Annotated in this window: 63 protein-coding genes and 1 tRNA gene (1 of these 64 cut by a window edge); 48 read left to right on the top strand and 16 right to left on the bottom strand. The window is 67.8% G+C overall.

The annotated features are described in order from the left end of the window. The 30 genes from rplP to LOKHON_RS02095 all read left to right on the top strand — a co-directional run. Positions 1-26, top strand: partial view of a 50S ribosomal protein L16 gene (gene rplP, locus LOKHON_RS02235; RefSeq protein WP_017928021.1) — the end only. Its footprint begins 388 nt before the window's first position; 26 of the gene's 414 nt are visible here — the last part of the coding sequence; its start codon lies off the left edge, out of view; it ends in the stop codon at positions 24-26. Between the two features lie 149 nt (positions 27-175). Next, entirely contained in the window at positions 176-1102 is a 927-nt protein-coding gene (locus LOKHON_RS15585; protein ID WP_081610561.1) for an HNH endonuclease, read from the top strand. A 190-nt stretch (positions 1103-1292) separates the two neighbouring features. Beyond that, positions 1293-1502 (top strand): 50S ribosomal protein L29, encoded by a 210-nt coding sequence (rpmC, locus tag LOKHON_RS02230; RefSeq protein ID WP_026147425.1) that lies wholly within the window; start codon positions 1293-1295, stop codon positions 1500-1502. Positions 1503-1506: 4 nt separating this feature from the next. After that, the gene (gene rpsQ, locus LOKHON_RS02225) at positions 1507-1737 is read left to right on the top strand and encodes a 30S ribosomal protein S17 (protein ID WP_017928024.1); all 231 of its coding nucleotides are present in this window, start codon (positions 1507-1509) and stop codon (positions 1735-1737) included. Positions 1738-1812: 75 nt separating this feature from the next. Then, a complete protein-coding gene (gene rplN, locus LOKHON_RS02220; RefSeq protein WP_017928025.1) occupies positions 1813-2181 on the top strand; it encodes a 50S ribosomal protein L14 in 369 nt (122 codons plus the stop codon). Then, positions 2181-2486: a 50S ribosomal protein L24 gene (gene rplX, locus LOKHON_RS02215; RefSeq protein ID WP_017928026.1), complete on the top strand. Its 306-nt coding sequence runs from the start codon at positions 2181-2183 to the stop codon at positions 2484-2486. Before rplN ends, rplX begins: the two co-directional genes overlap by 1 nt. Continuing rightward, positions 2486-3049, top strand: a complete 564-nt coding sequence (gene rplE, locus LOKHON_RS02210; protein WP_017928027.1) for a 50S ribosomal protein L5 — start codon at positions 2486-2488, stop codon at positions 3047-3049. The genes rplX and rplE overlap by 1 nt, the downstream gene beginning before the upstream one ends. Before the next feature lie 22 nt (positions 3050-3071). Beyond that, positions 3072-3377: a 30S ribosomal protein S14 gene (gene rpsN, locus LOKHON_RS02205; RefSeq protein WP_017928028.1), complete on the top strand. Its 306-nt coding sequence runs from the start codon at positions 3072-3074 to the stop codon at positions 3375-3377. A gap of 13 nt (positions 3378-3390) precedes the next feature. Then, on the top strand, positions 3391-3783 hold the full coding sequence (gene rpsH / locus LOKHON_RS02200; protein ID WP_017928029.1) for a 30S ribosomal protein S8: 393 nt from the start codon (positions 3391-3393) through the stop codon (positions 3781-3783). A gap of 12 nt (positions 3784-3795) precedes the next feature. Next, positions 3796-4329 carry a 50S ribosomal protein L6 gene (gene rplF, locus LOKHON_RS02195; RefSeq protein WP_017928030.1) on the top strand — a complete coding sequence of 178 codons (534 nt, stop codon included), beginning with the start codon at positions 3796-3798 and terminating at the stop codon, positions 4327-4329. Between the two features lie 12 nt (positions 4330-4341). Continuing rightward, positions 4342-4701 (top strand): 50S ribosomal protein L18, encoded by a 360-nt coding sequence (gene rplR / locus LOKHON_RS02190; RefSeq protein ID WP_017928031.1) that lies wholly within the window; start codon positions 4342-4344, stop codon positions 4699-4701. Positions 4702-4712: 11 nt separating this feature from the next. Then, complete coding sequence (rpsE, locus tag LOKHON_RS02185) at positions 4713-5270, top strand: 30S ribosomal protein S5 (RefSeq protein ID WP_017928032.1); 558 nt, start codon at positions 4713-4715, stop codon at positions 5268-5270. An 11-nt stretch (positions 5271-5281) separates the two neighbouring features. Continuing rightward, entirely contained in the window at positions 5282-5467 is a 186-nt protein-coding gene (gene rpmD / locus LOKHON_RS02180; RefSeq protein ID WP_017928033.1) for a 50S ribosomal protein L30, read from the top strand. Between the two features lie 291 nt (positions 5468-5758). Beyond that, positions 5759-6235 (top strand): 50S ribosomal protein L15, encoded by a 477-nt coding sequence (gene rplO / locus LOKHON_RS02175; RefSeq protein ID WP_017928034.1) that lies wholly within the window; start codon positions 5759-5761, stop codon positions 6233-6235. 106 nt (positions 6236-6341) lie between these two features. Continuing rightward, positions 6342-7715 (top strand): preprotein translocase subunit SecY, encoded by a 1374-nt coding sequence (gene secY / locus LOKHON_RS02170; protein ID WP_026147426.1) that lies wholly within the window; start codon positions 6342-6344, stop codon positions 7713-7715. A gap of 2 nt (positions 7716-7717) precedes the next feature. Beyond that, entirely contained in the window at positions 7718-8380 is a 663-nt protein-coding gene (locus LOKHON_RS02165) for an adenylate kinase (RefSeq protein WP_026147427.1), read from the top strand. Positions 8381-8591: 211 nt separating this feature from the next. Further along, entirely contained in the window at positions 8592-8960 is a 369-nt protein-coding gene (gene rpsM / locus LOKHON_RS02160) for a 30S ribosomal protein S13 (protein ID WP_026147428.1), read from the top strand. Positions 8961-8972: 12 nt separating this feature from the next. Then, positions 8973-9365 (top strand): 30S ribosomal protein S11, encoded by a 393-nt coding sequence (gene rpsK / locus LOKHON_RS02155; protein ID WP_017928038.1) that lies wholly within the window; start codon positions 8973-8975, stop codon positions 9363-9365. A 115-nt stretch (positions 9366-9480) separates the two neighbouring features. Then, on the top strand, positions 9481-10497 hold the full coding sequence (locus LOKHON_RS02150) for a DNA-directed RNA polymerase subunit alpha (RefSeq protein ID WP_017928039.1): 1017 nt from the start codon (positions 9481-9483) through the stop codon (positions 10495-10497). Between the two features lie 108 nt (positions 10498-10605). Next, positions 10606-11025 carry a 50S ribosomal protein L17 gene (gene rplQ / locus LOKHON_RS02145; protein WP_017928040.1) on the top strand — a complete coding sequence of 140 codons (420 nt, stop codon included), beginning with the start codon at positions 10606-10608 and terminating at the stop codon, positions 11023-11025. Between the two features lie 153 nt (positions 11026-11178). After that, on the top strand, positions 11179-11790 hold the full coding sequence (locus LOKHON_RS02140) for an autoinducer binding domain-containing protein (RefSeq protein WP_017928041.1): 612 nt from the start codon (positions 11179-11181) through the stop codon (positions 11788-11790). A gap of 86 nt (positions 11791-11876) precedes the next feature. Further along, the gene (locus LOKHON_RS02135; protein WP_017928042.1) at positions 11877-13229 is read left to right on the top strand and encodes a replication-associated recombination protein A; all 1353 of its coding nucleotides are present in this window, start codon (positions 11877-11879) and stop codon (positions 13227-13229) included. Between the two features lie 108 nt (positions 13230-13337). Further along, the gene (locus LOKHON_RS02130; protein WP_026147429.1) at positions 13338-13691 is read left to right on the top strand and encodes a fluoride efflux transporter FluC; all 354 of its coding nucleotides are present in this window, start codon (positions 13338-13340) and stop codon (positions 13689-13691) included. Then, complete coding sequence (locus LOKHON_RS02125) at positions 13688-14746, top strand: RluA family pseudouridine synthase (protein ID WP_017928044.1); 1059 nt, start codon at positions 13688-13690, stop codon at positions 14744-14746. Before LOKHON_RS02130 ends, LOKHON_RS02125 begins: the two co-directional genes overlap by 4 nt. Further along, positions 14743-15417 (top strand): HAD-IA family hydrolase, encoded by a 675-nt coding sequence (locus tag LOKHON_RS02120; RefSeq protein WP_017928045.1) that lies wholly within the window; start codon positions 14743-14745, stop codon positions 15415-15417. Before LOKHON_RS02125 ends, LOKHON_RS02120 begins: the two co-directional genes overlap by 4 nt. Next, positions 15414-16121 carry an ATP12 family chaperone protein gene (locus LOKHON_RS02115; RefSeq protein WP_017928046.1) on the top strand — a complete coding sequence of 236 codons (708 nt, stop codon included), beginning with the start codon at positions 15414-15416 and terminating at the stop codon, positions 16119-16121. The genes LOKHON_RS02120 and LOKHON_RS02115 overlap by 4 nt, the downstream gene beginning before the upstream one ends. 270 nt (positions 16122-16391) lie before the next feature. Further along, positions 16392-17411 carry an amino acid ABC transporter substrate-binding protein gene (locus LOKHON_RS02110; RefSeq protein WP_017928047.1) on the top strand — a complete coding sequence of 340 codons (1020 nt, stop codon included), beginning with the start codon at positions 16392-16394 and terminating at the stop codon, positions 17409-17411. A gap of 136 nt (positions 17412-17547) precedes the next feature. Continuing rightward, entirely contained in the window at positions 17548-19080 is a 1533-nt protein-coding gene (locus LOKHON_RS02105) for an amino acid ABC transporter permease (protein ID WP_017928048.1), read from the top strand. 1 nt (position 19081) lies between these two features. Further along, positions 19082-20398 carry an amino acid ABC transporter permease gene (locus LOKHON_RS02100; protein WP_017928049.1) on the top strand — a complete coding sequence of 439 codons (1317 nt, stop codon included), beginning with the start codon at positions 19082-19084 and terminating at the stop codon, positions 20396-20398. Positions 20399-20408: 10 nt separating this feature from the next. Beyond that, a complete protein-coding gene (locus tag LOKHON_RS02095; RefSeq protein ID WP_017928050.1) occupies positions 20409-21200 on the top strand; it encodes an amino acid ABC transporter ATP-binding protein in 792 nt (263 codons plus the stop codon). Positions 21201-21269: 69 nt separating this feature from the next. Here the strand turns inward: LOKHON_RS02095 and LOKHON_RS02090 are convergent, their stop codons facing one another. The 7 genes from LOKHON_RS02090 to ttcA form a co-directional block, all read right to left on the bottom strand. Beyond that, the gene (locus LOKHON_RS02090) at positions 21270-21764 is read right to left on the bottom strand and encodes a SixA phosphatase family protein (protein WP_017928051.1); all 495 of its coding nucleotides are present in this window, start codon (positions 21762-21764) and stop codon (positions 21270-21272) included. Beyond that, positions 21761-22657, bottom strand: coding sequence for an acetylglutamate kinase (gene argB, locus LOKHON_RS02085; protein WP_081610562.1), 897 nt, complete (start codon positions 22655-22657; stop codon positions 21761-21763). Before argB ends, LOKHON_RS02090 begins: the two co-directional genes overlap by 4 nt. A 21-nt stretch (positions 22658-22678) precedes the next feature. Continuing rightward, positions 22679-23329 carry a ribosome biogenesis GTP-binding protein YihA/YsxC gene (gene yihA, locus LOKHON_RS02080; protein WP_017928053.1) on the bottom strand — a complete coding sequence of 217 codons (651 nt, stop codon included), beginning with the start codon at positions 23327-23329 and terminating at the stop codon, positions 22679-22681. A 5-nt stretch (positions 23330-23334) separates the two neighbouring features. After that, on the bottom strand, positions 23335-25176 hold the full coding sequence (yidC, locus tag LOKHON_RS02075; protein WP_017928054.1) for a membrane protein insertase YidC: 1842 nt from the start codon (positions 25174-25176) through the stop codon (positions 23335-23337). Positions 25177-25312: 136 nt separating this feature from the next. Further along, positions 25313-26578, bottom strand: coding sequence for a putative bifunctional diguanylate cyclase/phosphodiesterase (locus tag LOKHON_RS02070; protein WP_051585567.1), 1266 nt, complete (start codon positions 26576-26578; stop codon positions 25313-25315). Positions 26579-26607: 29 nt separating this feature from the next. Further along, a complete protein-coding gene (locus tag LOKHON_RS02065; RefSeq protein ID WP_051585564.1) occupies positions 26608-26838 on the bottom strand; it encodes a hypothetical protein in 231 nt (76 codons plus the stop codon). A gap of 117 nt (positions 26839-26955) precedes the next feature. Continuing rightward, the gene (gene ttcA / locus LOKHON_RS02060) at positions 26956-27804 is read right to left on the bottom strand and encodes a tRNA 2-thiocytidine(32) synthetase TtcA (RefSeq protein WP_017928056.1); all 849 of its coding nucleotides are present in this window, start codon (positions 27802-27804) and stop codon (positions 26956-26958) included. A 152-nt stretch (positions 27805-27956) separates the two neighbouring features. Between ttcA and LOKHON_RS02055 the strand changes: the two genes are divergently transcribed. Then, entirely contained in the window at positions 27957-28472 is a 516-nt protein-coding gene (locus LOKHON_RS02055; RefSeq protein WP_017928057.1) for a superoxide dismutase family protein, read from the top strand. On the opposite strand, the gene yidD is transcribed toward LOKHON_RS02055, so the two are convergent. The 3 genes from yidD to rpmH are packed head-to-tail and all read right to left on the bottom strand — an operon-like array spanning position 28473 to position 29238. Continuing rightward, positions 28473-28694, bottom strand: coding sequence for a membrane protein insertion efficiency factor YidD (yidD, locus tag LOKHON_RS02050; protein WP_017928058.1), 222 nt, complete (start codon positions 28692-28694; stop codon positions 28473-28475). After that, positions 28691-29071, bottom strand: coding sequence for a ribonuclease P protein component (gene rnpA, locus LOKHON_RS02045; RefSeq protein WP_017928059.1), 381 nt, complete (start codon positions 29069-29071; stop codon positions 28691-28693). Before rnpA ends, yidD begins: the two co-directional genes overlap by 4 nt. A gap of 32 nt (positions 29072-29103) precedes the next feature. Then, positions 29104-29238, bottom strand: a complete 135-nt coding sequence (rpmH, locus tag LOKHON_RS02040; protein WP_017928060.1) for a 50S ribosomal protein L34 — start codon at positions 29236-29238, stop codon at positions 29104-29106. A gap of 239 nt (positions 29239-29477) precedes the next feature. Here rpmH and LOKHON_RS02035 point away from each other — a divergent pair, with 239 nt between their 5' ends. From LOKHON_RS02035 to LOKHON_RS02015, 5 genes are all read left to right on the top strand, one after another. Next, positions 29478-30224 (top strand): TVP38/TMEM64 family protein, encoded by a 747-nt coding sequence (locus tag LOKHON_RS02035; protein ID WP_017928061.1) that lies wholly within the window; start codon positions 29478-29480, stop codon positions 30222-30224. Beyond that, positions 30221-31639, top strand: coding sequence for a dihydrolipoyl dehydrogenase family protein (locus LOKHON_RS02030; protein ID WP_017928062.1), 1419 nt, complete (start codon positions 30221-30223; stop codon positions 31637-31639). The genes LOKHON_RS02035 and LOKHON_RS02030 overlap by 4 nt, the downstream gene beginning before the upstream one ends. Positions 31640-31672: 33 nt before the next feature. After that, positions 31673-33070, top strand: coding sequence for a sensor histidine kinase (locus LOKHON_RS02025; protein ID WP_017928063.1), 1398 nt, complete (start codon positions 31673-31675; stop codon positions 33068-33070). Positions 33071-33177: 107 nt separating this feature from the next. Next, positions 33178-33254, top strand: a tRNA-Arg gene (locus LOKHON_RS02020). A 152-nt stretch (positions 33255-33406) separates the two neighbouring features. Next, entirely contained in the window at positions 33407-33934 is a 528-nt protein-coding gene (locus LOKHON_RS02015; RefSeq protein WP_017928064.1) for a DUF2934 domain-containing protein, read from the top strand. A gap of 84 nt (positions 33935-34018) precedes the next feature. Here the strand turns inward: LOKHON_RS02015 and LOKHON_RS02010 are convergent, their stop codons facing one another. Further along, on the bottom strand, positions 34019-34693 hold the full coding sequence (locus LOKHON_RS02010) for a tellurite resistance TerB family protein (RefSeq protein ID WP_017928065.1): 675 nt from the start codon (positions 34691-34693) through the stop codon (positions 34019-34021). A gap of 258 nt (positions 34694-34951) precedes the next feature. Here LOKHON_RS02010 and LOKHON_RS16035 point away from each other — a divergent pair, with 258 nt between their 5' ends. The 3 genes from LOKHON_RS16035 (at position 34952) to LOKHON_RS01995 (ending at position 38459) form a co-directional block, all read left to right on the top strand. After that, positions 34952-36559, top strand: a complete 1608-nt coding sequence (locus tag LOKHON_RS16035) for a coiled-coil domain-containing protein (protein WP_017928066.1) — start codon at positions 34952-34954, stop codon at positions 36557-36559. A 92-nt stretch (positions 36560-36651) separates the two neighbouring features. Then, a complete protein-coding gene (locus tag LOKHON_RS02000) occupies positions 36652-36873 on the top strand; it encodes a hypothetical protein (protein ID WP_026147430.1) in 222 nt (73 codons plus the stop codon). Positions 36874-37022: 149 nt separating this feature from the next. Next, positions 37023-38459, top strand: a complete 1437-nt coding sequence (locus tag LOKHON_RS01995) for an alanine/glycine:cation symporter family protein (RefSeq protein ID WP_017928067.1) — start codon at positions 37023-37025, stop codon at positions 38457-38459. 60 nt (positions 38460-38519) lie between these two features. Here the strand turns inward: LOKHON_RS01995 and LOKHON_RS01990 are convergent, their stop codons facing one another. The 5 genes from LOKHON_RS01990 to LOKHON_RS01970 form a co-directional block, all read right to left on the bottom strand. Continuing rightward, positions 38520-39170: a trimeric intracellular cation channel family protein gene (locus LOKHON_RS01990; RefSeq protein ID WP_017928068.1), complete on the bottom strand. Its 651-nt coding sequence runs from the start codon at positions 39168-39170 to the stop codon at positions 38520-38522. 72 nt (positions 39171-39242) lie between these two features. Next, entirely contained in the window at positions 39243-39638 is a 396-nt protein-coding gene (locus LOKHON_RS01985; RefSeq protein ID WP_017928069.1) for a DUF2384 domain-containing protein, read from the bottom strand. A 107-nt stretch (positions 39639-39745) separates the two neighbouring features. Beyond that, positions 39746-40675 carry a LysR family transcriptional regulator gene (locus LOKHON_RS01980; protein ID WP_017928070.1) on the bottom strand — a complete coding sequence of 310 codons (930 nt, stop codon included), beginning with the start codon at positions 40673-40675 and terminating at the stop codon, positions 39746-39748. A gap of 74 nt (positions 40676-40749) precedes the next feature. Beyond that, positions 40750-41403: a hypothetical protein gene (locus tag LOKHON_RS01975; protein ID WP_017928071.1), complete on the bottom strand. Its 654-nt coding sequence runs from the start codon at positions 41401-41403 to the stop codon at positions 40750-40752. A 65-nt stretch (positions 41404-41468) separates the two neighbouring features. Beyond that, entirely contained in the window at positions 41469-42236 is a 768-nt protein-coding gene (locus LOKHON_RS01970) for a DeoR/GlpR family DNA-binding transcription regulator (RefSeq protein ID WP_017928072.1), read from the bottom strand. A gap of 331 nt (positions 42237-42567) precedes the next feature. Here LOKHON_RS01970 and glpD point away from each other — a divergent pair, with 331 nt between their 5' ends. From glpD to LOKHON_RS01925, 9 genes are all read left to right on the top strand, one after another. After that, on the top strand, positions 42568-44133 hold the full coding sequence (gene glpD, locus LOKHON_RS01965) for a glycerol-3-phosphate dehydrogenase (RefSeq protein ID WP_245631418.1): 1566 nt from the start codon (positions 42568-42570) through the stop codon (positions 44131-44133). 27 nt (positions 44134-44160) lie between these two features. Further along, positions 44161-45249, top strand: a complete 1089-nt coding sequence (locus LOKHON_RS01960; protein ID WP_017928074.1) for an ABC transporter ATP-binding protein — start codon at positions 44161-44163, stop codon at positions 45247-45249. Position 45250: 1 nt separating this feature from the next. Beyond that, positions 45251-46444 carry an ABC transporter ATP-binding protein gene (locus tag LOKHON_RS01955; RefSeq protein ID WP_017928075.1) on the top strand — a complete coding sequence of 398 codons (1194 nt, stop codon included), beginning with the start codon at positions 45251-45253 and terminating at the stop codon, positions 46442-46444. Further along, a complete protein-coding gene (locus tag LOKHON_RS01950; RefSeq protein ID WP_017928076.1) occupies positions 46444-47316 on the top strand; it encodes a carbohydrate ABC transporter permease in 873 nt (290 codons plus the stop codon). Before LOKHON_RS01955 ends, LOKHON_RS01950 begins: the two co-directional genes overlap by 1 nt. Further along, entirely contained in the window at positions 47316-48209 is an 894-nt protein-coding gene (locus LOKHON_RS01945) for a carbohydrate ABC transporter permease (RefSeq protein ID WP_017928077.1), read from the top strand. Before LOKHON_RS01950 ends, LOKHON_RS01945 begins: the two co-directional genes overlap by 1 nt. A 16-nt stretch (positions 48210-48225) precedes the next feature. Next, a complete protein-coding gene (locus LOKHON_RS01940) occupies positions 48226-48498 on the top strand; it encodes a DUF2160 domain-containing protein (RefSeq protein ID WP_017928078.1) in 273 nt (90 codons plus the stop codon). A gap of 68 nt (positions 48499-48566) precedes the next feature. Continuing rightward, complete coding sequence (locus tag LOKHON_RS01935; RefSeq protein WP_017928079.1) at positions 48567-50273, top strand: ABC transporter substrate-binding protein; 1707 nt, start codon at positions 48567-48569, stop codon at positions 50271-50273. 99 nt (positions 50274-50372) lie between these two features. Further along, entirely contained in the window at positions 50373-51860 is a 1488-nt protein-coding gene (gene glpK / locus LOKHON_RS01930) for a glycerol kinase GlpK (protein WP_017928080.1), read from the top strand. After that, complete coding sequence (locus LOKHON_RS01925) at positions 51857-52996, top strand: iron-containing alcohol dehydrogenase (RefSeq protein WP_017928081.1); 1140 nt, start codon at positions 51857-51859, stop codon at positions 52994-52996. Before glpK ends, LOKHON_RS01925 begins: the two co-directional genes overlap by 4 nt. Positions 52997-53440 lie beyond the last annotated feature (444 nt).

Below are 53440 nucleotides of genomic sequence, written 5' to 3'. Positions count from 1 at the left end.
GCACCGTGGTCCGCGAGGACTGGTAAGGGCAGGGGGCTTCGGCCCCCGCGCACGACACGAAGGCCCCCGCCGAGCGATCGGCGGGGGCTTTTGCTTTGCCGGCAGCTTGTCTTTAGTGGGTTCGGGTTGCGTGCAACCTCTTGCCACAACCTGCGGCTATCTATTCGGTGGGCCTATGACCAAACTTGTTCTCCTGCATCGAGCTGACTCCATCTATGAGGACGAGCTGGATACCCGGTATGATTTTCCGAAAGCCTACTTGAAGGCTATGCGCGAAGGCGTCGGCGATTGGGTTGTGTATTATGAACCGGTGAAAGCCGGTCCGCGCGCCTATTTTGCGGTCGCCAAGATTGCGGCGATCATTCCCAAGCCGGGAGTCGCCGATCGCTATTTGGCGTTGATCGAACCCGGCAGCTTCCTGCCATTCGATGAAAATGTCGCTCGTTTAATTGAGGGCCGCCCGCTCGAAACATTGCTCTCACATCCGGATGGAACCCCTAAAAAGGGAGGCGCTCAGCAACAGGCTGTCCGCAAGTTGCCTGAGGCTGATTTTGCTAGGATCGTGAACATAGGACTGCCGCAGCATCTCGAGGAAATGGAAGCCAGGAGATATGGAAGTCCCTCTTCGGCCATGGCGGAGGAGGCACTTGCATTCGAGCGCCCCATTCTCGAACGATTGACCAAACGTGCCTACCGAGATGTCGCGTTTAGGCGCCGGGTCAGGGAAGCTTACGACTATCGCTGTGCGATTTCAGGACTTCGGCTCAGAAATGGCGGCGGCCGTCCGGAAGTGCAAGCAGCGCATATTCGCCCGGTTGATAAACAGGGAAGCGACTCGGTCCGTAACGGCCTGGCATTGTCAGGAACGTTGCATTGGATGTTCGATCGCGGTCTCATCTCCGTTGCTGAGGACTGGACGATCTTGGTGTCGCGGAACAAAGTCCCCGGTGAGGTCGTGGACCGACTCATCGTCCCGGATGGACGCCTCCGTAAGCCGAATGACCGGCATGACTGGCCCCACCCAGAAAACCTGCGCTGGCATAGAGAGAACGTGTTCGGGCAAGTATCAATGACCCCGGATGAAGCTCTACCTTGGAGCTGAGCGAGCCGAAGCGCTTCGATGGTAGCTCGACCCTACAGGCACGACACGGTGCCCCGTCCGAGAAAGGGTTTGCATCCCCGGCCCATTCCGTCTAGGGACAGCGCTCATTCACCTATCCACCGGAATCAGGGTGACCCTCTCGATGATGAAAGGGGCCTTCCGGTGATGTCGAAAGGAAAGCCCCATGGCGCTGCATGCCAAGGAACTCCGCGACAAGTCCGCGGACCAGCTCCGCGAGACTCTCGTCGACCTGAAGAAAGAAGCGTTCAACCTGCGCTTCCAGCAGGCCACCGGCCAGCTCGAGAACACCGCGCGGATGCGCGTCGTCAAGCGCGACGTCGCCCGCATCCACACCATCCTGAACCAGAAGGCGGCCGAAGCCGCCGGCACGGAGGCCTGAGCCCATGCCCAAACGCATCCTGCAAGGCGTCGTGACCTCGAACCAGAACGCGCAGACCGTCACCGTGTCGATCGAGCGCCGGTTCACGCACCCGGTTCTGAAGAAGACCATCCGTAAGTCCAAGAAGTACCGGGCTCACGACGAGGCGAACACCTACAATGTGGGCGACATCGTCCGCATCCAGGAATGCGCCCCGAAATCCAAGACCAAGCGCTGGGAAGTGATCGCCGAGTAAGGCGCCCACGTTCCAGCTTGAACGAAACCCTGGGGAGAAGGCCATAGCGAGCCCCCCAAAGGTCGGGAGAAACCCATGATCCAGATGCAGACCAATCTGGATGTCGCTGACAACTCCGGCGCACGCCGGGTGCAGTGCATCAAGGTCCTCGGCGGTTCGCACCGCCGGTATGCGTCGGTCGGCGACATCATCGTGGTGTCCGTCAAGGAAGCGATCCCCCGTGGCCGCGTGAAGAAAGGTGACGTCCGCAAGGCCGTCGTCGTGCGCACCGCCAAGGAAGTTCGCCGCGAAGACGGCACTTCGATCCGCTTCGACCGCAACGCGGCCGTCATTCTCAACAACAACAACGAGCCGGTCGGCACCCGTATCTTCGGGCCGGTGGTTCGTGAGCTGCGCGCGAAGAACTTCATGAAGATCATCTCGCTCGCTCCGGAGGTGCTGTAATGGCTGCCAAACTCCGCAAAGGTGACAAGGTCGTCGTCCTGACCGGCAAGGACAAGGGCAAGACCGGCGAGATCCAGTCCGTCGATCCCAAGGCCGGCAAGGCCGTGGTCGAGGGGATCAACGTCGCGATCCGCCACGTCAAGCAAAGCCAGACCGACCAGGGTGGCCGTCAGCCCAAGGCGATGCCGATCCAGCTGTCGAACCTGGCCATCGTCGATGCCAACGGCAAAGCGGCCCGCGTCGGCTTCCGCGAGGAAGACGGCAAGAAGGTGCGTTTCGCCAAGACCACCGGGGACGTGATCTGATGCTCGATACCGCGAACTACACCCCGCGTCTCAAGGCGACCTTCGCCGACGAGATCAAGGCCAAGCTCCGCGAAGAGTTCGGCTACAAGAACGACATGCAGATCCCGCGCCTGGACAAGATCGTCCTGAACATCGGCGCCGGGGCCGAGGCCGTCCGCGATTCCAAGAAAGCCAAGTCCGCCCAGGACGATCTTTCGACCATCGCCGGTCAGCGCGCCGTCGTCACCAAGGCCAAGAAGTCGATCGCCGGCTTCCGCGTCCGCGAGGACATGCCGCTCGGTGCGAAGGTGACCCTGCGTGGCGACCGGATGTACGAATTCCTCGACCGCCTGATCACCGTGGCGATGCCGCGCATCCGCGACTTCCGCGGCGTGCCGGGCAAGAGCTTCGACGGCAACGGCAACTACGCCGTCGGCCTGAAGGAGCACATCGTGTTCCCGGAGATCAACTTCGACAAGGTCGACGAGGTCTGGGGCATGGATATCGTCATCTGCACCACCGCGAAGACCGACGCGGAAGCGAAGGCGCTGTTGAAGCATTTCAACATGCCGTTCAACAGCTGATCCGCGGGAGGAAAAGAGAGATATGGCCAAGAAATCCATGATCGAACGCGAGAAGAAGCGCGAGCGTCTGGTGGCTCAGTATGCCGCCAAGCGCGCCGAGCTCAAGGCGATCGCGAACGACAAAGACAAGCCCGTGGAAGAGCGCTTCAAGGCGAACCTGAAGCTCGCGCAACTGCCGCGCAACAGCTCGCCCACCCGTCTTCACAACCGCTGCCAGCTGACGGGGCGTCCGCACGCCTACTATCGTAAGCTGAAACTCAGCCGGATCATGCTGCGCGAGCTCGGCTCGAACGGGGAAATCCCCGGCATGGTCAAGTCGAGCTGGTAAGGAGGGTCCACAGATGAACGATCCCATCGGTGATATGCTGACCCGCATCCGCAACGCGCAGATGCGTCACAAGTCCACCGTCATCACCCCCGCCTCCAAGCTGCGCGGCTGGGTGCTCGACGTCCTGGCCGACGAAGGCTACATCCGCGGCTACGAGCCGACCACGGGCAAGGACGGGCACCCCGCTCTCGAGATCAGCCTGCGCTACTACGAAGGCGCGCCGGTGATCCGTGAGCTGAAGCGGGTCTCCAAGCCCGGTCGCCGCGTCTACATGAGCGTCTCCGACCTGCCGGCTCCGCGCCAGGGTCTGGGCGTCTCCATCGTCTCCACGCCCCGCGGCGTGATGTCGGATGCAAACGCACGCGCAGCCAATGTCGGCGGCGAAGTGCTTTGCACCGTATTCTAAGGAGGGTCCGGAATGTCTCGTATCGGTAAACGCCCGGTCGCTCTGCCCAGCGGCGTCACCGCCAATGTCAGCGGCCAGACGGTCGAAGTGAAGGGCCCCAAGGGCACCCGCAGCTTCACCGCCACCGACGACGTCACCCTCGCCGTCGAAGACGGCGCGGTGTCGATCACCCCGCGCGGCCTGTCCAAGCGGTCCCGTCAGCAGTGGGGCATGTCCCGCTCGATGGTCCAGAACCTCGTCACCGGGGTCTCCGAGGGCTTCAAGAAAGAGCTCGAGATCCAGGGCGTCGGCTACCGCGCGCAGATGCAGGGCAACACCCTGAAGCTGGCGCTCGGCTACAGCCACGACGTGAACTTCGAGGTGCCGGAAGGCGTGACCGTCACGGCCCCGAAGCAGACCGAGGTGGTGGTCGAAGGCATCGACCAGCAGCTCGTGGGTCAGGTTGCGGCGAACATTCGCGAGTGGCGCGCCCCGGAGCCCTACAAGGGCAAGGGCATCCGCTACAAAGGCGAGTTCATCTTCCGCAAGGAAGGCAAGAAGAAGTAAGGACGCGAAAAAATGGCAAACAGCAAACGGGATCTGTTCCTGAAGCGCCGTCAGCGCGTCCGGAGCAAGCTGCGCAAGGTGAACGCGGATCGTCCGCGTCTCTCCGTGCACCGCAGCAACAAGAACATCAGCGTGCAGCTGATCGACGACGTGAACGGCGTCACTCTCGCCTCGGCCTCCTCGCTCGAGAAGGATCTGGGCATCGTCGGGAAGAACAACGTCGAGGCGGCCGCCAAGGTCGGTGCGGCGATCGCGGAGCGTGCGAAGAAGGCCGGCGTGTCCGAAGCCTATTTCGACCGCGGCGGCTTCCTGTTCCACGGCAAGGTCAAGGCGCTCGCTGACGCGGCGCGTGACGCCGGCCTGAAGATCTGAGGAGACGTAACATGGCAGAACGTGACAACCGTCGCCGCGACCGCGACGAGAACCCGGAATTCGCCGATCGTCTCGTGGCGATCAACCGGGTGTCGAAGACGGTCAAGGGCGGCAAGCGCTTCGGCTTCGCGGCGCTCGTCGTCGTCGGCGACCAGAAGGGCCGCGTCGGTTTCGGCAAGGGCAAGGCCAAGGAGGTCCCCGAGGCCATCCGCAAGGCCACCGAGCAGGCGCGCCGCAACCTGATCCGCGTGCCGCTGCGCGAGGGTCGGACCCTGCACCACGACATGGAAGGCCGCCACGGCGCCGGCCGTGTCGTCATGCGGGCGGCGCCCGCGGGTACCGGCATCATCGCCGGCGGCCCGATGCGTGCGGTGTTCGAGATGCTCGGCCTCCAGGACGTCGTGTCCAAGTCGCTGGGCTCGCAGAACCCCTACAACATGATCCGCGCCACGCTGGACGGCCTGAAGGCCGAGCAGTCGCCGCGTGCGGTCGCCCAGCGTCGCGGCAAGAAGGTCGCCGACATTCTGCGCAAGCCCGAAGAGGCCAGCGCCGAAGTCGCCGAAGCCTGAGGAGAGCGGACATGGCAACCATCGTCGTCAAGCAGATCGGCTCGCCGATCCGTCGCCCCGCCTCGCAGCGTGCCACGCTGAAGGGCCTGGGTCTCAACAAGATGCACCGCACCCGCGAGCTCGAGGACACCCCCTCGGTGCGCGGCATGGTGAACTCGATCCCGCACCTCGTGCAGATCGTCGAAGAAAAGGCCTGAGCCACCGGCTCAGCGCGAACGGAAGGGGCGCCGCGGGGAACCGCGGCGCCCTTTTCGCATATGCGCCCGTCATGCCGTCACGCCGGGGGCGCATGTTTCGCGCGCGAAACGGTCAGCAGCCGTGCCCTTTGTGGCGTGCGGCGCGCGGGCGTCATGGCGCGCGGCTTGCATGGTGGCGCCATCGGGCGTATACGCCGCCGGTGGCCTTTCCGAAGGCCCCGAATCCATTCAACGAAGCCGCGTTTGCCCGTTCCGTCGCTGGGGGGCAGTTCCGGCACAAGGAGAAGCGACATGAAACTCAACGAACTGCGCGACAACCCGGGTGCGGCCAAGAAAGCCAAGCGCGTCGGCCGTGGTCCGGGCTCCGGCACCGGCAAGATGGGCGGCCGTGGTATCAAGGGTCAGAAATCCCGTTCGGGCGTGGCCATCAAGGGCTACGAGGGCGGCCAGATGCCGCTCTACCAGCGTCTGCCCAAGCGTGGCTTCAACAAGCCGAACCGCCGCGAATACGCCGTCGTCAACCTGGGCCTGATCCAGAAGTTCATCGACGCCGGCAAGATCGACGCCGCCCAGGACATCACCGAGGACGCGCTGGTCGCGTCGGGCGTGATCCGTCGCAAGCGTGACGGCGTGCGCGTCCTGTCGAAGGGCGAGTTCACCTCCAAGGCCAACATCGCCGTCACCGGCGCCTCCAAGGGCGCGGTCGAGGCGGTCGAGAAGGCGGGCGGCAAGCTCACCCTCACCGCGCCGGCGGCCGCCGCCGAATAATCGGTGGCCGGGGGGCCTTGCGCTCCCCGCCTCCGTCACCGACTGTTCCCGCGCCGCCGACCGGAAGATCCCGGTCCGGCGGCGCTGACATGACAAGAGAGCCCCGATGGCATCAGCAGCAGAACAGATGGCCGCCAACATGAGCTGGGGGGCCTTCGGCAAGGCCACCGAGCTCCGTCAGCGGATCCTCTTCACGATCGGTCTCCTGATCGTCTACCGGCTCGGCACCTTCATCCCGGTTCCCGGGATCGACGGCGCCGCGCTGCGCAACTTCATGGAGGGCGCGGCCTCCGGCATCGGCGGCATCCTGTCGATGTTCACAGGTGGCGCCCTGAGCCGGATGGGCATCTTCGCCCTCGGCATCATGCCCTACATCTCCGCCTCGATCATCGTGCAGCTCATGGCCTCGATGTACGAGCCGCTCAAGCAGCTCAAGAAAGAGGGCGAGCAGGGCCGCAAGAAGATCAACCAGTACACCCGCTACTTCACCGTGGTGCTGGCGACCTTCCAGGCCTACGGCCTCGCCGTGTCGCTCGAGGCGGGCGATCTGGTGTCCGATCCGGGCCTGTTCTTCCGCGCGTCGTGCATCATCACGCTGGTCGGCGGCACCATGTTCCTGATGTGGCTGGGCGAGCAGATCACCGCCCGCGGCATCGGCAACGGCATCTCGCTGATCATCTTCGTCGGCATCATCGCCGAGATCCCGGCCGCGCTCGCGCAATTCCTGAGCCAGGGCCGTTCCGGCGCGATCTCCCCGGCGGTGATCCTTCTGGTGATCGCCATGGTGGTCGGCGTGCTGACCTTCGTGGTGTTCATGGAGCGCTCCTTGCGCAAGATCCACATCCAGTACCCGCGCCGACAGGTCGGCATGAAGGTCTATGATGGCGGCTCTTCGCATCTGCCGATCAAGGTGAACCCGGCGGGCGTGATCCCGGCGATCTTCGCCTCGGCGCTCTTGCTGCTGCCGACCACGCTGTCGACCTTTTCGGGCGGCAGCTCGGGGCCGGTCATGTCGACGATCCTGGCCTATTTCGGGCCCGGCCAGCCGCTCTACCTGATCTTCTTCGCCGGCATGATCGTGTTCTTCACCTATTTCTACACCCGTGAAGTGGCGTTCAAGACCGATGAGGTCGCCGACAACCTGAAGAACCAGAACGGCTTCATCCCCGGTATCCGTCCGGGCAAGCGCACCTCCGAATACCTGGAATACGTGCTCAACCGGATCCTGGTGCTCGGCTCGGCCTATCTGGCGCTGGTGGCGCTGCTGCCCGAGATCCTGCGCAGCCAGCTGGCGATCCCGTTCTATTTCGGCGGCACCTCGATCCTGATCATCGTGTCGGTCGGGATGGACACCATCCAGCAGGTGCAGAGCCATCTTCTGGCGCATCAGTACGAGGGGCTGATCGAGAAATCGCAGCTGCGCGGGCGGCGCGGCGGCAAGACCAACAAGACCAAGCCGAGGGGGCCCGCGCGCCGATGACCGTGAACATCATTCTTCTGGGACCGCCGGGGGCGGGCAAGGGCACGCAGGCCAAGCGCCTGGTCGAAGGGCGCGGCATGGTCCAGCTCTCCACCGGCGACATGCTGCGCGAGGCCCGCTCCTCGGGCACCGAGATGGGCCGCCGCGTCGCCGACGTGATGGATCGCGGCGAGCTGGTCACCGACGAGATCGTCATCGGCCTGATCCGCGAAAAGCTCACCTCGGGCAAGGAGGCCGGCGGCTATATCTTCGACGGCTTCCCGCGCACGCTGGCGCAGGCCGACGCGCTGGCCGCGCTGCTCGACGAGCTGGGCCAGAGCCTCGACCACGTGATCGAGATGCGGGTCGATGACGAGGTGCTGGTCGCGCGCATCACCGGCCGCGCCACCTGCGCCAATTGCGGCGCGGTCTATCACGACGTGACCCGGCCGATCCCGGCGGACGGCGCCTGCGCCGAATGCGGCGCGACCGAGATCACGCGCCGCGCCGACGACAACGAGGACGCGCTGCGCACCCGGCTTCTGGCCTATTACAAGCAGACCTCGCCGCTGATCGGCTACTACCACGCCAAAGGCCAGCTCGAGAGCGTCAACGGTCTTGCCGCGATCGAGGAGGTTTCGGCCGAGATCGCGGGTCTTCTGGGCCAGCAGACCCAGGACGCCTGAGCGGGCGATCGCGTGGCGCGGGCAGGGGGCTTGACCCTCTGCCCGTCCGCCCATAGACAGCCCCATCCCGCAAGGGAATCATTTCGTGCCGGTGTGCGGGTCGCTCCTGTCCCGGCGCGGATCACCTCGCAGAGTGCGGCCCGGTTCGTCCGGGCCTCAGTTGTGAAAAAAGGCTCCGGCATAACGGAGCCGCAACGAAAGGACGCAAAACGTGGCACGTATTGCCGGCGTGAACATCCCGACCGCGAAGCGGGTTCCGATCGCCCTCACCTACATCACCGGTATCGGTGACACCACCGCCCGCCAGATCTGCGAAGCCGTCGGCATCGACGTCACCCGCCGGGTCAACGACCTGTCCGACGCCGAAGTGCTGTCGATCCGCGAGCACATCGACGCCAACCTCACCGTGGAAGGCGACCTGCGTCGCGAGACCACGATGAACATCAAGCGCCTGATGGATCTCGGCTGCTACCGTGGCCTGCGCCACCGTCGCAACCTGCCGGTCCGCGGCCAGCGCACCCATACCAACGCACGCACCCGCAAAGGCCCCGCAAAGGCCATTGCCGGCAAGAAGAAATAAGGAGGCGCTTCGATGGCACGTGATACCCGTCGCGGAGGCAAGAAGAAGGTCTCCAAGAACATCGCCGCTGGCGTGGCGCATGTGAACTCTTCGTTCAACAACACCAAGATCCTGATCTCGGACGTGCAGGGCAACGCGATCTCCTGGTCGTCCGCCGGCACCATGGGCTTCAAGGGCTCGCGCAAGTCGACCCCCTACGCCGCCCAGCTGGCCGCCGAGGATGCGGGCCGCAAGGCGCAGGACCACGGCGTCAAGACGCTCGAGGTCGAAGTGCAGGGCCCCGGTTCGGGCCGCGAGAGCGCGCTGCGCGCGCTGGCCGCCGTCGGCTTCAACATCACGTCGATCCGCGACGTGACGCCGATCGCCCATAACGGCTGCCGCCCGCCGAAGCGCCGCCGCGTCTGAACCAGAACCACCTATCCGGGGCCGCGCCTGTCTGCGCGGCCCCGATCCGTCATTTTGAAACCTCGGGCGTCCGGCTCTTCGGGACCATGGAGCGCGGACAGGAATGGAGGGACGCATGATCCACAAGAATTGGGCCGAGCTGATCAAACCGACGCAGCTCGACGTCCGCCCCGGCAACGACCCCGCCCGGCAGGCCACCGTCGTCGCCGAGCCGCTGGAGCGTGGCTTCGGCCTGACGCTCGGCAACGCGCTGCGCCGCGTGCTGATGTCGTCGCTGCAGGGCGCGGCCATCACCTCCGTCCAGATCGACAATGTCCTGCACGAGTTCTCCTCGATCTCGGGCGTCCGCGAAGACGTGACCGACGTGGTGCTCAACCTCAAGGGCGTGTCGATCCGCATGGAAGTCGAAGGCCCCAAGCGGCTCTCCGTCCAGGCGACCGGCCCCGGCGTCGTCACCGCCGGTGACATTTCCGAATCTGCGGGCATCGAGATCCTCAACAAGGATCACGTGATCTGCCACCTCGACGATGGCGCGTCGCTCTACATGGAGCTGACCGTCAACACCGGCAAGGGCTATGTCGCGGCCGACCGCAACAAGCCCGAGGACGCGCCGATCGGCATGATCGCCATCGACGCCATCTATTCGCCGGTCAAGAAGGTGTCCTACGACGTGCAGCCGACCCGCGAGGGGCAGGTGCTCGACTATGACAAGCTGACCATGAAGGTCGAGACCGACGGCTCGCTGACGCCCGACGACGCCGTGGCCTATGCCGCGCGCATCCTGCAGGACCAGCTGTCGATCTTCGTCAACTTCGACGAGCCGGAATCGGCCTCGGCCGGCGCGCTCGACGACGGGCTGGAGTTCAACCCGCTGCTGCTCAAGAAGGTCGACGAGCTCGAGCTTTCGGTGCGTTCGGCGAACTGCCTGAAGAACGACAACATCGTCTATATCGGCGACCTGATCCAGAAGACCGAAGCCGAGATGCTCCGCACCCCGAACTTCGGCCGCAAGTCGCTCAACGAGATCAAGGAAGTGCTTTCGGGCATGGGCCTGCATCTCGGCATGGACGTCGAGGACTGGCCGCCGGACAACATCGAGGATCTGGCCAAGAAATTCGAAGACCAGTTCTGAGACAAGTCGGGGAGGGGCGACCCTCCCCGCACCGGGCATCTCGCCCCAAGGAGAGCGGTCGACACGCATCGGCTGCCGGACAAAGCAAAACGCTAAAGGAGAAACCCAATGCGTCATGGAAGTGGCTACCGCCGCCTGAACCGTACCCACGAGCACCGCAAGGCGCTGTTCTCGAACCTCGCCGGCTCGCTGATCGAGCACGAGCAGATCAAGACCACGCTGCCCAAGGCGAAAGACCTGCGCCGCGTGATCGAGAAGCTCGTCACGCTCGGCAAGCGCGGTGACCTGCATGCCCGCCGCCAGGCCGCGGCGCAGCTCAAGCAGGACGCGCATGTCGCCAAGCTGTTCGAGATCCTCGGGCCGCGCTACGCCGAGCGTCAGGGCGGCTATGTCCGCGTGCTGAAGGCCGGCTTCCGCTATGGCGACATGGCGCCGATGGCGATCATCGAGTTCGTCGACCGCGACGTCGACGCCAAGGGCGCGTCCGACCGCGCCCGGCTCGAAGCGGAAGACGCCGCCGCGGAGTGATAGGGGACCAACCCCAAAGCGTAGCGCCTCACTCCCAAAGAGTGGGGCGTTTTCGCTTTTAATGCTCCCATGCCAAGGACTTGTACCTTTCGATAGGTCTGGTTTGGGGCATAATGGAACGCGACCGTCATCGCATAGAGTTCCAAGGCAGCCATGTCCCTTACCTCCGGTATCGATTTTCAGACGCGCAAGCTCGCCGCGCTTTCGCCGGGCGGGTTCTTCTTCGCGCTGCATTTTCGCTTCGCGGTGCCGCTGCTCAGCCACCAGGCCTTTCCCGAGGAATGGATGAAGCGCTATACCGAGGAAGCCTATGCGCTGCGCGACCCGGTCATCGCATGGGGCTTTTCCACCACCGGCTCCTGCCGCTGGAGCGAGATCGAGATCCCCGATCCCTTCGACATCTTCGGGCAGGCGCGCAGCTTCGGCATGGTCTATGGCTTTGCCGTCTCCTGCGGCCCGATGCAGTCGCGCAGCATCGCCTCGGCCTGCCGCGCGGATCGCGAATTCACCGATGCCGAGATCGCCGAGTTCGAACGGCTGGTGCTGCAGTTGCACGAGATCACCGAGCCGCCCAAATCGCTGAGCCGCGCGCAGGTCGAGGCGCTGCGCTGCATCGCCGAAGGCGACCGCCACGCCGCCGCCGCCGCCAAGCTCGGGATCTCGGAAAGCGCGCTCAAGGCGCGGCTGGCCTCGGCCCGCTCGACCCTGCTGGCACGGACCACCACCGAAGCCGTGCAGCGGGCGCGGGATTATCGCCTGCTCTAGGCGCCGATCCGCCAGTCCGCCCCCCAGATTTCGGCAGGGATACTAAATCCCTTGGCACTTATCCACAGGCGTACTAGATTTGGGGCATGGCCGATCTGTTCGATAACATGCCCGATCTGCAACCCGAGCGGCCTCGCGCAAAGGCCGCGCCGGAGCCTGCCGGGCATAGGCCGCTGGCCGACCGGCTCCGGCCGCGCAGCCTCGACGAGGTGATCGGTCAGGAGCAGGTGCTTGGCGCGCAGGCGCCCTTGGGCGCCATGCTCGAGGCGGGGTCGCTGTCCTCGCTGATCCTGTGGGGGCCGCCGGGGGTGGGCAAGACCACCATCGCAAGGCTGCTGGCCGATGCGAGCGATCTCGCCTTCGTGCAGGTCAGCGCGATCTTCACCGGGGTCGCGGACCTCAAGAAGGTATTCGAAGCCGCCAAGCTTCGGCGCGGGCAGGGGCGGGCGACGCTTTTGTTCGTCGACGAGATCCACCGTTTCAACAAGGCGCAGCAGGACGGCTTCCTGCCGCATATGGAGGACGGGACGATCCTTCTGGTGGGCGCGACCACCGAGAACCCGTCCTTCGAGCTGAACGCCGCGCTTCTGAGCCGGGCGCAGGTGCTGGTGCTGACCCGGCTCGACTTGGCCGATCTCGAACGGCTCGCCCAGCGCGCCGAGGCCGAGATGGGCCGCCCGCTGCCGCTCGACGGGGCGGCGCGCGAGGCGCTTCTGGACATGGCCGATGGCGACGGGCGGGCGCTGTTGAACCTGATCGAACAGGTGGCGGCGTGGAAGACCGACACCCGGCTCGGGGTCGAGGCGCTGACCACGCGGCTGATGAAGCGGGCCGCGAAATACGACAAGTCGGGCGACGAGCATTACAACCTGATCTCGGCGCTGCACAAATCGGTGCGCGGCTCCGACCCCGACGCCGCGCTCTACTGGCTGGGGCGGATGCTGGTGGGCGGCGAAGACCCGCGCTATCTCGCGCGGCGCATCACCCGCATGGCGATCGAGGATATCGGGCTCGCCGATCCGCAGGCGCAGACGATCTGCCTGCATGCGTGGGAAACCTACGAGCGGCTGGGCTCGCCCGAAGGCGATCTGGCATTGGGGCAGGCGGTGATCTACCTCGCGCTCGCGCCGAAATCCAATGCCGGTTACGCGGCCTTCAAGGCGGCGCTCGCCGAGGCGCGCAAGACCGGTTCGGAGCCGCCGCCCAAGCATATTCTCAACGCGCCGACCCGGCTGATGAAGGATCAGGGCTACGGCAAGGGCTATGATTACGACCACGACGCCGAGGACGCGTTTTCGGGGCAGAACTATTTTCCCGAGACGATGAAGCGCCCGGTCTATTACACCCCCGTCGATCGCGGTCATGAGCGCGAACTGCACCGGCGGGTCGAGTTTTTCGCCGGGCTGCGCGAAAAGCGCAGGCGCGGCGAGGGGCGGTAGCCGGGCAGGGGGCGCTGCCCCCGGCCTGCGGCCTCCCCCGGCGTATTTGGGGAATGGTGAAAGGGCAGGGCGCTTGACAAGCGGAGCAGGCCCAACGACACCGCGCGGATGATGACATCCCTTGCATTGGTGGCCATGGGCGGCGCCACGGGCGCGAGCCTGCGATTTCTCGTGGGGCAGGCCGTGGCCTTTCCGATGGGCACGCTCGCCGTGAACGTGACCGGAAGCCTCGCCATCGGCGCGCTGTGGGTGCTGCTCGAAGGGCGCGCCGCGCAGCTGGCGCCGCTGCTCGTCACCGGGCTTTTGGGCGGGTTCACCACCTTTTCGGCCTTTTCGCTCGATGCGCTCAGGCTGGCGGAGGCGGGGCGCGGCGCCGCGGCGCTGGCCTATGTGGCGGGATCGGTCATTCTCTCAATCATGGCCTGCGCTTCGGGCCTCTGGATCGCAAGGAGCCTCTCATGAGCGGCGTGCAGACCATCACCGTCGGACCGGACGAAGGCGACCAGCGGCTCGACCGCTGGCTCAAGCGGCGCTTCCCACACCTCGTCCAGACCCGGATCGAAAAGATGTGCCGCAAGGGCGAGCTGCGGGTCGAGGGCGGGCGCGTGAAGCCCGCGACCCGGCTCGAGGTCGGGCAAAGCGTGCGGGTGCCCCCGATCCCGGAGGCGCATGAGGTCGAAAGCCGTCCGGTGGATCGCTCCCAGATCTCGAAGAAGGACGCGGAGATGATCCGTGGCTGCGTGATCTACCGCGACGAGCACATCATCGCCATCAACAAGCCCGCGGGCCTGCCGACCCAAGGCGGGTCGGGCGTGGCGAAACACGTGGATGGTCTCGCCGAGGCGCTGCGCGACGGCTTCGAGGACAAGCCGCGGCTGGTGCACCGGCTCGACAAGGATACATCGGGCGTGCTGCTGCTCGCGCGGACCCGCACCGCCGCCAAGGGGCTGACCGAGAATCTCAAGCATCGCGAGACGCGCAAGATCTACTGGGCCGCCGTCGCCGGCGTGCCGCAGCCGCGCGCGGGCACCATCAAGTACGGGCTCGTCAAGGCGATGGGCCACGGCAAGGGCGGCGAGGGCGAGAAGATGCAGTGCATCCACCCCGCGGAGGTCGACAAGACGCCGGGCGCCAAGCGCGCCGTGACCGATTTCGCGACGCTGAGCGCGCTGGGCCAGCGGGTGGCGTGGATGGCGCTGGTGCCGGTCACAGGGCGCACGCACCAGCTGCGCGCGCATATGGCCGAGCTGGGGCACCCGGTGGTCGGCGACGGCAAATATGGCGGGTCGGGGCAGGAAAACCTCGGCGATGGCTGGGGCGCGGGGCTGGGCGCGGAGATCGACCGCAAGCTGCACCTGCATGCCCGTTCGCTGAAGATCGAGCATCCGGTGACCAAGGCGATCCTGCAGCTCGTCGCGCCCTTGCCCGACCACATGGAGCGGACATGGGATTTCTTCGGCTGGGACACGCGCGACGCGCCGATGGACCCGTTCGACCCGGACGAACTCGACGGATGACCGAACCGCGGCTGGTGATCTTCGATGTCGACGGCACGCTCGTCGACAGCCAGCGCGACATTCTCGCGGCGATGGCGGCGGCCTTCGCCGCCGAGGGGCTCGCCGTGCCGCCGCGCGAGCGGGTGCTGTCGGGGGTGGGGCTGTCGCTGCCCGAAACCTTTCTGCGGCTCGCGGGCGCGCAGGGGCAGGACGTCCGCGCCCGCATGATCGCCAGCTACTGTGCCGCCTATGCCGATCTGCGGCAGGCGCACGGGGCCGAAAGCAGCCCGTTCTATCCCGGCGCGCGCGCGGCGCTCGACCGGCTGGCGGGCGAGCCTTTCACGCTGCTGGCCGTCGCCACGGGCAAATCGCGGCGCGGGCTCGACCGGTTGATCGAGGCGCATGGGCTGGAGGGGCTGTTTCACAGCCGCCAGACCGCCGATGACCACCCGTCCAAGCCGCACCCGGCGATGATCCGCGCCGCGCTCGACGAGACCGGCGTGGCACGCGCCCGCGCGGTGATGGTGGGCGACACCCGCTTCGACGTCGAGATGGCGCGTGCCGCCGGGATCGCCTCGATCGGCGTGGGCTGGGGCTACCAACCGGCGGCGGGGCTGTCCGCCGACCGCATCATTCACGACTGGGCCGGGCTCGCCCCCGCCCTCGACGAGCTGACGGAGACGAATTCATGAGCGACTGGAAAGCCAAGCGGTTCTGGAAGGCGGCCAGCGCCGCCCCCGCCGAGGGCGGCTGGCAGGTGCTGCTCGACGGGCGGCCGGTGCGCACCCCGGCCAAGGCGGCGCTGGTGCTGCCGACGCGGGCGCTCGCCGAGGCGGTGGCCGCCGAGTGGCAGGCGCAGGAGGAGCGGATCGACCCTGGCGCCATGCCCGCGACCCGCACCGCCAATTCCGCCATCGACAAGGTGACGGCGACCCGCGCCGAGGTGGCCGGGATGCTGGCCGCCTATGGCGGCTCCGACATGCTGTGCTACCGCGCCGAGGGCCCGGCCGAGCTGGTGGCGCGGCAGGCGGCCGAATGGGACCCGCTGCTCGACTGGGCCGCGACGCGGTTCGACGCGCGGCTGGCCGTGACGGCGGGCATCATGCCGGTGGCGCAGGACGCGGCGGCGCTGGAGCGCCTGGGGGCGCCGGTCCACGCGATGGAGCCCTTCGCGCTCTCGGCCTTTCACGATCTCGTGGCGCTGTCGGGATCGCTGGTGCTGGCCTTTGCCGTCACCGAAGGGCGGCTCGACCCGCAGGAGGCATGGCGGCTGTCGCGGCTCGACGAGGAGTGGCAGATCGAGCAATGGGGCGTCGATGACGAGGCCGAGGCGCTGGCACAGCGCAAGCGCGCGGCCTTTCTCGACGCGGCGCGGTTCTGGACGCTGCTGGGCTGAGCCGGTTTCCTGCGGGGCTGGAAAAGGGGCGGTGCCGCGCGGTGCCGCCCCTTTCGCGTGCGGTTCGCATGCAAACCGGGCTGACCCGGCGTTCGCGCCGTAAGGTGACATGGGCCTGACATGGGCCGACCCTTGACCTGATGGCGAAAGATTGCCCAACTGGCGCCGTCGGGGTCGTTTCGATCCTTGCATTCCGTCGTGGCGTCTCGCGTCGCGGCACGAGAAAGCCGCCCCCGCCAAGAGGGGCTGCGACACAGGAAGAGGTAATTCATGAAGAAATCCGTACTCTTCGGCGCCCTGACCGTCACCGGTCTCGTTGCCGGAGCGGCGCAAGCCGCCACGCTCGACGATGTCAAGGAGCGCGGCGAGCTGAACTGTGGCGTCGTGACCGGCCTTGCCGGCTTTGGCGCGCCCGACGCCAACGGCGTCTGGGAAGGCTTCGACGTTTCCGTCTGCCGCGCCGTCGCGGCCGCCGTTCTGGGCGATCCCACGGCCGTCAACTTCGTGCCCACCACCGGCCAGACCCGCTTTACCGCGCTGGCCTCGGGCGAGATCGACATGCTGGCGCGCAACACCACCTGGACCTTCTCGCGCGATACCGATCTCAAGTTCGATTTCGCCGGCGTCAACTACTATGACGGTCAGGGCTTCCTCGTGCCGACCGCGCTGGGCGTGTCCTCGGCCAAGGATCTCGACGGCGCCACCGTCTGCATCCAGACCGGCACCACCACCGAGCTGAACCTCGCGGACTTCTTCCGCAACAACAACATCAGCTACGAGCCCGTGCCGGTCGAGACCAACGCCGAGGCGCAGCAGCAGTACCTCGCCGGGGCCTGCGACGCCTATACCACCGACGCGTCGGGTCTCGCCGCGACCCGCGCCACCTTCGAGAACCCGGGCGATCACGTGATCCTGCCCGAGATCATCTCCAAGGAGCCGCTCGGCCCGCTCGTGCGCCATGGCGACAACGAATGGGGCGACGTCGTGCGCTGGACGCTCAACGCGCTGGTCGCGGCCGAGGAATTCGGCGTGACCTCGGCCAATGTCGACGAGCTGTCGGCGGCGCCGGGCACCAACCCCGAAGTGAACCGCCTGCTGGGCACCGAGGGCGAGCTCGGCGCGATGATCGGTCTGGGGAACGACTGGGCCAAGAACGCGATCGCCGCTGGGGGCAACTACGGCGAGATCTTCGAGAAGAACATCGGCGAGAACACCCCGATCGGTCTCGCGCGCGGGCTCAACGCGCAGTGGACCAATGGCGGCCTGATCTACGCGCCGCCGTTCCGCTAAGCATTCCGGGAGGGGCGTTCGCGCCCCTCTCCACCAACGAAGGACAAGGCGCCAAGCGCCGCCTTTTCCCCCGATCTGGGCGCAGCCGGAGCAACCGGCGCGAGGCCGGCGCGGGGGGACCAACGGGGACCATTACATGACAACGACCTCGGATGTTCCGAAGGCCGGGTTTCGGCCTAGCCAGCTCATCTACGACACGCGCTACCGCTCCCTGACCATTCAGGTGATCGCTTTCATCGCCCTGATGCTGGGGCTGAGCTGGCTGGTGTCGAACACGATCGCCAACCTCTCCGCGCTCGGCAAGGATTTCGATTTCGGCTTTCTCGGCCAGCGCGCGGGCTACGACATCAACCAGCGGCTGGTCGAATACGACAGCGCGTCGAGCCATGGCCGGGCCGCGCTGGTCGGCATTCTCAACACGCTGCTGATCGCGGTGCTGGGCTGCGCGCTCGCCACCGTGGTCGGCGTGCTCGCGGGCGTGCTGCGCCTGTCCAAGAACTGGATCGTCGCCAACCTGATGGCGGTCTATGTCGAGGGCTTCCGCAACATCCCCGTCCTGCTGTGGATCCTGCTGATCTTTGCGCTGATGACCGAATCGACGCCGCAGCCGCGCGATTTCCGCGACGGCGGCGACGCGGCGATGATCCTTGGCGACAGCGTCGCCATCACCAATCGCGGCGTGTTCATCCCGGCCCCGTTCTGGGGCGCGGGCGCGGGCATCCTGCTGGCGGTGTTTCTCGTTTCGCTCGTCGGCATCTATGTCTGGCGCCGCCACGCCCACAAGGTGCAGGAGCAGACCGGTCGCATCCTGCCGATCGGCTGGGGCACGCTGGGCCTGCTGATCGTGCCGACCGCGCTGGCCTTTCTCGCGCTGTCGGCGACGACGGGCCGCGAGCGGCTGCCGGTCTATGCGGTCGGCGCCGAGGCGAATATGAGCCTGGCCGATTTCACCGCCGGTCCCGGCGCGCAGGGGCTCAACGTCTGCGCCGTGCCCGGCTCGACCGAGGCGCTGAACCTGCGCCGCCTGATGCGCGCGGGCGAGGCCCGTTTCAACCTCGTGCCGGTGGCCGACGGCGCCGCCGCCATCGCCGCCGCCGAGGCCGGGCGCTGCAACATCCTGTCGCTGCCCGGCGGCACCGATCCGGCCACCGTGCCCGCGGGCGCCGTGGCGCTGTCGGAGGACATCGCGCGCGGCCTGCCGGTCGAGTTCGAGCGCCCGGTGCTGGGCGGCTTCAACTTCGAGGGCGGGCTGCAGCTCAGGAACTCGCTGATCGCGCTGTGGCTGGCGCTGTCGCTCTATACCGGCGCCTTCATCGCCGAGAACGTGCGCGGCGGCATCCTGTCGGTCTCCAAGGGGCAGACCGAGGCGGCCTTCGCGCTCGGCATCAAGCCGTCGCGCACCATGCGGCTGGTGATCCTGCCGCAGGCGCTGCGGGTCATCATCCCGCCGATGATCTCGCAATATCTCAACCTCACCAAGAACTCGTCGCTGGCGATCGCGGTGGGCTACATGGATGTGAGATCGACGCTGGGCGGCATCACCATCAACCAGACCGGCAAGGAGCTGGAGGGGATGCTGCTCTTGGGGCTGTTCTACCTCGTGACCAGCCTGATCATTTCGAGCGCCATGAACCTCTACAATTCCCGCGTGAAGCTGAAGGAGCGCTGAGATGTCGGACACGCACGCACAGACCGTCTCCTTCGTGCGCGAGAGCATGATCCCGCAATCGCCCCCGCCGACCGGCAATCGCGGCGCCGTGCTCTGGCTGCGCGAGAACCTGTTCTCGGGCTGGCTCAACATCCTGCTGACGCTGGTGTCGCTCTACGTGATCTGGTGGGCGCTGGCGCACACCATGCCATGGGTCTTCAACGGCATCTGGAACGCGGGCTCGCTCTCCGAATGCCGCGAGATCCGCAACGCCACGATGGGCGAGGGCAGCTCCGCCGCCTGCTGGGCGGTGCTGGGCGACCGCTGGCAGCAGCTGATGTTCGGCTTCTACCCGCGCGAGCTTTACTGGCGGCCGGTGCTGGCGCTGGTGATCTTCCTTGCCGCCATCGCGCCGGTGCTGTTCGCGCAGATGCCGCGCCGGGCGCTGTGGTTCACGGCGCTGTCGCCCTTCGTCATGTTCTGGCTGCTCTGGGGCGGCTCGGTCTGGTTCCCGGTTTCCGTCGGCCTGGGCTTCGTGCTGGGCTGGGCCGCGTGGCGGGCGCTGGCGCCGCTCGCGGGCAACCTCGTGGCGGTGATCGTCGCGGCGCTGCTGCCGGTCATCTACTGGCTCTACAGCGCCGGTCCGCTGGCGCGCGAGCTGGAACAGGCGGTGGCGCTTTCCATCGAATACGTGCCGAGCCAGGATTTCGGCGGCTTCATGCTGTCCTTCATCATCGGCATCGCGGGCATCATCCTGTCGCTGCCGCTGGGCATCCTCTTGGCGCTGGGCCGGCAGTCGGACCTGTTCATCATCAACAAGATCTCCGTGGGCTTCATCGAGATCATCCGCGGCGTGCCGCTGATCGTCTGGCTGTTCACCGCCTCGTTGCTGCTGAACTACTTCCTGCCGCCGGGCACCAATTTCGACCTGATGCTGCGGGTCATCATCATGGTGACGCTGTTCGCCGCGGCCTATATCGCCGAGGTCGTGCGCGGCGGTCTCGCGGCGCTGCCCAAGGGCCAGTACGAGGCGGCCGACGCGCTCGGGCTCGACTACTGGAAGGCGATGCGGCTGATCATCCTGCCGCAGGCGCTCAAGATCTCGATCCCCGGCATCGTCAACACCTTCATCGGCCTGTTCAAGGACACGACGCTGGTGGTGTTCATCGGGCTGTTCGACCCGATCGGCCTGTCGAACGCGATCCGCGCCTCGGTCGAGTGGAACGGCATCTACTGGGAGCTTTTCGTCTTCATCGGCCTGCTGTTCTTCATCTGCTGCTTCAGCATGTCCCGCTATTCGCTGTACCTGGAGAAAAAGCTCCAGCGCGGCCACAAGTAAGGAGGGTGTGATGACCGACACCACCACCGCCCGCACCATCGATCGCAGCCACATGCAGGTCTCCGACGAGGTCGCGATCGAAATCTCTGACATGAACAAGTGGTACGGCGCGTTCCACGTGCTGCGCGACATCGATCTTACCGTCTATCGCGGCGAGCGGATCGTGATCTGCGGGCCCTCGGGATCGGGCAAATCGACGCTGATCCGCTGCATCAACCGGCTGGAGGAGCATCAGGCAGGACGGATCGTCGTCGACGGGACCGAGCTTTCCTCGGACCTCAAGAACATCGACAAGATCCGCTCCGAGGTCGGCATGTGCTTTCAGCACTTCAACCTCTTTCCGCATCTGACCATCCTCGAGAACTGCACCCTCGCGCCGATCTGGGTCCGCAAGACGCCCAAGCGCGAGGCCGAGGAGATCGCGATGCATTTCCTCGAAAAGGTGAAGATCCCCGAGCAGGCGCACAAATATCCCGGCCAGCTTTCGGGCGGCCAGCAGCAGCGCGTGGCGATCGCGCGCAGCCTGTGCATGAAGCCGCGGATCATGCTGTTCGACGAGCCGACCTCGGCGCTCGACCCCGAGATGATCAAGGAGGTGCTCGACACGATGATCGAGCTCGCCGAGGAGGGCATGACCATGCTCTGCGTGACCCACGAGATGGGCTTTGCGCGGCAGGTCGCCAACCGCGTGATCTTCATGGACCAGGGCCAGATCGTCGAGCAGAACGAGCCGGAGGCCTTCTTCAAGGCACCGAAATCCGACCGGACCAAGCTGTTCCTGAGCCAGATCCTCGGCCACTGAGCGCGGATCCTGCGTATTTGAAGAACAAGGTCGGGAAGGGGGGGCGCGACAGCGGCCCCCTTTTCGCGGTCAGAGATCGGCGGGGATGGCGAAGCCCGCGACGCGGCCCTTGCCGATGGCCGACCAGTCCCTTGCATCGAATTCCAGCACCGTGACGGCGCAGGTCGGGTAGTCGTGAAAGCGCGGATGCGCCGGGGCGCTCTCGGCCAGCTCGGCGGCGAGGCGGCCGATGCCGGGGTTGTGCGCGACCAGCGCGACGCTGCGGGCGTCGGCGCCGTGCAGCGCCTGCCGAAGCTGGCGCGGCGGGGCGGCGTAGAGCATGGGCTCGTGGCGGATCGCGGGCGGGGTCGGCCATGCGGCCTGCATCAGGTCGATCGTCTCGCGCGTGCGGGTGGCGTCCGAGCACAGCACCAGTTCGGGCACATGGCCGCCCTCGGCCAGCCAGGCGGCCATGCGCGGCGCGTCGCGGCGGCCGCGCGCGGCCAGCGGGCGGGCATGGTCGCGCTGACCCGAATCGCCCCAGTCGGACTTGGCGTGCCGGATCAGGACGAGCTTGAGGCTCATGCCGCGCCGCGCGGCTTCATGCTGCTCTCGGTCGAGCGGATGATCGAGCCCGCGCCATGTTCGGTGAACAATTCCAGAAGCGCGGCATTGGGCAGCCGCCCGTCGAGGATCACCACCGCGCGCACGCCCTCGTCCAGCGCGGCGAGCGCGGTTTCGGTCTTGGGGATCATGCCACCGGCGATGATGCCGTCGGCGGTCATCTGGCGGACCTGTTCGGGCGAAAGCTGCGTGACCACCTCGCCGGAGGCGTCCTTGACGCCGGAGACGTCGGTCAAAAGCAGCAGGCGGTCGGCCTGCAGCGCGCCCGCGATCGCGCCGGCGGCGGTGTCGCCGTTGACGTTGAAGGTCTCGTTGGGGTCCATGCCGGTGGCGACCGGGGCGACGACGGGGATGATGCCCGCCTCGAACAGGTCGCGCAGCACCTGCACGTTCATCTCCACCGGGCGACCCACGAAGCCCAGCTCGGGGTCGTCGGCCTCGGCCACCATCAGGTCGTCATCCTTGCCCGACAGCCCGACGGCGCGGCCGCCCTCATCCATGATCGCCTGCACGATGCGCTTGTTGACGAGGCCGGTCAGCACCATTTCGACCACCTCGACGGTGGCCTGGTCGGTGACGCGCTTGCCGCGCACGAAGCGCGATTCGATGCCGAGCTTGCCGAGCATCTCGTTGATCATCGGCCCGCCGCCATGCACCACGACCGGGTTCACCCCGACCTGCCGCATCAGCACGATGTCGCGGGCGAACTCGGCCATCGCCGCGGCGTCGCCCATGGCGTTGCCGCCGAATTTCACCACCACGACCGCGCCGGAATAGCGCTGCAGGTAGGGCAGGGCCTCGGAGAGGGTCTTGGCGGTGGCGATCCAGTCTCGGTCCATGGTCTGCGTCCTCATCAGAGGCCCCTGTTCAATGCGTCAGGACAGCCCCGCGACGATGGCACGAAGCGTTTCGATCCCATCGCCCTTCTCGGAGCTGGTCAAGACCAGCTCGGGATAGGCGGCGGGGTGCTTGGCCAGCGCGGCGCGGGTCAGGCCGAGGCTCTGGTCCAGCTCGCTTTTCTTCACCTTGTCGATCTTGGTCATCACGACCTGGAACGGCACCGCCGCGCGGTCGAGCAGGGCCATGATCTCCTCGTCGACCTTCTTGGCGCCGTGGCGCGCGTCGATCAGAACGAAGGCGCGGCGCAGGGTCGGGCGGCCCGAGAGATACTGCTTCAGCAGCCGCTGCCATTTCTCGACCACGGCGACGGGCGCGTTGGCAAAGCCATAGCCCGGCAGGTCGACGATGTAATGGCTGTCGGCGGCGGTGAAGAAGTTGATCTCCTGCGTCCGGCCCGGCGTGTTCGAGGCGCGCGCGATGGCCTTTCGGCCCGTCAGCGCGTTGATCAGCGACGACTTGCCCACGTTGGAGCGGCCCGCGAAGCAGACCTCCAGCCGGTCGGCGGGCGGCAGGCCGGACATGGCGACCACGCCCTTGAGAAACTCGACCTCGCCGGCGAACAGAAGCCGCCCCGCCTCGGCCTCGGAAGGCTCCGGCGGGGCGGCCTCGGGAAAGCTCATCTGCATGGCGCTCATTTCTTCGGCTTTCCGGGCGTGTTGGCGGCCTTGGCGGCCTTCGCCTCGGCGACCTTCTTGCGCTTGAAGCCCGACTTGATGTTGCCGAACACGTCCGGCTTGGCGCCGTGGCTGCGCATGATGGCGTATTGCTGGATGAAGGTCACGGTGTTGTTGGTGATCCAGTAGAGCACGAGACCGCTGGCGAAGTTGCCCAGCATGAACATGAAGACCCACGGCATCCACGCGAAGACCATCTTCTGGGTCGGGTCGGTGGGGGCGGGGTTCAGCTTCTGCTGCAGCCACATCGAGATGCCCAGCAGGATCGGCAGCACGCCCAGCGAGATGATCGCGAGCAGGCTCGACGGCTCGGGGGCGGCGAAGGGCAGCAGGCCGAACAGGTTGAGGATCGAGGACGGGTCGGGGGCCGACAGGTCGCGGATCCAGCCGAACCATTCGGCGTGACGCAGCTCGATGGTGACGAAGATCACCTTGTAGAGCGAGAAGAAGATCGGGATCTGCAGCAGGATCGGCAGGCAGCCCGAAGCCGGGTTCACCTTGTTGTCCTTGTAGAGCTTCATCATGCCCTTTTGCAGCTCCTGGCGGTCGTCGCCGGCGCGCTCCTTGAGCGCCTCCATCTCGGGCTGCAGCTCCTTCATCTTGGCCATCGAGACATAGGAGCGGTAGGCCAGCGGGAACACGATCGCCTTGAGGATCAGCGTCAGCGCCACGATCGCCCAGCCCATGTTGCCGATCACCCCGTTGAGGAAGTGCAGCAGGATGAAGATCGGCTTGGTCAGGAAGAAGAACCAGCCCCAGTCGATGCTGTCGACGAAGCCCGCGATGCCGCCTTCGTTCTGGTAGCCCTGGATCGCCTCCCATTCCTTGGCGCCCGCGAACAGGCGGGTGTCGGAGGTCGCGGTCGCGCCGGGGGCCACCTCGATCGCGGGCAGCACGGCGTCGGTCTGGTAGATCTCGGAGCGGTCGGAATAGCGCACCACCGAGCGGAACGAGGTGGCCGGCTCGGGGATGAGCGTGGTCATCCAGTACTTGTCGGTGAAACCGGTCCAGCCGTTCTCGGTGACCTCGGCCACGTCGACCCGGCCCGCGCCGCGCGCATCGGGTTCGAGATCGGGCATGTCGTCGTAGTCGATCTCTTCGAGCGTGCCGTCGGTCATCCGCACCACGCCCTCGTGCAGGATGAAGAAGCCCTGCGTGTCGGGCTCGCCATGGCGGGCGACAAAGCCGTAGGGGGCGAGGGTGACGGGCGTGTCGGTGGTGTTTTCGACGGTCTGCTCGATGTCGAACATGAATTTTTCGTCGACCGAGACGGTGCGGCGGAAGATCAGGCCGTCGCCGTTGTCCCATGCCAGCGTCACCGGGGTGTCGGGGGTCAGCGTGTCGCCGTCCTCCAGCGTCCACAGCGTGTCCGGGCCGGGCAGGGCGGTGGTGGTGCCGCCCACCGGGGCCCAGCCCCAGACGGCGTAATAGGGCGTCTCGCTGCCGACCGGGGAGAGCAGCCGCACCAGCGGGCTCTCGGGGTCGAGCGTCTCCTGGTATCCGGTCAGCGACAGATCGTCGATCCGGCCCCCGAGCAGCGACAGCGAACCGGTCAGGCTCGGCGTTTCGACGGTGACGCGCGGCGCGTCCTGCGCCGCGGCTGCGGCCTGTGCGGTGCTGCCGCCAGTCGCGGTGTCGCCGGTCGCGCCGGGGGTGAGATCCCCGGCCGGTGCGCTGGAAACCGCGTCTGCCTCGTGCGAGGGGGCCTGCTCCTCTGGCGGGAAGATGAGGAACCAGCCCAGGATCACCACCAGGCTGAGCACCGTCGCCAGGACCAGGTTCTTGTTCTGATCGTCCATGAAAAGCCGCCTCGGATCGCCGGGAAAAGGTCAGTGGCGGTTCAACAGGGCGGTGGTCCGAAGGTCAAGCTCTTTTGCCTTCGGCGGCGGGGTGCCGCGGCGGGGCGCGCCGGGTGCCATGGGGCCGAAAGCGGCGTCAAACGGCCCGGCGCGGCTGCGCCTCGAAGCTGCGAAGCCAGGCTTCGGTTTCGGGGCGCGGCATCGGGCGGGCGATGCCGAAACCCTGCACATGGCCGCAGCCGAGCCTGGCCAGCATCTCGCGCTCGGCTTGGGTTTCGACCCCTTCCGCCAGGGTTTCGATTCCGAGCCGGTCGGCCATGGTCAGGATGGCCGAGACCATCTTCTGTTGCTCGGGATCGGTGTCGATCCGGCTGACGAAGGAGCGGTCGATCTTGATGCGCTGGATCGAAAACCGCCGGATCGAGGTGATCGCGGCGTGGCCGGTGCCGAAATCGTCGAGATCGAGCCGGCAGCCCAGCCCGGCGAGACCCGACAGGTTGCGCACCACCACGTCCTCGAGGCGATGCGCCACCACCGTTTCCAGCACCTCGATCACCAGCCGGTCGGGGGAGAGGTCGAAGCGGTCGAGCTCCCAGGCGAGACGGTCGATGAGTTTGGGGTCGGCCAGCTCGCTTTGCGAGAAATTGACCGCGACCTGCGGCACGCTCAGCCCCGCCGCATCCCACAGGCGCAGCGCGTTGAGCCCGTCCTGCACCATGATTTCGCCCAGGCGCCCCATCAGCCCGGCCTGTTCGATCACCGGCAGGAATTCGGCGGGCGGAATCAGGCCGCGGTCGGGGTGGTGCCAGCGGGCCAGCGCCTCGACCCCGGTGATGCGGCCGTCGCGGATCGACACCTGCGGCTGGTAATAGGCGGTGAGGTCGCCGCGATCGAGCGCCGCCGAAATTTCGTCGCACAGGTTGTTGCGGGTGCTGATGCGGTGCTGCATGGCCCGGGAGTAGCTGCGGATCGTGGCCGCGCCGCGGCGCTGCGCCTCGATCAGCGCCAGCGTCGCCGCCTGCAGCAATTCGGTGCCGCCGGGCTGCTGCAGGCGCAGCGCCAGCGCGAAACCGACCGAAACGGTTGCATAGACCTGCGCCTCGCCGATCTCGATCGGGTCCGAGACCGCCTGTTGCAGCCGCTGGCCCAGCTGGATCACGCTGTCGAGATCCAGCTTGTGGTCCGAGACGAGGGCGATGCCAAAGCAGGGGCCGTCGAGCCGCGACAGCGCGTCATCCCCGCGCAGCCCGTCCTGAAGCCGTTCGCCCACGATGCGCAGCACCTGTTCGACCGCGGCGCGGTCGTGGCGCTGTTCGAGCTGCTTGAAGGCGTCGATCTCGATCGCCATCGCCGCCACGCTCCGGCCCCCGGCCGTGCGATGCAGCATCCGGTCGAGCGCCATGGTCAACGAGGCCCGGTCGCCCAGCCCGGTCAGCGATCGCGCGGCCCGCCGCGCGACAGGATCGGCCGGCCCACCGCGCTGGCCACCGTGAGCGGCAGCGCGGCGACCACCAGCGCCATGCCAAGAGCGCCCCCGAGGATGAGCGCACCGAGAAGCAGCATCGGCGCGAGAGCGGGGCCGGTGGATCGGGCCAGCTGCCCGAGCCAGGCGCGCGCCGGGCCGCGATCGTGCAGTGGAAGGTTTCGAGCCGTGCTGCGCATCAGTGCATCCATCCCGCGGGTGGCGGGGCGCGCAGCCGCGCCCAACCTCGATCCACAGGCTAGAAAGACGATCTGATCGGGGCGTTAACGGACGGGCGGCAAATCGTTAGAATTGCCTCAGTCGCCGCCTGCGCCCAAGCCGAGCCCGGCAAAATCGAACAGCGCCGGGTCGAGCATGTGGCTTGGCCGGACCTGGCTCAGCGCGACGAACATCTTCTGCCGCCGCCCCGGCGCGTTTCTTTCCCACTGGTCGATCATCTGCTTGATCTGCTGGCGTTGCAGCCCGTCCTGGCTGCCGCAGAGGTCGCAGGGAATGATCGGATAGTTCATCGCGTTCGCGAATTTCTCGCAATCGGCCTCGGCCACGTGGGCGAGCGGGCGGTAGAGGAACAGGTCGCCTTCGTCATTGACCAGCTTGGGCGGCATGGTCGCGATCTTGCCGCCGTGGAACAGGTTGAGAAAGAAGGTTTCCAGCATGTCGTCGCGGTGATGGCCCAGCACCACCGCCGAGCAGCCCTCCTCGCGCGCGACGCGGTAGAGATTGGCGCGGCGCAGCCGCGAGCACAGCGCGCACATGGTCCGGCCCTGCGGCACCTTGTCCATGACGATGGAATAGGTGTCCTGATACTCGATCCGGTGCGGCACCTTCATGCGTTCGAGAAACTCGGGCAGCACGGTCGCCGGAAAGCCCGGCTGGCCCTGGTCGAGGTTGCAGGCGAGGATCTCCACCGGCAAGAGACCGCGCCATTGCAGTTCGGTCAGCGCGGCCAGAAGCGTGTAGCTGTCCTTGCCGCCCGACAGGCAGACCAGCCAGCGCGCGCCGCGCTCGACCATGCCGTATTTCTCGATCGCCTCGCGGGTGTCGCGGATGATCCGCTTGCGCAGCTTGCGGAACTCGGTCGTCTTGGGCGCCCCGGCAAAGAGCGGGTGGATGTCGTCTTGGGCGTCTTGGGCGTCGTCGAGCATGGCCGGACCTTTCGCTGGATCGGCGCGGATATGCCACGGGCGCGCGCGCGAGGAAAGGTCGCACCGGCCCGGGGCGAGGGAACGCCTTTTGGCCCGAACCTGTTGGCCCCGACAGGCGGCACGGGCCGCCGGATCGGCAAGGGAGAGACCGCATGACGTTTCCGATGAAGGCATTTTCGACCTGCGCGGCGCTGCTGGCGTTGCCGGGGGCGGCCACGGCGCAGGACGCGGTGGCCAACATGGTCGGCGTGGACGGGGCCCCGATGGGGACCGTGGCGATGACCGAAACCCCGAACGGCGTGCTGCTGACGCTTGGCATCACCAACCTGCCGGAGGGCGGGCACAGCTTCCACATCCACGAGACCGGCGCCTGCGCCCCGGATTTCGAGGCCGCTGGCGGGCATTACAATCCCGACGGGGCCGGGCACGGCTTTCTCAACGAGGCCGGTCCGCATGCGGGCGACATGCCCAACATCTATGCGGATGCCGAGCTGGAGGTGAATGCCGACATGTTCACCGACCGGGTCTCGATGCAGCCCGACGCCGAGAACACGCTGTTCGACGATGACGGCTCGGCGATCATCATCCACATGAATCCCGACACCTACCAGTCCGAGGCCGAGGCGGGCGCGCGTATCGCCTGCGGCGTCATCGAGCTGGAGCAGTGATCAATCGGGGACGTTGTCGATGCCGCTGCCGCCCCATGGGTGGCAGCGCGCGAGGCGGCGCAGGATCAGCCAGCCGCCCCTGAGCCCGCCGTGTTTTTCCAGCGCCTCGAGCGCATAGGCCGAGCAGGTCGGGTGAAACCGGCAGCCATGGCCGACCATGGGCGAGAAGGTGAGCCGGTAGGCGCGCACCGGCAGGGCGACGATCCGCGCGAGCGGGCTCACGCCTGTCTGTGGACGCGGCCCAGCGCCCATTCCAGGTCGCGCGCCATCTGTTCGATGTCATGCGTGGCCGTGACCTCGGCCCGACCGATCAGCACGTAATCCCAGCCGGCGCGGCCCCGTTCGGGCAGCACCTTGCGCGCGACCTCGCGCAGGCGACGCTTGGCGCGGTTGCGGGCCACGGCGTTGCCGACCTTCTTCGAACAGGTGAAGCCGACGCGCACGGCGTCCGAGCCGTCATCGCGCGGGTTGCCCTGAAGATGGAATCCGGTCGTGCCCTGCCGCAGCGCCCGTGCGGCGCGCAGGAAATCGGGGCGTTTGCGCATCTTGTCCACGCCAACGCCGAAAGACCCCTGCGCGGCGACATCTCTGCCGGCCACGGGGGTCTCTCGATCTGCCACCTGATCGGAAATCAGGCGCTCAGGACCTTGCGGCCCTGCGCGCGGCGGGCGTTGATGATCTTCCGGCCGGCCTTGGTGGCCATGCGGGCACGGAAGCCGTGACGCGACTTGCGCACACGGTTCGAGGGTTGGAACGTGCGTTTCATTGCGCTTTCTCCGTCTCAAGGGGCCGCGCCGTCCGCCGTCCATGCCGGATTCGGGGCCTGCCATATTCGAAGCCCGTGCCATAAAGAGGCATCCGCGGCCTGTCAACGCAAGCCGGGCGGAATCCCGTCCTCACGTAAAATGTTACAGTCCGGCGCCCCGGATCAACAGGGCGCGAGGGGGCTGGGCGAGGCCCGGATGTCGGTGCATGTCTGACGAGACAGCAGCCCGGGAGGCCCTCATGACTGGCGAAACCACCGAAACGTCGGCGTCCTCGCGCCCCGGCTGGGCGCGCTACCTGCCGCTTGCGGTGATCGGTGTCGTGGCGCTGGCCGGGGCCGTCCTGTTGCGCGACGTGCTGAGCTTCGAGACGCTGCGCGACAACCGCGAGGCGCTGATCGCGTGGCGCGATGCCAATTACGCGCTCGCCGTGGCGGGATTCATCGCGGCCTATGTGGTCATCGTCGCCTTTTCGCTGCCCGGCGCCACCGTGGCGACGCTGACGGGCGGGTTCCTGTTCGGCACGTTTCCGGGAGTGGTCTTCAACGTGACGGGGGCGACGATCGGCGCGATCCTGATCTTTCTCGCCGCGCGGGCCGGTCTGGGACGGCGGCTGTCCAGGGGCATGGACACCTCCGAAGGACGGCTGAAGAAGATCAAGGACGGCATCCACGAGAACCAGTGGTCGATGCTGTTTCTGCTGCGGCTTCTGCCGGTGGTGCCGTTCTTCGTGGCCAACCTGCTGCCGGCGCTGGTCGGCGTGGGCCTCGGGGCCTTCGCGATCACCACCTTCCTCGGCATCGCGCCGGGCGCGCTGGTCTTCACCTCGGTGGGGGCGGGGCTGGGGGCGGTGTTCGCCGCGGGCGAGACGCCCGATCTCGGTCTCATCTTCGAGCCGCACATCCTGTTGCCGCTGCTCGGTCTTGCCGCGCTGTCGGCGCTTCCCCTCGTGATCAAGGCCGTGAAGGGCCGGAAAGGTCTCGCATGAGCCATATCGACTGCGACATCTGCATCATCGGCGCCGGGTCGGGCGGGCTTTCGGTCGCGGCGGGGGCGGCGCAGATGGGCGCGCGCGTGGTGCTGGTCGAAAAGGGCGAGATGGGCGGCGATTGCCTCAACAGCGGCTGCGTGCCCTCCAAGGCGCTGCTCGCCGCGGCCAAGCAGGCGCACCAGATGACCAAGGGCGCCGAGATGGGCATCACGCCCGTCGCGCCCGAGATCGATTTCGCCGCCGTGAAGGACCACGTCGCGCGCAGCATCGCCACCATCGCCCCGGTCGATTCGCAAGAGCGGTTCGAGGGGTTCGGCGTCACGGTGATCCGCGAGCATGCGCGCTTTACCTCGCCGGATGAAATGCAGGCGGGCGACACCACCATCAAGGCGCGCCGCTTCGTGCTGGCCACCGGGTCGCGGCCGCTGGTGCCGCCGATCGACGGGATCGAGGACACGCCCTATTTCACCAACGAGACGATCTTCGATCTGCGCGAGAAGCCCCGCCACCTGCTGGTGATCGGCGGCGGGCCGATCGGCATCGAGATGGCGCAGGCGCATCGCAGGCTTGGCTGCGAGGTCACGGTGATCGAGGGCATGAAGGCGCTGGGCAAGGACGACCCCGAGCTGGCGGGCCAGCTGCTCGACAGCTTGCGCGCCGAGGGCATCCGCATCGAGGAGGACGCCAAGGTCACCGCCGTTTCGGGCCGCGAGGGCGCGATCACCGTCGAGACGGAAAAGGGCCGCTTCGAAGGCTCGCACATGCTCATGGCGGTGGGGCGCGAGGTGGTGACCGACGGGCTCGGTCTCGACGTGGCACACGTGAAACATGACCGGAAGGGAATCGCCGTCGGCGCGGATCTGCGCTCGGAGACGAATCGCCGGGTCTATGCGGTGGGCGACGCGGCGGGCGGGCTGATGTTCACCCATGTCGCGGGCTACCATGCGGGCGTCATCATCCGCTCCATGCTGTTCGGGCTGCCGTCCAAGGCGAAGACCTCGCATATCCCCTGGGCCACCTATACCGATCCCGGTCTCGCGCAGGTCGGGCTGACCGAGGCGCAGGCGCGCGCGGCGCATGGCGACGCGCTCAGGGTGATCCGCGCGGCGTTCGACGAGAACGACCGCGCCATCGCCGAAACCCGCACCAAGGGCATGCTCAAGCTGATGGCGGTCAAGGGCCGCCCGGTGGGGGCCACGATCTACGGCGCGAATGCCGACGACCTGATCGGCGTCTGGGCCATCGCCATCGCGAGCGGCTTGAGGCTGTCGAAGATCGCGGGGGCGGTGCTCCCGTATCCCAGTTTCGGAGAAATCAACAAACGCGCGGCGGGCAACTATTTCAGCGCCAGCCTGTTTGATAACAAGTGGGTGAAGACGGCCGTTCGGACGGTCCAGCGCTGGGTGCCTTGATCTCCCGGCGGCCCGCCGGCGAAAAGGGACCAGATGCTCAATACCCTCTCCGGACGTTTCCTGCTTCTGACCACGGTCTTCGTGATGCTGGCCGAGGTGCTGATCTTCGTGCCGTCCGTGGCGCGATTCCGGGAGGATTATCTCGAATTGCGGCTGGAGCGGGCGCAGATCGCCTCTCTGGCGCTGCTGGCCTCCGAGACGCTCGATGCCGATCTCGAAACCGAGCTTCTGGAGAATGCGGGCGTCTACAACGTCGTGCTCCGGCGCGACGAGGTGCGCCAGCTTGCGCTCTCCTCGCCGATCCCCGAGCCGATACATGCCACCTATGACCTGCGGGGCGCCTCGGCGCTGCAGCTGATCCGCGACGCCGTGGGCACGCTGCTCGATCCGGATGAACGGATCATCCGGGTGATCGGCGACCCGGTGCAGCAGGGCGGGCTGTTGATCGAGGTGACGATGGACCAGGCGCCGCTGCGCGCCGAGATGCTCGACTACGGGCTGCGCATCCTGATCCTGTCGGCGGTGATCTCGGTGGTGACGGCGGCGCTGTTGTTCGCCGCGGTGCAGGCCTTTCTCGTGACGCCGATCAAGCGGGTGGTGGCGCAGATCCAGAGCTATGCCGACGCGCCCGAGGATGCGCGCCGGATCATCGCGCCGCGCGCGGGCCTGCGCGAGCTGCACGAGGCCGAAACCGCGCTGCAGGCGATGGAGACGCAATTGACCTCGGCGCTGCGCCAGAAGGATCGGCTCGCGCAGCTGGGATCGGGGGTCGCCAAGGTCAGCCACGATCTGCGCAACATCCTCACCTCGGCGCAGCTTTTCGCGGATCGTCTCGAAAGCTCTGAGGACCCGCTGGTCAAGCGCATGGCGCCCAAGCTGGTGGGCTCGATCAGCCGCGCGGTGAGCCTGTGCGAATCGACGCTGGCCTTCGGGCGCGCCGAAGAGCCGCCGCCGCAGCTCGCCCGGCTGCCGCTGCCGGCGCTGGTGGCCGAGGTGCTGGAGGCCGAACGGCTGGCGGCGGGCGAGGAGGCCGAGATCGCCTTCGTCGACGAGGTGCCCCCGGGGCTGGTGCTGCGCGCCGATGCCGAGCAGCTCTACCGCGTGCTGTCGAACCTCGTGCGCAACGCGCGGCAGGCGATTCTCGCGCAGGGCGGCGGCGGCCGCGTCACCGTGTCGGCGCGCGAGGACGAGGATGCGTGGTGGATCTTCGTCGCCGATACCGGGCCGGGCCTGCCGCCCAAGGCGCGCGAACACCTGTTCCGGGCGTTTCGCGGCGGCGTCGCCAAGGGCGGCTCGGGGCTCGGCCTGGCCATCGCCGCCGAGCTTGTGCGCGGCCATGGTGGCCGGCTGGAGCTGGCCCGTACGGACGCGACCGGGACGGAATTCGCGATCTGCCTGCCGCGCAACGCGCCCAAGCCGCTCCTCGGCTGAGGCTTGCCGCCACGGCAGGGGCGGTTCGGTGCAGAAAGCCGGAGATTTCTGCAAAACGGCCCTTGCATGTCCCGGCACCGGACGGTAGATCGGCCTCACTCTACAGCGGACTGGTAGCTCAGTTGGATAGAGTACTTGACTACGAATCAAGGGGTCGGGGGTTCGAATCCTCCCCAGTCCGCCACTTCCTTCCCGGAAAACACGAAGATCGCCAAAGCCCCTTCGGGGGCTTTTGTCGTTTCAGGTTCCTGCATCTTTTCGGGTGGGGGACTCGAAATCGGGCCGCGGCGCGATACCTGCTGAACAAGATTTGGATTCAACCGGGAGGGCCTTTCGATGGCCGATGACAGGGAAGAACGGATCCGGCAGAGCGCCTATGATCTGTGGCAGCGCGAAGGCGCGCCGGAGGGGCGCGATCAGGATCACTGGCACGAGGCCGTGGCGCAGATCGATGCGGAGGACGCGACCGGGGCCGACGTGGCGCCCGGCACCGCCGCCGCCGCCGGTCTGGCCGGGCGTTCGGACGACCTGCCCCTGAGCGCGGATGGGCTCGACGAGATGGGGCAGCAGCAGGCCCGCGAAGCCATGCCGGACGGGCCGGGCGAGGAAATCGCCGACACCAGCCCCGCCACGGGCGGGCGCCGCAAATCCGCCGCGGCATCGACCGAGCCGGGGGCTGCGCCCAAGCGGGGCCGTGCGAAAAAGGCGGCCTCCGCGAAGAAGGTCGCGCCCGCCAAGGCCGGCGCCAAGAAGGGCGGCAACACCGTGGCCGCGGGCGAAAAGAAAGTGTCGCGCCGCGCCGTGCGCAGCGGCCCGGAAAAGACCGCCGATGACTATGCCAAGGGGCCGAGCGAAACGGGCTGAGCCCGCCGCACCGCATGGCACGAAAAAGGGCCGCTCCATGCCCGGAGCGGCCCTTTCTGCATTTGGCGCAGCGGTGCACCGATATCAGGGCGCCAGCTCCTCGGCCTCGCGCGCCTCGTCTTCGGTGATGCCGAGCCGTTGGCGCAGCAGCGTGAGATAGGCGCGGTTGGCCTCGGTCTCCGAATCCACCGCCGCGCGGGACGCGAGGTAGAACTCGACCGCCATGTCGTGGTCGTCGATCCGCGCCAGCAACGTGTCGAGCGGCTTGGGATGCTCGATCTCGGTCGCGATCAGCCGCCGCTCGTCGGCGGTGGCCTCGGCTTCGTCGAGCTGGCCCGAGATCCGATGCCGTTCATCGTCGGACAGGGTGCCGTCGGCATGGGCGGCGGCGATCATGCCGCGGATCAGCAGGAGCGCGCGATCGTCGCTCATGGCCTCGGCGGCCTGCGCGTGACGCGGATCGGGGGGATCCGAGGCGGGCGCGTCGCCGCCCAGCGCCCCCGCGATCTGGTCGAAGATGCCGCTCAGCCCGGAGCTGCTGCTGGTGCTGGCGGCCTGCGCGGTGGAGCCGCTGGCGCGCTGGCGCGACTGGTGGTCGCGATAGGCCTGGTAGGCCATGTAGCCCAGCGCCGCGACGCCGGCCTTTCCGCGCAGGCCGCGCCCGCCGAGAAGCGCCGCGTTGCCAAGCCCGCCGCGACGGCGGCCCCGGCCGCCCATGCGCGAGGCCAGCATGACGCCGAGAATGCGTTTGAGACTCATGGGAGGGATCCTTTCCGCCTGGGTCGTCAGCGCAACGAAACCGGCGCGGGCTTCGTTCCCCGGCCCATGCCCAGCCATGCCCCGCCATGGGCCGCGCGCCTCGGAGCATCCCGCCGCATGGTGTTGTGGCGGGGGGAGGGGGCCATGGCCGGACGAGGTTTTTCGGCGCCGACCGGAACCCCGCCGCGCTTGCCCCGGTTGCCTCTTGAAGACAAGAATGCGGTGCGCAGGACGCGCCACGAGGGGAGATTGCACGACATGACCGATACTGCCGAGCCCGCCAAGCGGCCCAATTCATCCCGGTTCTGGATCGCGGTGGTGGCCGCCGTGATCGGCTGGCTGCTCGTGCTGTGGCTGCTCATCGCGCGCGCCTCGATCGGCGGCGATCTCGAAGAGGCGCAGGCCCGGATCGTCGAGGTCGAGGACCAGGTGGCGGTCCAGACCGAGACCATGGGCAGCATCGAGGCGCTGCGCGCCGAGCTCGAAGGGCTCCGGGTCGAGGAGCAGGAGCTCGAGAACCGCCGCGCCACCATCGAGGCGGAGATCATTCCCGCCGAAGAGCGCCTGCAGGAGCTGTCCGGCCGGATCGAGACGGCCGAGGCCGATCTCGACGCCGCGCAGGCCGAGACGCAATCGCTCGAAGAGCAGCTTGCGCCGCTGCGCAGCGAGCTGGGCAGCTTCGAGACCCGCCGCGAGGAGGCGCGCGCCCGTGCCGAGACGGCCACCGCCGAATTGGCCGATGTCACGCAGCGTCTTGAACAGGCCCGCGCCGAGGAGGCCGAGCTGCGCCAGCTGATCGCGACGCTGAGCAGCGAGGCCGCCGAGCTGACCGAGCAGGTGGCGCAGGCCGAGACCGAGCTGGGCGAGCTGCGCGGCGAAAGCGATGCGCTGAAGGCCGAGCTGGCCGAGACGGAGGCCCGCGTGGCCGAATTGACCGAGCGGCGCGACGGTCTGGAGGCCGAGGTGACCGGGCTGAGCGATGAGCGCGCGGCGCTGTCGCAGGAGGTGAGCTCGGCCCGCGAGCAGCGGCAGGTGCTGCAGGAAGAGGTCGCGCAGCTGGCGCAGAACCTCGCGCGCCGGGCCGAGGATCTGGCGCAGGTCGAGCGCCGCATCGCCGGGGCAGGGGCCGAGGTCGAGGCCGGAACGCAAGCCGCCGCCGCGCAGGGCGAAACCGCCACGCAGGACGCGCCCGAGCCGAAGATCACCGATCTGCCCGAGGCGCAGGACGCGCAGGCCACTTCCGGCGCGCCGCAGCAGGCCGAAGCCGAAGACGCGCGCCCGCAGGTGACGGAGCTGCCCGAGGACGCGCCGGAGACGGAGACGGCGCAGGCCGCCACGCGCCCGCAGGTGACCGACCTGCCGCAGGCGGACACCGCCGGGGCTGCGCCGGAAGCGGCGCAGGACGCCGCGCGTCCGCAGGTGACCGACCTGCCGCAAGACGAGGCCGTCGCCGCGCCGGAGGCCGGTAACGCGCAGGCCCCGGCGCCGCAGGAGGCCGAAGCGGTCGCCGCGGCGGACACCGCCCCGGCCGGTCCCGCCGCGGCGCCCGCCGACAGCGATGCCACCGGCGACAGGACGGCCATCGCCGCGCTGGAGCCCGGGCTTTACACGCTGGGCCCGATCGCGGTGAAATTCTCCGATGACGGGCGCTTCACCATGGCGGGCAGCGACCAGTTCGGTCGGGTCAATGGCCGCTATGTGGCCGAAGACGGCATCCTGACGCTCGACGAGGTTCAGGGCGATACCGGGTCGGCGGTCTTCCCGATGCGCTGCGAGATGTCCCAGGGCGAAAACGGCATCGCCCTGGGCGACAGCGACGGCTCCTGCGCGCTGTTCGAGGGCCGCGAGTTCGTGGCGACCCGCTGATCGCGACCGCAGGGCGCTGACTGGCTCTCGCGGGTCTTTCGCTCCGGGCGGTCGGCGCTGTCCTTGCACTGGCGGCGGCGGCCATCGCGGCGGTGCGGATCGGCGCGGTCAGCCCCGCGGTGGGCGACGTGATCGGCGGCAACGCCTTCGAGGGGATGGTCCCGTCGGCGGCGGATGTCTTCGACGACGGCTCGACCTGGGGCGCCATGACCGCCGCCGACCGCGCCACCGCGCTCATCGCGATGCTGATGACGGGGGCTCCTGCCGGGGCGGCTGCGGCGCGAAAAGCCCGGCCCGGTGGGCATCGGCTTTGAAATCGTGCCGGGGCCCGGGTTCTGTGTCGGCCCGGTGGAGCTGGTGCTTGTTTGACCCTGCGTCCGGCAACAATGCGTTGCACCCCTTGCGCAAACGCGCGACAGAGCCGCACCGTAGCAGGTGCGCGCGACAGGGAGGACAGGACCGCATGACACAATTGCAGACGATCTTCGGCTGGATCGGGGATGCCACGTGGGGCTGGGCGCTGATCCCGTTCCTCGTCGTTCTCGGCGGGGCCTTCACCCTGATCTCGGGCTTCGTGCAGCTGCGCTTCTTCGGGCGCATGTGGGGCGTGCTGTCGGATGGCGGCGACCGCGATGGCGGCGTCTCCTCGCGCGAGGCGCTGCTGGTCTCGATCGGTGGCCGGGTCGGCGGCGGCAACATCGCCGGCGTCGCGGTGGCGATCACGCTGGGCGGGCCTGGCGCGGTGTTCTGGATGTGGGTGGTGGCGCTGATCGGCATGGCCACCTCGCTGTTCGAATGCGCGCTGGCCCAGCTCTACAAGCGGACCGAGCCCGACGGCACCTATCGCGGCGGCCCGGCGCAATACATCATCCACGGCCTGGGTGAACGCTTCAACTGGCTCGCCATCCTCTACGCGGTCTGCCTGCTGGCCTCGTTCGGGCTCGGCTTTTCGGCGTTTCAGGGCAACACCGTGGCGGTGGCCGCGAATGACAGCCTCGGGCTCGACCCGATCTGGGTCGGCGCCGGTCTCGCGCTGGTGACGGCGGTCATCGTGTTCGGCGGCATCAAGCGGATCGCCAAGGTCTCCGACGTGGTGATCCCGGTGATGGCGCTGGGCTACATCGTGCTGGCGCTGGCGGTGATCATCCTCAACATCACCGAGGTGCCGCAGGTGCTGTGGACCATCGTGGCCAACGCGCTGGGCTTCGAGGAGGCGGTCGGCGGCGGCGTCGGCGCGGCGGTGGCGCAAGGCATGCGGCGCGGCCTGTTCTCGAACGAGGCGGGTCTGGGCTCGGCGCCCAACGTGGCGGCGGCGGCGGCGGTGCCGCACCCGATCAGCCAGGGCATCGTGCAGTCGCTGTCGGTCTTCATCGACACCATGATCATCTGCTCCTGCACGGCGCTGGTGATCCTTCTGGGCGATGTCTACGTGCCCGGCTCCGAGGATGTGAACGGCGTGGCGCTCACCCAGCAGAGCCTCGTGGGGCATTTGGGCGAATGGGCGCAATACTTCCTGACCGGGGCGGTGCTGCTCTTCGCGTTCTCCTCGATCATCTACAACTACTATCTCGGCGAGACCGCCGTCTCGGTGCTGTCGGGGTCCTGGATCGCGCGGCTTGCGCTGCGCATCGCGGTGCCGGTGGTGGTGTTTCTCGGCGCGGCCGCGCCCGGCGCCACGGCGGTGTTCTTCTTCTCGGATCCGCTGATGGGGCTTCTGGCGCTGGTCAACCTGCTGGCGCTGGCGATGCTGTTCCCGGTCGGGCTGCGGCTTCTGGCCGATTACCGCCGCCAGCTGCGCGCCGGCGCGGTGGAGCCGGTGCTGGAGATCGACGATTACGCCGATCTCGACATCGACCGCGGCGCCTGGGCGGTGCCGGCCCGGACCCGGCCGCTCGGCTGAGGGCCACGACCCGTCAGACAGGAAAGGGGGCCGCGCGGCCCCCTTTTTTGATGCGCGGTTTCAAAAACCGGTGGGCGGGTTCTTGCGGCCCGGACGCGAGCGGTAGGCCGGCAGCGACCAGCCGCGCCACAGCGCCACGATCCTGAGCGTGAAGGCGAGCCCGAAGCCGGCCAGCGCCGCCGCCTCGCGGCCCGCGCCGAAGATCACCAGCGCCGCGCAGGCCGCGGCCCCCAGCATCGAGGCCGCGACATAGATCTCGCGGCGCAGGATCACCGACGGCTCGTGGCCCAGCGTGTCGCGGATGATGCCGCCGACATTGGCGGTGATCACGCCCATGGCGATCGCCACCGTCACGCCCGCGCCCGCATCGAGCGCCTTGAGCGTGCCGACCACGCTCACCAGCGCCATGCCGAACGCGTCGAGCCACAGGATGTAGCGGTAGCGGTATTCCATCAGATGCGCGCCGAAATGGGTGGCGATCGCGGTCAGGATGCAGGCGATGACCGGGGTGGGGTCTTCGACCCAGAACACCGGCTGGCCAAGGATCAGGTCGCGCGTGGTGCCGCCGCCGACGCCGGTGATGACGGCGAACCAGACGAAGCCGAGGATGTCGAGCTCCTTGCGCGAGGCGACGAGCGCGCCGGTGGCGGCAAAGGAGACGGCGGAAAGGAGGTCGAGCGCCACGAGCAGCGGCGCGAGAGGCAGGTCCATGGCGAGGCTCCGGGCGTCAGGAGGGGCGAAGGCGCCCTCCTAGACATTGCCGGGCCCAAGTCAACGCATGGTTCAGGCGGCGAGCGGCGCGAAGGTGTCGCGCAGGCGGATGAGATCATCGATCCGGCCCGATGTCATCACCTGCAGCGGGCTGCGGCCGCCAAGCGCCGATTGCCGCGCGCGGATCCAGTCGGCGGGGCCGACCCCCGTGGTTTCGCCGCGGATCGCGACATGGATGTCGCGCAAAAGCGCCATGCGGCGCAGCCGTTCGCGATCGACGATCTCGACCCGGCCCGCGCACCAGCGGCGCCAGCTTTCGGGCTGCATGCCGCCCAGGATCGCGACCATCTGCGCGTCGCGCAGTTCCCAGACCCGGGCGAGAAGGACGGCGGTGCGCACCAGCGGGGCGGTTTCCGCGGAGCTGACCTGGCGTTCGGCGGTCTCGATGGGCTGGGCGGCTGCGAACAAGGGCGATCTCCTCTGGCTCTGCCTTCGCTATACCCGAGTCGGGTTAACGGGGCAGAAACGGTTCCGCCAAGCCCCCGGCATTGAGCGGGTTTTTGCCGATCGGCGGTTCAGCCCGGCCCGGCCTCGGCCTCTGCCGCGGCGAGCGCCGCGCCGATCCGCGCGGCCATGTGATCGAGAAACAGCCGCATTTTCGGATCCTGCAGCCGCCGATGCGTGAACAGGCAGGCCATCTGCACCGGCAGCGGCGGAGTGCGCGTGCAGACCGCCACCAGCCGCCCGGCGGCGAGGTGGTCGGCCACCTCGAACACCGGTTTCATGGCGATGCCCGCCCCGGCGAGCGCCCAGTCGGTCAGCACGTCGCCATCGTCGCATTCGAGCCGCCCCGCCACCGGGTGGGGGCGCGGACCCTGCGGCGTCTGCAGCGTCCAGCGGAATTCGGTCGCGCCGGGAAAGCGCAGGTTGAGACAGTCGTGCCGCTGCGCCAGCAGCTCGGCGCCATCCGCGGGCGCGCCGCGCCGGGCGATGTAGCCGGGGGCGGCGCAGAGCACGCGGGCGCAGGTGGCGATCTGGCGGATCGTCAGGTCGCTGTCGGCGGGCCGCCCGAGGAAAAAGCGCAGATCGATCGCCTCGGCGGTGAGGTCGATCATCCGGTCCGACAGCCGCAGCCGCAGATCGACCTGCGGATAGGCCTGCGCGAAACCGGGCAGCTCGGGCGCGATCAGCCGCCGCCCGACGCCCAGCGGGGCGGCGACATGGATCGTGCCGCGCGGGGTTTCGGTGATGCGCGAGACCAGCGCCTCGGCCTCCTCGACCCGTTCGAGCACGGCGCGGGCGCCGTCATAGAAGCTGCGCCCCTGTTCGGTGGGGGCGAGGCTGCGGGTGGTGCGCTGGAACAGCCGCACGCCCAGATGCGTCTCGAGCTGGCCGATCCGGGCCGAGGTCACGGCGGCGGAGATGCGCAGGTCGCGCCCGGCCGCCGACATCGAGCCCAGCTCGTAGACCCTCACGAAGGTGCGGATGTTGTCGAGATAGGCCAAGGGCGCGGCTCCGTCATTGCTGCCTCGGGGGGATACGCGCTCATCCGCGCCGGGACCAGACGCGCGGCCCCGGCTCAGCCGAGAATGCCGGGGCCGATCAGCATCACCAGCACCGGCAGCGGCGCGGTGGCCAGCGCCAGCGTCACCAGCACCGGCAGCGGGTGGAACAGCCGGCTCAGCCCGGCGGCAAGCAGGATGCCGCCGCCGCCGCCGATCAGCGAATTGCCCGGCAGGTTCACCAAGAGCGCCAGCAGCAGGTAGCGCCGCCGCAGCACCCAGCTTCGGGCCCAGCCCGGGACGCTGGCCTCGAGGCGGCGCATCCGCAGCTCGGGGTCGGTCTCGCGCAGGCGGGCCAGCGCGGCGGCGGCGCGGTCGAGCCCGACCCGCTCCAGCGCCCGGCAGATCCGGGGTGCCGCGAGCGCGCGCCCCGCGCCAAAGGCGATCAGCAGCCCCAGCGCCGTGGCCCCCCAGACAAAGGGCGCGGCGGCGGGGCCATGCGCCATCAGGAGCGCCAGCCCGATCTCGGCGCCGGGCACGAAGGGGATCGCCAGCACCAGCGCATAGACCAGCAAGAGCCCGACCACGGCGGCGCCGAACAGCTCCATGCGCCCCTGCTCGGCCATCTCGGCGGCAAGGTCGCGCATCCAGAAGGCCAGCCAGAGATTGGCCGCGACCAGCACCGCGAGCAGCGCCAGCCGGACGGCAAGACGGGGCAGGGCGATGCGCATCGAAACTCCGGGAGCGGGTGGACGCCCCCTATCTATGGCCCGCACCGGCAAATCGCCAGAGCGGGCTAGATCGACGGCGCCACGACGATTCGCGTGCCCCATTCGGCGCAGCGCTGCGCCAGCGCGGCGGGCGGGGGCGCGTCGGTGTAGAAGGCGTCGATCTCGCGCAGCGAGGCGATGCGCGCGGGCGCCGAGCGCGAGAACTTGGAATGATCGGCCACCAGCACGGTGCGGCGCGACCGGCCCAGAAGGCTCTGGTTCACGCCGACCTCCTCGATGTCGAAATCCAGAAGGTCGCCGGTCTCGTCGAGCGCCGAGCAGCCGATCACCGCGAGGTCGAACTTGAACTGCTGGATCGTGCGGGTGGTCAGCGCGCCGACCAGCCCGCCATCCGAACGGCGGAGCGCGCCGCCGGTGACGATCACCTGCGCCTCGGCGTTCTCGGCGAGGATCGTGGCGACGTTCATGTTGTTGGTCACCACCATCAGCCCGCGATGGCGCAAAAGCGCGCGCGCCACCGCCTCGGTCGAGGTGCCGATGTTGAGAAAGATCGACGCGTCGTCCGAGATCTCGGCGGCGCAGGCGGCGGCGATCGCGGCCTTGGCGTCGGGGTTGAGCGTGCGGCGGTGTTCGTAGCCGATATTGACCGTGCCCGAGGGCAGCACCGCGCCGCCATGCACCCGGTCGAGCCGCCCGGCCTCTGCGAGATCGCTGAGATCGCGGCGGATCGTCTGCAGCGTGACCTTGAAATGCTCGGCCAGCCCCTCGACCGTGACGCGCCCCTCGCGGCGCGCGATCTCGAGGATTTCCGGCTGTCTGAAGCTTTGCGACATGGTGCGGTCCCGTGGTGAGTGTTCCATAATGCGCGAAAATGCGCGGTATGCAATGTTTCGAGACCGCATTCTGGACCGATCGCCCGTGCCGCCAAGGCTGGTTTTCGGCCGGGAACCTGAAAAACAGGGCCTGTCATGCCCGCTGTGCCGCAGAATCCGCGTGCCGCGCGGGGCAGGGGCGGGGGCAGGCGCAGCGCGGAGCGGGGCGCGAAAAGCGAACCAAAACGAAAAAACCATCTTGCCAAACGCGGGCCTCGGAGTCAGGATCATCCCGAAATCGAACACGGGCGCAGGGGAGGTCCACTTGCCGGCAATCCAGACATCCGAACCCGTGAGCGACCTGTTCGTGATCGGCGGTGGCATCAATGGCTGCGGTATTGCGCGCGACGCCTCGGGGCGCGGCCTGTCGGTGGTGCTGGCCGAGATGGACGATCTCGCTCAGGCGACCTCGTCATCCTCGACCAAGCTGTTCCATGGCGGGCTGCGCTATCTCGAATATTTCGAGTTCCGGCTGGTGCGCGAGGCGCTGATCGAGCGCGAGACGCTGCTGCGCGCCATGCCGCATATCTCGTGGCCGATGCGCTTCGTGCTGCCCTATCACCCGTCGATGCGCTTCGAGAGCGACACCCCGACCTCCAAGCTTCTGGGCACGGTGATGCCGTGGATGAAGGGCCGCCGCCCGGCCTGGCTGATCCGGCTGGGCCTGTTCATGTATGACAATCTGGGCGGGCGGAAGATCCTGCCGGGCACGCGCACCGTCGATCTGCGCGCCGACCCGGCCGGTGTGCCGCTCAATGCCGAATTCGAGACCGCCTACGAATATTCCGACTGCTGGGTCGAGGATTCGCGGCTCGTCGTGCTCAACGCCCGCGACGCCGAGGCGCGCGGGGCGAAGATCATGACGCGGACCCGCGTGCTGCACGCCGCGCGCGAAGGCGACCTGTGGGCCGTCGAGGTCGAGGACCGCGAGACCGGCGCGCGCCGCACGCATCGGGCAAAGATGCTGGTCAATGCCGGCGGGCCGTGGGTCGGCAAGCTTCTGAAGGGCGCGATCGATGTCGAGACCCGCGAGGGCGTCCGGCTCGTGCGCGGCAGCCACATCGTCACCAAGCGGCTCTATGATCACGACAAGTGCTATTTCTTCCAGGGCACCGACGGGCGGATCATCTTCGCGATCCCCTACGAGACCGATTTCACGCTGATCGGCACCACCGATGCCGATCATCCCGACCCCTCGACGCCCGCCGAATGCACGCCGGAGGAGCAGGAGTACCTGTGCCGCTTCGCCAGCCGGTATTTCGAACGCGACGTGACGCGCGAGGACATCGTCTGGACCTATTCGGGGGTGCGTCCGCTCTATGATGACGGCGCGTCGAGCGCCACGGCGGCGACCCGCGACTACACGCTCAAGGTTCATGCCGAGGGCGGCGCGCCGGTGCTCAACGTCTTTGGCGGCAAGATCACCACCTATCGCCGCCTCGCCGAGAGCGCGATGGAGAAGATCGCGCCGTATTTCGAGACCGAGCGGGAGCGCTGGACCGCCGGGGTGCCGCTGCCGGGCGGCGATTTCCCGGTCGACGGGGTCGAGGCGCTGATCGAGGGGCTGGAGACGGCGTATCCGTTTCTCGACCGGCGCTGGGCGCGGCGGCTGGTGCGGGCCTATGGCACCGAGGCCCGCGCGATCCTCGGGACGGCGAAGACGGCCCAGGATCTGGGGCGCGATTTCGGCGCGACGCTGACCGAGGCCGAGGTCGCGTGGCTGGTCGAAAAGGAATACGCTCGCAGCGCGGATGACGTGCTGTGGAGGCGATCGAAGCTGGGGCTGCGCCTGACCGAGGATCAGGCCGCCGCCCTCGAGGACTGGATGCAAGGAGAGGGGGCCGCGCGGCACGGCTGAGGCCGCCGCGCAGCAGGGAGGAAAGACATGACGCTGACGCTGGAGGGCGTGTCGAAGCGGGTGGAGGGGCAGACCCATATCCACCGCACCGATCTCACGTTGCAGAACGGCACGATGAACGTGCTTCTGGGGCCGACCCTGTCGGGCAAGACGTCGCTGATGCGGCTGATGGCCGGGCTCGATCAGCCCAACACCGGCCGGATCCTGTGGAACGGCGAGGACGTGACCGGGCAGAGGGTGCAGGACCGCAAGGTGGCGATGGTCTACCAGCAGTTCATCAACTACCCGTCGATGACCGTCTACGACAACATCGCCTCGCCGATGCGGATCTCGGGCAAGTCGAAATCCGAGATCGACGCCGCGGTGCGCAAATCCGCCGAGATGATGAAGCTTACCCCGATGCTCGACCGCAAGCCCTTGGAGCTGTCGGGCGGCCAGCAGCAGCGCTGCGCGCTGGCGCGGGCGCTGGTCAAGGATGCGGGTCTGGTGCTTCTGGACGAGCCGCTCGCCAATCTCGACTACAAGCTGCGCGAGGAGCTGCGCGCCGAGATCCCCAAGATCTTCGAGGAGGCGGGCTCGATCTTCGTCTATGCCACCACCGAGCCCGAGGAGGCGCTTTTGCTCGGCGGTCATGTCGCGACGCTGTGGGAAGGCCGGGTGACGCAGTTCGGCCCGACGCCCGAGGTCTACCGCCACCCGGTGGACGCGACCACGGCGCGGGTGTTTTCCGACCCGCCGATGAATTTCCTGCCCTTCGAGAAGCGCGGCGCCGCGCTGCGTCTCGATGGCGGGCGCGAAATCGCGGCGGCCGGGGCGCTGTCGGGGCTGCGCGACGGGCGCTACATGGGGGGCTTCCGCCCCAACCACATGGAGCTGGAGCGCGGACATGAGGGCGACATCGACTTCGACACCCGGCTCGCGGTGACCGAGATCACCGGCTCGGAGACCTTCGTGCATCTCGATCATCACGGCGAACGCTGGGTCGGGCTGATCCACGGGGTACGCAACCTCAAGCCCGGCCAGTCGCTCACCGCCTATCTCGATCCGGCGCATGTCTATGTCTTTGCCGAGGACGGCGCGCTCGTCGCCCCGGCCGCTTACGTGGAGGCCGCCTGACATGGCCAAGATCACGCTCGACAACCTCGCGCATTCCTATCTCAAGCAGCCGCAGAAGGATGACGACTGGGCGCTCAAGGAGCTGAACCACGACTGGGTCGATGGCGAGGCCTACGCGCTTCTGGGCTCGTCCGGCTGCGGCAAGTCCACGCTTCTCAACATCATCTCGGGGCTGTTGCAGCCGAGCCAGGGCCGCATCCTGTTCGACGGGCGCGACGTGACCCACGCGCCGACGGCCGAGCGCAACATCGCGCAGGTGTTCCAGTTCCCGGTGGTCTACGACACCATGTCGGTGGGCGAGAACCTCGCCTTTCCGCTCAAGAACCGGGGCGCCGATCCGAAATACATCGCCGAGCGCGTGAACGCGATCGCCGCGATGATCGGCATGGAGGACCAGCTCAAACGCAAGGCGCGCGGGCTGACCGCCGACGCCAAGCAGAAGATCTCGCTCGGGCGCGGCATGGTGCGCGAGGACGTCAACGCGCTGTTGTTCGACGAGCCGCTGACCGTGATCGACCCGCACATGAAGTGGGAGCTTCGGACCCAGCTCAAGCAGCTGCACCACGATTTCGGCCACACCATGATCTATGTCACCCACGACCAGACCGAGGCGCTCACCTTCGCCGACAAGGTGGTGGTGATGTATGACGGGCGCGTGGTGCAGATCGGCACGCCGCAGGAGCTGTTCGAGCGGCCCGCGCACACCTTCGTCGGCTTCTTCATCGGCTCGCCCGGCATGAACTTGTTCGACGCAGAGATCGCCGGGACCATCGCGACCGTGCAGGGCGCGTCCGTGCCGCTCGGCGGCAGCTACGCGCCCAAGACGGGGCATACGCAGATCGGCGTGCGGCCCGAATTCGTGCGGCTGCAGGCGGGCGGCGAAGGGCTGCCCGCGCGCATCCTGCGCGTCGAGGATGTGGGCCGCCACAAGATCGTCCGGCTCGATGTCGGCGGCACGGCGGCGAACGCGATCCTCGACGAGGGCACGCCGGTGCCCGCTGGCGCCGACCGGGTGGTGTTCGATCCGGGGGCCATCAACGTCTATGCCGATGACTGGCGCGTCGCGCCGCAAGGCGCGCAAGGAGACGGGCCGCAAGGCGCGCAAGGAGACGGGCCGCAAGGCGCGCAAGGAGACGGGCCGCAAGGCGCGCAAGGAGACGGGCCGCAAGGCGCGCAGCAGGGGAGGGCCGCGTGATGAACAAGACCGTCAATCAGAAGGCCTGGTTTCTCGTCCTGCCGGTGCTGATCCTCGTCGGGTTTTCGGCGGTGATCCCGCTGATGACCGTGGTGAACTACTCGGTGCAGGACACCTTCGGCAACAACGTCTTCTTCTGGGCCGGGCTCGACTGGTTCCGCGACATGCTCGAAAGCGAGCGGATGTGGAACGCGCTGGGCCGCCAGCTGGTGTTCTCGGGCATCATTCTCGCGATCGAGGTGCCGCTGGGCATCTTCGTGGCGCTCAACATGCCCAAGAAAGGCTTCTGGGCCTCGTTCTGCCTCGTGCTGATGTCGCTGCCGCTCTTGATCCCGTGGAACGTGGTCGGCACGATCTGGCAGATCTTCGGGCGGGTCGATATCGGCCTTCTGGGCTACACGCTGGCCAAGCTCGGCATCTCCTACAACTACACGCAGGATTTCATCGCCGCCTGGGCCACCGTGATCGTCATGGATGTCTGGCACTGGACCTCGCTGGTGGCGCTTCTGGCCTATGCCGGTCTGCAATCGATCCCCGACGCCTATTACCAGGCCGCCAAGATCGACCAGGCTTCGCGCTGGAAGGTGTTCCGCTTCATCGAGCTGCCCAAGATGGCGGGCGTGCTGATGATCGCGATCCTCTTGCGCTTCATGGACAGCTTCATGATCTATACCGAGCCTTTCGTCGTCACCGGCGGCGGTCCCGGCAACGCCACCACGTTTCTGTCGATCGACCTCGTGAAGATGGCTCTGGGGCAGTTCGACCTTGGACCCGCGGCGGCGTTCAGCCTGATGTACTTCCTCGTCATCCTGCTGATTTCCTGGGTGTTCTACACCGTGATGACCAATCTCGACAAAAGGGAGGGCCGGTGATGACCGACGCGACGACTTCCGCCCCCGGCGCCGCCTCGATCCCCGGCGACGTCTCCGCCGCCGAGCCGCGCGCGCAAAGCCGCCGCCGCTTCCGCCCCTCGGGCTCGGTCGTGGTGATGACGCTCTACCTCGTGTTCCTGATGCTGCCGATCTACTGGCTCATCAACATGAGCCTGAAGACCAACACCGAGATCCTCGGGGCCTTCTCGCTCTGGCCACGCGACCTGACCTTCGCCAACTACGTCAAGATCCTGACCGACCCGTCGTGGTACATGGGCTATGTCAACTCGATCATCTACGTGACGCTCAACACCGTCATCTCGATCGCGGTGGCGCTGCCGGCGGCCTACGCCTTTTCGCGCTACTCCTTCATGGGTGACAAGCACCTGTTCTTCTGGCTGCTGACCAACCGCATGGCGCCGCCGGCGGTGTTCGCGCTGCCCTTCTTCCAGCTCTATTCGTCCGTGGGGCTGTTCGACACGCATATCGCGGTGGCGCTGGCGCATACGCTGTTCAACGTGCCCCTGGCGGTGTGGATCCTCGAGGGCTTCATGCGCGGCGTGCCGCGCGAGATCGACGAGACCGCCTATCTCGACGGCTACTCCTTTCCGAAGTTCTTCGTGAAGATCTTCATGCCGCTGGTGGCGAGCGGCGTCGGCGTTGCGGCTTTCTTCTGCTTTATGTTCTCTTGGGTTGAATTGCTGCTCTCGCGCACACTTACAAGTGTTGACGCCAAGCCGATCGCGGCCACCATGACGCGGACGGTCTCGGCCTCGGGTCTCGACTGGGGCGTGCTGGCGGCGGCGGGGGTGCTGACCATCGTGCCGGGCGCGCTCGTGATCTGGTTCGTGCGCAACTACATCGCCAAGGGCTTTGCCCTGGGCCGCGTCTGAGAAAGGGAGAGACGACATGGCATGGATGGCATGGACCGTTCCGACGGCGATCTTCTTCGGCACGATCGCGACTCTTCTGGTGATCTTCACGCTGCTGGCGGCCCGCTACCCCGAAACGCCGCGCACCGGCGTGCTGGGGATCGAGACGACCCGCGGCGACCGGCTCTTCATCACGCTGCTGGGCTCGGCCTTCATCAATCTCGCCTGGCTCGGCCTCGTCCCCGCGGCGCAGCCCTGGGCGATGCTGGTCTGCCTGATCTACGCCGCGGCGGTGTTCCGCTGGGTCTGACAGGTTCGTTCGGCGCCGATCCGGGAGGCGGCGCCGGTTGCAAGGTTCGTAAAATGGGAGGAAACCATATGAACCCGATCTTGAAATCCACCACCGCGCTGGGCCTCGCGCTCGGGCTTTTGGCCGGGCCGGCCATGGCCGACATGGAGGCCGCGACCAGCTTCCTCGATGAGGAAATCGAACGCTCCGCCCTCTCGCGCGAGGCGCAGGAAGCCGAGATGCAGTGGTTCATCGACGCCGCCGCGCCGTTCTCGGGCATGTCGATCAACGTGGTCTCCGAGACCATCCCGACGCATGAATACGAAGCGACCGTGCTGGCCCCGGCCTTCACCGCGATCACCGGCATCCAGGTCACCCACGACCTGATCGGCGAAGGCGACGTGGTCGAGAAGCTGCAGACGCAGATGCAGTCGGGCGAGAACATCTACGACGCCTATGTCAACGACAGCGACCTGATCGGCACCCATTGGCGCTACCAGCAGGCGCGCAGCCTGACCGACTGGATGGCGAACGAGGGCGCCGACGTCACCAGCCCGACGCTGAACCTCGACGATTTCATCGGTCTGGAGTTCACCACCGGCCCGGATGGCGAGCTTTACCAGCTGCCCGACCAGCAGTTCGCCAACCTCTACTGGTTCCGTCATGACTGGTTCACCGACGAACAGAACATGGCCGACTTCAAGGAGCAGTACGGCTACGATCTGGGCGTGCCGGTCAACTGGTCGGCTTATGAGGACATCGCCGAGTTCTTCACCGGTCGCGAGATCGACGGCAAGACGGTCTATGGCCACATGGATTACGGCAAGAAGGACCCGAGCCTCGGCTGGCGCTTCACCGACGCGTGGATGTCGATGGCCGGCATGGGCGATGTCGGCGAGCCCAACGGCCTGCCGGTCGACGAATGGGGCGTGCGCGTCAACGAGAACAGCCAGCCGGTCGGCTCCTGCGTGGCCCGCGGCGGCGCCACCAACTCCCCGGCGGCGGTCTATGCGATCGAGAAATACGTCGACTGGCTGAAGGCCTACGCGCCGCCGGCCGCGGCGGGCATGACCTTCTCGGAATCCGGCCCGATCCCGGCGCAGGGTGAGATCGCCCAGCAGATGTTCATGTACACCACCTTCGTGCCGTCGCTGGTCGAAGAGGGCATCCCGGTCGTGAACGAGGACGGCTCGCCCAAATGGCGTCTCGCGCCCAGCCCGCACGGGGTCTACTGGGAAGAGGGCATGAAGGTCGGCTATCAGGACGTGGGCTCCTGGACCATCCTCGACAGCACCCCGGTGGACGAGGCCAAGGCGGCCTGGCTCTATGCCCAGTTCGTCACCTCGCAGACCGTCGATGTCGAGAAGTCGCATGCGGGCCTGACCTTCATCCGCGAGTCGACGATCCAGCACGAAAGCTTCACCGAACGTGCCCCGGCGCTGGGCGGTCTCGTGGAGTTCTACCGCTCGCCCGACCGGGTGCGCTGGTCGCCCACCGGCACCAACATCCCCGACTATCCCAAGCTGGCGCAGCTGTGGTGGCAGAACATCGGCGATGCCTCCTCGGGCGCGAAATCGGCGCAGGAAGCGCTCGACAGCCTGTGCGAGCAGCAGGAGCAGGTGCTCGAGCGGCTCGAGCGGGCCGGCATCCAGGGCGATCTCGGTCCCGTCATGAACGAGGAGCAGGATCCGCAATACTGGCTCGACCAGCCCGGCGCGCCCAAGCCCGAGCTGGAGAACGAGGACGAGGAGCCCAAGACCATCAGCTACGAAGAGCTGATCCAGTCCTGGCAGTAAGCCTTTGAACCGCCGGGGCCCGCATCCGGGCCCCGGCCCATCGCGCCGCGGGCGGGTCCGTCCCGCCCGCGGCGTTTCACTTCAAGACACGAGCACCCGATGACCCACATCCTCGCCATCGACCAGGGCACCACCTCGAGCCGCGCCATCCTCTTCGACGCCGAGATGAAGATCGTCGAGATGGCGCAGGAGGAGTTTCCGCAGCATTATCCCGACAGCGGCTGGGTCGAACACGACCCGGACGATCTGTGGGCCACGACGCTGCGCGTCTGCCGCGCGGTGCTCGACCGCACCGGCACCGCCGCCACCGACATCGCCGGCATCGGCATCACCAACCAGCGCGAGACCACGCTGGTCTGGGAGCGCGAGACCGGGCGCCCGATCCACAACGCCATCGTCTGGCAGGACCGCCGCACCGCTGCCTTCTGTCGCGACTGGCGCGCGCGCGGCGAGGAAGAGACCGTCACCACCAAGACCGGGCTGATCATCGATCCGTATTTCTCGGGCACCAAGCTCAAATGGATTCTCGACCATGTCGACGGCGCCCGCGACCGGGCGCGGGCGGGCGAGCTTCTGTTCGGCACGGTCGACAGCTGGCTGATCTGGAACCTGACCGGGGGCGCGGTGCACGCCACCGACGCCACCAATGCCTGCCGCACCATGCTCTACGACATCCACAAGGGCTGCTGGAGCAGCACCATCTGCGGCATGCTCGACATCCCGATGGAGATGCTGCCCGAGGTGCGCGACTGCGCCGCCGATTTCGGCACCGCGCAGACCGATCACCTGGGCGCCGAGATCCAGATCCTCGGCGTGGCGGGCGACCAGCAGGCCGCGACGCTGGGGCAGGCCTGCTTTGCGCCCGGCATGCTGAAATCCACCTATGGCACCGGCTGCTTCGCGCTTTTGAACACCGGCGAGGCGCCGGTGCGCTCCACCCACCGGCTCCTGACCACCGTGGCCTACCAGCTCGATGGCAAGCCGACCTACGCGCTCGAAGGCTCGATCTTCATCGCCGGCGCGGTGGTGCAATGGCTGCGCGACGGGCTTGGCCTGATCGAGGCGGCATCCGAAACGCAGGGGATGGCCGAGGCGTCGGACCCGCAGCAGCGGGTGATCATGGTGCCCGCCTTCACGGGCCTGGGCGCGCCCTATTGGGACGCCGAATGCCGCGGCGCGGTGTTCGGGCTCACCCGCAACACCGGCCCGCGCGAAATGGCGCGCGCCGCGCTCGAAAGCGTCGGCTACCAGACCCGCGATCTTCTGGAGGCGATGCGCGCCGATTGGCAGGACGCGTCCGAGCGCGCGACGCTGCGCGTCGATGGCGGCATGAGCGCCAGCGACTGGACCATGCAGTTCCTCGCCGACATCACCGATGCGCCGGTCGACCGGCCCGAAATCACCGAAACCACGGCGCTGGGCGTGGCCTGGCTCGCGGGCATGCGGGCCGGGATCTATCCCGACCAGCAGGGTTTCGCCGCGAACTGGAAGCTTGACCGCAGCTTCTCTCCCGAAATGGAGGAAGAGACGCGCGAGGCGGGCTACGCGGCCTGGGGGCGCGCGGTCGCCGCGACCCGCTCGGTATGAGCGGTTTCGACATCCTGACCGCGGGTCGTGTCTCCTTTGGCCGGGGCCGCGCGTCGGAGGCCGCCGGGGCGATCCACGCCCGTGGCACGCGCGTGCTGCTGTTGCGCGGCGGTCATGCGGGCGCCGACCGCCTGGCCGCCGAGCTGCGCGCGCGCGGCGCGACGGTCGAGGAGATCCGGCAGGCGGGCGAGCCGCTCATCGACGATCTCGACGCCGTGGTGGCGCGGGGCCGCGAGAGCCGCATCGATGTCGTGGCGGCATTGGGCGGCGGTTCGGCGATCGACATGGCCAAGGCCGCGGCGGCGCTGATTCCCGCGCCGGGCGGGGCGATGCGCCATCTCGAGGTGGTGGGAGAGGGGCGGCCACTGGAGGCGGCCCCCTTGCCCTTCGTCGCGCTGCCGACCACCGCCGGCACCGGCGCCGAGGTCACCAAGAACGCGGTGATCGGCGTGCCGTCGCATGGCCGCAAGGTGTCCTTGCGCGACGATCGCATGCTGGCCGATCTCGCCATCGTCGATCCGGCCCTGACCGACGCCGCACCGCGCGGCGTGACGCTGGCCTCGGGGCTCGACGCGGTGACGCAGGTGATCGAGCCGTACCTGTCCTGCCGCGCCACGCCCTTCACCGATGCGCTGTGCCGCGACGCGATCCCGCGCGGGCTGGCGGCGCTGATGCGGCTGATGAGGCAGGAGAGCGAGACGGCGCGCGATGACCTCGCGCTGACCAGCCTGTTCGGCGGGCTGGCCCTGGCCAATGCGGGGCTGGGGGCGGTGCATGGCTTTGCGGGTGTGCTCGGCGGACGGGTCGGGGCGCCGCATGGCGCGCTATGCGGCCGCCTGCTGCCCGGCGTGCTGCGCGCCAATGCTCGTGCCGTGGCGGGGCAGGGGGGCGACATGACCCGCCATCACGAGGTGGCCGGCTGGATCGCGGCGGCGCTGGGGGAGGGAGGCGATCCCCTCGACGCGCTGGAGGCATGGATCGACGGCTGCGGCCTGCCCCGGCTCGGTGCAATGGGTGTCCCGGCCGCCGAGATCCCCGATCTGGCCGAGGCTTCGCGCGCCTCCTCCTCAATGCGCGGCAACCCGGTGGAGCTGCCGTTGGCGGCGCTCGAAGCGGCCTTGCGCGACAGCCTGTGACGGCGGCGGCGAAGCCACGGGCAAGCCGTTTGTCGGGCGATGTGAACTTTTTTCGGTTTCGGGGTGTTTTTGCTGTTGCGACTCGCACGCCCCATCCCTAGATAGCCCCTCACCGGCGGCGCAGAGATGCACTGACGGGAACGACATTCCGAAGGGAACGGGGCGGGGTGCCATTGAGTGGCGCTCTGGTTTGGTTTTCTTCACGCTCTTTGACATCGCAGATATCTGAAGAGATATGCGGGCGGCTTCGGTTCATTTCGATGGATCAACGTCTGTATGTCGCGCCGGTAGGGGCTTGCCCCGATGACCGGTGTCAGCTTCACCGTTTGACGGACTTTCGGTTTCTGATGAAACCTGGAAGCACGGTCAGACGGATGACTGTCCCATCCAGCCGGATGGGACGATGTGCAGAGGTTCGAACGTCAAGGATAACCGCGCAAGCGG

The sequence above is a fragment of the Limimaricola hongkongensis DSM 17492 genome (assembly GCF_000600975.2).
Classification (GTDB): Bacteria; Pseudomonadota; Alphaproteobacteria; order Rhodobacterales; family Rhodobacteraceae; genus Limimaricola; species Limimaricola hongkongensis.
Note: the sequence above shows the minus strand (reverse complement) of the source record. Positions and strands in the feature narration are given on the sequence as shown.

Excerpts from the sequence above, each read along its gene's own strand:
- LOKHON_RS02110 (WP_017928047.1), top strand. The coding sequence starts at position 16,392 with ATGAAGAAATCCGTACTCTTCGGCGCCCTGACCGTCACCGGTCTCGTT.
- LOKHON_RS01970 (WP_017928072.1), bottom strand. The coding sequence starts at position 42,236 with ATGTCGCAAAGCTTCAGACAGCCGGAAATCCTCGAGATCGCGCGCCGC.
- LOKHON_RS01940 (WP_017928078.1), top strand. The coding sequence starts at position 48,226 with ATGGCATGGATGGCATGGACCGTTCCGACGGCGATCTTCTTCGGCACG.
- rpsH (WP_017928029.1), top strand. The coding sequence starts at position 3,391 with ATGAACGATCCCATCGGTGATATGCTGACCCGCATCCGCAACGCGCAG.
- LOKHON_RS02115 (WP_017928046.1), top strand. The coding sequence starts at position 15,414 with ATGAGCGACTGGAAAGCCAAGCGGTTCTGGAAGGCGGCCAGCGCCGCC.
- argB (WP_081610562.1), bottom strand. The coding sequence starts at position 22,657 with ATGAGGACGCAGACCATGGACCGAGACTGGATCGCCACCGCCAAGACC.
- LOKHON_RS02140 (WP_017928041.1), top strand. The coding sequence starts at position 11,179 with ATGTCCCTTACCTCCGGTATCGATTTTCAGACGCGCAAGCTCGCCGCG.
- LOKHON_RS02090 (WP_017928051.1), bottom strand. The coding sequence starts at position 21,764 with ATGAGCCTCAAGCTCGTCCTGATCCGGCACGCCAAGTCCGACTGGGGC.
- LOKHON_RS01945 (WP_017928077.1), top strand. The coding sequence starts at position 47,316 with ATGACCGACGCGACGACTTCCGCCCCCGGCGCCGCCTCGATCCCCGGC.
- rplQ (WP_017928040.1), top strand. The coding sequence starts at position 10,606 with ATGCGTCATGGAAGTGGCTACCGCCGCCTGAACCGTACCCACGAGCAC.
- rpmD (WP_017928033.1), top strand. The coding sequence starts at position 5,282 with ATGGCAACCATCGTCGTCAAGCAGATCGGCTCGCCGATCCGTCGCCCC.
- LOKHON_RS01935 (WP_017928079.1), top strand. The coding sequence starts at position 48,567 with ATGAACCCGATCTTGAAATCCACCACCGCGCTGGGCCTCGCGCTCGGG.
- yidC (WP_017928054.1), bottom strand. The coding sequence starts at position 25,176 with ATGGACGATCAGAACAAGAACCTGGTCCTGGCGACGGTGCTCAGCCTG.
- rplN (WP_017928025.1), top strand. The coding sequence starts at position 1,813 with ATGATCCAGATGCAGACCAATCTGGATGTCGCTGACAACTCCGGCGCA.
- rpsE (WP_017928032.1), top strand. The coding sequence starts at position 4,713 with ATGGCAGAACGTGACAACCGTCGCCGCGACCGCGACGAGAACCCGGAA.
- LOKHON_RS02015 (WP_017928064.1), top strand. The coding sequence starts at position 33,407 with ATGGCCGATGACAGGGAAGAACGGATCCGGCAGAGCGCCTATGATCTG.
- LOKHON_RS02150 (WP_017928039.1), top strand. The coding sequence starts at position 9,481 with ATGATCCACAAGAATTGGGCCGAGCTGATCAAACCGACGCAGCTCGAC.
- LOKHON_RS02095 (WP_017928050.1), top strand. The coding sequence starts at position 20,409 with ATGACCGACACCACCACCGCCCGCACCATCGATCGCAGCCACATGCAG.
- LOKHON_RS15585 (WP_081610561.1), top strand. The coding sequence starts at position 176 with ATGACCAAACTTGTTCTCCTGCATCGAGCTGACTCCATCTATGAGGAC.
- rpsK (WP_017928038.1), top strand. The coding sequence starts at position 8,973 with ATGGCACGTGATACCCGTCGCGGAGGCAAGAAGAAGGTCTCCAAGAAC.
- LOKHON_RS01925 (WP_017928081.1), top strand. The coding sequence starts at position 51,857 with ATGAGCGGTTTCGACATCCTGACCGCGGGTCGTGTCTCCTTTGGCCGG.
- LOKHON_RS02125 (WP_017928044.1), top strand. The coding sequence starts at position 13,688 with ATGAGCGGCGTGCAGACCATCACCGTCGGACCGGACGAAGGCGACCAG.
- LOKHON_RS01955 (WP_017928075.1), top strand. The coding sequence starts at position 45,251 with ATGGCCAAGATCACGCTCGACAACCTCGCGCATTCCTATCTCAAGCAG.
- LOKHON_RS01975 (WP_017928071.1), bottom strand. The coding sequence starts at position 41,403 with ATGCGCATCGCCCTGCCCCGTCTTGCCGTCCGGCTGGCGCTGCTCGCG.
- rplX (WP_017928026.1), top strand. The coding sequence starts at position 2,181 with ATGGCTGCCAAACTCCGCAAAGGTGACAAGGTCGTCGTCCTGACCGGC.
- rpmH (WP_017928060.1), bottom strand. The coding sequence starts at position 29,238 with ATGAAACGCACGTTCCAACCCTCGAACCGTGTGCGCAAGTCGCGTCAC.
- glpK (WP_017928080.1), top strand. The coding sequence starts at position 50,373 with ATGACCCACATCCTCGCCATCGACCAGGGCACCACCTCGAGCCGCGCC.
- LOKHON_RS02055 (WP_017928057.1), top strand. The coding sequence starts at position 27,957 with ATGACGTTTCCGATGAAGGCATTTTCGACCTGCGCGGCGCTGCTGGCG.
- LOKHON_RS02065 (WP_051585564.1), bottom strand. The coding sequence starts at position 26,838 with ATGCGCAGCACGGCTCGAAACCTTCCACTGCACGATCGCGGCCCGGCG.
- secY (WP_026147426.1), top strand. The coding sequence starts at position 6,342 with ATGGCATCAGCAGCAGAACAGATGGCCGCCAACATGAGCTGGGGGGCC.
- yihA (WP_017928053.1), bottom strand. The coding sequence starts at position 23,329 with ATGCAGATGAGCTTTCCCGAGGCCGCCCCGCCGGAGCCTTCCGAGGCC.
- rpsN (WP_017928028.1), top strand. The coding sequence starts at position 3,072 with ATGGCCAAGAAATCCATGATCGAACGCGAGAAGAAGCGCGAGCGTCTG.
- rplR (WP_017928031.1), top strand. The coding sequence starts at position 4,342 with ATGGCAAACAGCAAACGGGATCTGTTCCTGAAGCGCCGTCAGCGCGTC.
- LOKHON_RS01990 (WP_017928068.1), bottom strand. The coding sequence starts at position 39,170 with ATGGACCTGCCTCTCGCGCCGCTGCTCGTGGCGCTCGACCTCCTTTCC.
- LOKHON_RS02010 (WP_017928065.1), bottom strand. The coding sequence starts at position 34,693 with ATGAGTCTCAAACGCATTCTCGGCGTCATGCTGGCCTCGCGCATGGGC.
- LOKHON_RS02030 (WP_017928062.1), top strand. The coding sequence starts at position 30,221 with ATGAGCCATATCGACTGCGACATCTGCATCATCGGCGCCGGGTCGGGC.
- LOKHON_RS01995 (WP_017928067.1), top strand. The coding sequence starts at position 37,023 with ATGACACAATTGCAGACGATCTTCGGCTGGATCGGGGATGCCACGTGG.
- rpsQ (WP_017928024.1), top strand. The coding sequence starts at position 1,507 with ATGCCCAAACGCATCCTGCAAGGCGTCGTGACCTCGAACCAGAACGCG.
- ttcA (WP_017928056.1), bottom strand. The coding sequence starts at position 27,804 with ATGCTCGACGACGCCCAAGACGCCCAAGACGACATCCACCCGCTCTTT.
- rplE (WP_017928027.1), top strand. The coding sequence starts at position 2,486 with ATGCTCGATACCGCGAACTACACCCCGCGTCTCAAGGCGACCTTCGCC.
- LOKHON_RS02120 (WP_017928045.1), top strand. The coding sequence starts at position 14,743 with ATGACCGAACCGCGGCTGGTGATCTTCGATGTCGACGGCACGCTCGTC.
- LOKHON_RS02070 (WP_051585567.1), bottom strand. The coding sequence starts at position 26,578 with ATGGCGCTCGACCGGATGCTGCATCGCACGGCCGGGGGCCGGAGCGTG.
- LOKHON_RS02025 (WP_017928063.1), top strand. The coding sequence starts at position 31,673 with ATGCTCAATACCCTCTCCGGACGTTTCCTGCTTCTGACCACGGTCTTC.
- LOKHON_RS02130 (WP_026147429.1), top strand. The coding sequence starts at position 13,338 with ATGATGACATCCCTTGCATTGGTGGCCATGGGCGGCGCCACGGGCGCG.
- rplO (WP_017928034.1), top strand. The coding sequence starts at position 5,759 with ATGAAACTCAACGAACTGCGCGACAACCCGGGTGCGGCCAAGAAAGCC.
- LOKHON_RS02135 (WP_017928042.1), top strand. The coding sequence starts at position 11,877 with ATGGCCGATCTGTTCGATAACATGCCCGATCTGCAACCCGAGCGGCCT.
- LOKHON_RS01950 (WP_017928076.1), top strand. The coding sequence starts at position 46,444 with ATGAACAAGACCGTCAATCAGAAGGCCTGGTTTCTCGTCCTGCCGGTG.
- LOKHON_RS16035 (WP_017928066.1), top strand. The coding sequence starts at position 34,952 with ATGACCGATACTGCCGAGCCCGCCAAGCGGCCCAATTCATCCCGGTTC.
- LOKHON_RS01960 (WP_017928074.1), top strand. The coding sequence starts at position 44,161 with ATGACGCTGACGCTGGAGGGCGTGTCGAAGCGGGTGGAGGGGCAGACC.
- LOKHON_RS02100 (WP_017928049.1), top strand. The coding sequence starts at position 19,082 with ATGTCGGACACGCACGCACAGACCGTCTCCTTCGTGCGCGAGAGCATG.
- rplF (WP_017928030.1), top strand. The coding sequence starts at position 3,796 with ATGTCTCGTATCGGTAAACGCCCGGTCGCTCTGCCCAGCGGCGTCACC.
- LOKHON_RS02105 (WP_017928048.1), top strand. The coding sequence starts at position 17,548 with ATGACAACGACCTCGGATGTTCCGAAGGCCGGGTTTCGGCCTAGCCAG.
- LOKHON_RS02035 (WP_017928061.1), top strand. The coding sequence starts at position 29,478 with ATGACTGGCGAAACCACCGAAACGTCGGCGTCCTCGCGCCCCGGCTGG.